Genomic DNA, 56682 nt, shown 5'->3' with positions numbered 1-56682 from the left:
GCGAGGCGATCAGGCCACCACCGGTAGGCCGGCGCGACCGTGTGATCGAAGACCTGTGTCGGGTGAGACGGACCATCGCTTGCCGAGAAGCCGACCAGAAGGTGGCCTCCAGGTGCCAGCACGCGGTGGAACTCCGCCAGGATGACGGGGAGTTCCTGCGGCGGAGTGTGGATGATGGACCAACGTGAGAGTGCGCCGCCGAGCGCGCCGTCAGCGATGTTCAACGCGGCCATCGAGCCCACGTCGAACCGCAGGCCCGGATAGGCCTCTCGAGCCAACTTGATCATCGTGGGAGAGGCGTCGACGCCAAACGCCGACAGCCCCAGCTCGTCCAGATAAGCGGTGATATGGCCAGGCCCACACCCCAGGTCCGCGACCTGACCGTCCCCACTCGCACGTACGGCCTCGGCGAAGACACCCAAGATCGCGCGGTCCAGGGGACTGTCACGCAGCGTGTCGCGGAACAGCTGCGCATAGAGGGGGGCGGCAGCGTCGTAAGCCTCGCGGGTGGCACAGAGGGCATCGTGTTCGACCATGTTCGCGACAGTAGTCCTGGCACCGAGGCGAGCCGAGAGAATCACGATCTTCCCTCCCACCCGTTCCCTGGTGCTCGTAGGCGATCCGGACATGGGCGACGGCCGCCTGCAGCCGGAGTGGCCTGCCACTCGTGCCGGTTCAACCGGCACGAGTAGCAGGGGCGGCGAGGTCGCATCACGCGACGGCGGTACCCTCGAGCTCGACCATCTGGCCGGGGATCGCCAGTCGCGTCACCCCGAGCATCGTGGTGGTCGGCGCCACCCCGGCGGCGCCCAACCGCGCCGCCAGCCCGCCGTAGTGCTGGAAGAGCAGATCGACGTCGGTCGTGTAGACGTTGAGCCGCACGAGGTACGCGAGAGACATTCCGGCCTCACCGAGCACGGCCTCCAGGTTGTCGATGCTCAGCGTCAACTGCGCCGCCATGTCACCGTCGTGCTGGGGCTTGCCGTCGCCGCTCATCGCGGTCTGCCCCGAGATGTACAGGGTCCGGGTGTGACCGGAGACGACCTCACCCTGGTTGAATCCCATCTCCACCGACCATGTCACCGGGTTGACCGCTGTTCGTTCCATTGCCACGTCAGCTCCATTCGATCCATTGGGAGTACGTACGTCCATCGGCTCGGTAGCAGCCGGCTTCGACGTCGTGTTGACGAGCCTCGCAACAAATCACGACACCCTTAGTCATGTATTTCGATAGAGTTCTCGTATGCGCGCTGACCGGTTGGTCTCGCTGGTGCTGCTGCTGCGTCAGCGCGGTCGGCTGAATGCGGACACGCTGGCCCGGGAGCTGGAGGTATCCACCCGCACCGTGCTGCGCGACATCGAGGCGCTGTCCGCGGCCGGCGTCCCGGTCTACGCCGAACGCGGCAGGCACGGCGGTTTCGTGTTGTCGCCCGGCTTCCGGACCGAGCTCACCGGTCTGAACCACGACGAGGCCCTTGCCTTGCTGGCCGCCGGCTCAGGGCGCGGCGAGCAGGCATTCGGCCTCGGCTCGGCGCTCGCTTCGGCCATGCGGAAGGTGGTCGACGCGCTGCCCGAAAGCCACCGGGCCACCGCGAGCGACGCGGCCCAGCGATTTCTCGTCGACCCGGAGGCCGACCTGCTCTCACGTCGGCTGGTCACCGAGCAGGTACCCGACACCACAATGATCGAGGTCCGGCGCGCGGTGCTCGCCGGACACAAGCTGCGCATCCACTACGCGGCCGTGGACCAGACTCCGAAGTGGCGCACGGTGGACCCGATCGGCCTGGTCACCGTACGCGACCAGGGCTACTTGCTGGCCACGAGATCGGGCGCGGACCGCACCTACCGCCTGTCCCGGGTCTTGGCCGCCGAGGAACTCCTCGAGACGGCACAGCGACCGAACCGGGTCGATCTGGACCGGATCTGGCGGGAACGCTCCGCGCAGTTTCTCTCCGGCGGCGACCACATCACCGTGCTGGTACGGGTTGACCCTGCGCGGCGGGAGGAGCTGCTGAACACCGCGCTGGCCGTCCGGGCGGAAGAACCCGACGCAGACGGCTGGCTGCGGCTGGAGGTGACCTTCCAGGATTCACGACACGCCGAATGGGCGCTGTGGCAGCTCAGCACGGACGCGGAAGCCCTGGCCCCGCAGTCGTTGCGCACCTCCCTGCGCAGTCGCGCCGCCGCAATCGCCACCCGCTACGAAGCTGCACCACGTCCGTCCGCACGGACGAACTGAACCTCTACCGGTACCAACGGAGCGGCAGCGACGGGGCCCGGGCGGCTCACGCGTGCCCGGCAGTCGGCGGAACGCCGAGCGCGCCTGACCTCCACCGTCAGCAGCTCTGTTTACGCTGCACATCCCGGCAGTAGCGAGCCCTGGGGGCACCTGTGACACAGATCCGGATCGCCACGTTCAACCTTGAGAACTTCGACGAGACCCTCCCGACGGACCACCCGTCGCTGGCTGACCGCATCGAGCTGATGAGGCCTCAGATCACACGGCTTCGGGCGGACATCGTCTGCTTCCAGGAAGTCCACGGCCAAGAGCGCCCCGCGCAGCCGCGCGAGCTGATCGCGCTGAAAGAGCTGCTGGTGGGCACCAATCTCGACGGCGCACCCTTGGTCAGCACCAAGGCCGCGGACGAGGCGGTCTTCAGACTGCGCAACCTGGTGATCGCCACCCACCTGCCGGTCATCAAGCACCAGCAGCTGAAGAACGATCTGGTCGCCGAGCCCCGCTACCAGCGGCTCACCGCCCAGCCTCCCGACGCGGCCCCGGTCCCGATCATCATCGAGCGGCCCATCCTGCACGCTCAGATCGACATCGACCACGCCGCACCCGGTCGCCTGCTGCACGTCATCACCGTGCACCTGAAGTCGAAGATCCCAAGCGACATCCCCGGCCAGGTGGCCGACCCCGACAAGGGCATCTGGCACACAGCCGACGGCTGGGCCGAAGGCAGCTTCCTGTCGTCCATGAAGCGCATGAGCCAAGCCCTGGAAGTCAGGCGCCTGGTCGACCAGATCCTCAACGATGATCCGGACGCCCGGATCATCGTCGCCGGTGACTTCAACGCCGAGCCGGAGGAAGTCCCGGTGCTGGCAATCTGCGGCAACGTCGAGGACACCAACAACGGCGAGCTCGCCACCCGGGTCCTGGTCCCCATCGAGCGCACCATCCCGGGCGAGGCCCGCTACACCCTCTTCCACCACGGCCGCGGCCAGATGATCGACCACATGCTCGTCACCCGCAACCTCCTCGCCCACTACCGCGGCTCAGAGATCCACAACGAGATCCTCCACGACGACTCCATCGCCTTCGCCACCGATACCAAGTACCCGGAGTCCGACCACGCCCCCGTCGTCGCCACCTTCGACTTCGACTGACTCGCAGCCTGTCGCGTCACGAGGTCCCGCCCGGATCGCCTTGTGGGCAGGTAGCCCGTAGGCCTGCCCGGGTGCGGCCGGTGATCGCAGCCCTGTCCCATGGGGTCGGCGACGTTCATGCGCTGCGCGCGCGGCGACTTCTGCGTCATGCCCTCTTCTTCTCGGCGGTCTTTTTGGCCGTGGGGAGGTCGGGGACCCGCGCCGGGTCTGCAAGGCACCCCGCCCACCCGGCCCGGCCTCGTCCGCGCACCGCGGAGCAGCCCGGCCGCCGGGCCGGACTCGGATGTCAGTTCAGGAAGCTCACGGTGGTCGACACGAACCGGTCGGCGTCATCCAGCCACGGGTAGTGGCCCGCGCCCGATTGGACGACGAACTCGGCGCGCGGGAACAGTTCAGCCAAGCGGGCCACTACGTGCGGGGGCGAGGCCAGGTCGAACTCCCCGGCGAGGACCAGGACCGGCGTGTCGAGCGCGGCGATCACCGCCCGGGTGACGCCCGGGTCGAAGGCTCCCTCGGATCCGAAGACTTCGGCCGCCGCCGCGTTCCACTGGGCTTCCTCGGCCGCCCGGTGGGCCTGCGCGGTCTCGTCCCAACGGCCGTAGAGGAACGGTGCGATGGTCACCCAGTCGTCGGCCGTGGCTTCGCCGACGTCGATGGCGTCGAAGGCCGCCGACGCCGACGCGAACCAGGGCTCGTTCTCACGGAGCCGCCCGACCTTGCGCCGGTCCTCACCGGTGACTGCCAGGCCGACGGCGTCGGTACCGGGCGTGATCAGGGCGAGTCGCCCGACGCGGTGCGGGTACTGCTCCGCGTACCGCACCGCGAGGTTGGCGGCAGCGGAGTGCGCGAGCAGGTCCATGCGGTCCAGGCCGAGGTGTTCGCGCAGCACCTCGACATCGCCGACCAGGCGGTCGCAGCGGTAGGAGGCGGGGTCTTCCGGCGTCGCGGACAGTCCGGCGCCCCGCTGGTCAGGCACGATCAGCGGGCGGCGCGCGGGGAGTCCACCGAGGTCGCCGAGGTAGACGGAGTCCCGCATGGGTCCGCCCGGCAGGCAGACGACGGGGTCGCCGGCGCCCTCCCCGAGGACACGGTAGGCAAGCTCGGTGCCGTCAGGCGCAGTGAGAGTAGGCATGGTTGTGATCCCAATGAGGTGTGCGATGTCGTCATGGAGTTGAAGCGGTGCGGAGCGCCGAAGGGGCCGACCGACGACAGACCGAAGCCGAGTACCGGTCCGCGAAACCTTCTGGCCGCCCTGGGCCCGGCGGAACTCGCGCACCGGATCGACCGCCGCGAACCGCCGGCTCCAGCTCTGGCCCAGCGCCACCCCAGAAGGCGCTCACCTGACTCAACGAGTCGAGCTCGAACGCCGACAGGGCAGCATCGCCGTACGCCAACGCGGCAACAGCCACCTCGCCCCCACCCCGGTCAAGATCAAGTGGCAGAAACCTACTGGCCGTTAAGATCACTTGGCAAACGGTAAAGACCCCGGGTCAGCGGTCTGTGTGCGACGCCTACGGGGTCCCGGCCGAGACCGAGCCCGGCACCTGGCGGCGGAGGGTGTGCGAGGTGCGGCATCTCGGCGCGCTCCGCCCGGAGCGCCACCGCCTTTCCGACCCGGCCGGTGTCAAGGATTCCTACCGGGCCGTGGCCGAGGAGCCGGCCGCACTGGACTGACCGGCCGGCCGTCGGCTGTGCCCGCGCCCAAGGACCTGAACATCGCGCCGCCGAGGCCCCGTTCCGGTGGGCCGGCGGTTCCCAGCGGCGGGTTCCGGTTCTTTCCGGGCCGGGTCGGGCCGATGCACATTTCTCCGACTTTGTAATTGCATTGCTCGTCGTTTACGGTGTTTGAGGCGCGGGACAAACCGCGTCTGGATTGCGGGAGGTGATCAGCGTGCCTAGTGGCAGTAGCCCTAGAGCGTATACGCCGCCGATCCCGCTTGACGCACTGCAGTAGCGGCCCGCGAGCCGCGCCACGGCGCGGCAGCACGCCTTTCGCGGCACGTCTGCGGTTTCCGCGACCCTTGCCCGACCACTGGGCCCGAGAAGATCACCTTCCGGTAGTTGCGCCTTCTTATCCGAACCCGACGCCGTATCGGCGTGCCCTTGCACGTCCACCGGCGACTGGGCCATGCGGCTGTTCATACGTGCCGCTTCCCTCACTTTCCCAACGAACACATTCACCACAATATTTACCGCCGAAGCACGTCCGAGATCCGCCGGCGGCGACGGCTGCACACCGAGTGCCGCCAGGACGTGCCTTGACAGGAGGAATGCCATGACGAACACGATGCCGACAAACCCCGACAACACGCTCATGCCGGTCGAAACGGTGCAGGAGCATACCCAGAAGGTGGAGCTGCTCCGCGAGATCAACATGGAGATCCGCGGGTTGAACAAGGAAATGGAAGATATCCGGGAGATCACCGAAGACCAGCTGACGGTCACCGTGGAGACCCGGAAGGTGAGCGCCTGGACGGCAATCGCCGTGGTGCCCGGCGCTCTGGCATCGCTCTATGGTTCCAACTTCGAGCACATGCCCGAGCTCCAGTTCAAGTACGGCTGGCCGGTGTTCCTCGTCGCGCTGGCATCCAGCGCCTTGGCCACCTACTTCGCGGTCAAGCGCAAGGGCTGGCTCTAGGCCCGCCACCGAGCAGAGGAAGGGCGATTTACATGACGGATAATTCCACGCGCTCAAGCTTGGTCGGGCTTACCCCTAAAGACCTTGACACGTGCTCGAATGATGAGCTGCACACCTTTCTCCAGGGAGTCCGCCAATATCGGAAGGAAATGGTCCTGCTCCACCGGAAGTCAGTGGAGCTTTGCCAAGGGAGTAAGGTCGCCCGGAGGGTGACTTCGTGGCTCGTGGTGTTCATGGTTCCCACGCTGCTGGGTGGTATCTACTCCGCGAACTTCTACCAGCCGGAAGTCAAATTCGTCTGGGCCTGGCCGGCCTTCCTCGTCCTGGTGGCGGGTTCGGGCATCGCGATGTTCACCCACCTACGGCGTAGGGGCTGCGTTTAGCGTCGTGGTCGGTGCGCCCGGCCCCATGGGGATCTCGTCAGTGGATGGCGGCAAGGCTCACTGGCGGGATCCTCACACGCGACGCACCGGCGCGAAGGCCGCGGGGACGGCATGTCGTGCCCGCCGCGGCCGAGCGAGTCGTGTCGGCCGGCCGCAGCGCGGCCCTCCGCGCAGGCCGGATCCCAGCCGAAACGCTTCCGCGGACCCAGCGCACCACCGGCCTGCGGAAGAAAGCGAAAGCGAGAGTTCATGACCCGCCGCACACGGCGGGACGGCTCGGGGGGCCGCCCCCGTCACACCGCACGCATCGCCGTCCCCGCACTCCTCCTCGCCGTAGCACTGCTCTTTCCGCAGCTCCTGCCCAACAGACCGGGCAACCTCGGCAGCCTCGCCGAGACCGTCCTCCCGTGGTTCGGCATCGCGATAGCGGTCCTCCTCCCGTGGGCGGCTGCGCGTGGCACGCGTCTGGGCATCGCCGCAGGCCTGGTGCCCCTGGTGGCCTGGTGCTACCTCTTCGTGCCCACCCTGACAACGCCGCCCCGCGCGGGGCTCAGCGACTTCGAGGCCCTGACCCTCAACGTCGGCGGGGCCCGCACCACCCCCGAGGCCGTCGCCCGGGAAGTGATCGCCACCGGCGCCGATCTCGTCGCCCTGGAGAAGGTCCCCCTGCCGGCCATCCCCGCGTACGAGAAGGCACTTGCCGATACGTACCCCCACCACGCCACCCACAACACCCTCGGCCTGTGGTCGCGCTATCCACTGCACGAGGTCGAGGCGATGGACCTGGGCGGCCCCTGGCCACACGCGATCCGGGCCGTCGCCGGCACCCCCGGCGGCGACACCGCCATCTACACGGTGCGCCTGCCCTCCGTACGGGTCCGGGCGACTGAGGGCTTCGCCATCGGGCCCCGCGACGCCGCCGCGACCGAACTGGCCGACCGCATAGCCAAGGATCCGGCCCCCCGCATGATGCTGCTCGGCGACCTCAACGGCAGCCTGCACGACCGAGGCCTGGCCTCCCTCACCCACCACCTCGAGCCCGCACAGGAACACGCGGGCCGAGGCTTCGGATTCACCTGGCCCGCCGCCTTCCCCGTGGTCCGGATCGACCACGTACTACTGCGCGGCCTGGAGGCCACCGCCACCAGCGTCCTGCCCGACCTGGGCAGTGACCACCGACCCGTCCTCACCGGGGTGAGACACACGGCATGACGGACGCCTGCCCGCATCGCCGGTGCGGAACTCGGGCGCGGGCGCGCCCACCTCGCCCGCGGCCGTCTGTGACTTCCCCACCGCGCCGGCCACCGCCGAAACCCTCGGGCGGCCCGGCCGTGGCCGGCGGGTCCCGGGTGGGGCGGGGCCGTCAGCCCTGGCAGAGGCCGCGGGTGTAGTCGTATGTCGCGGTGGCCTGGGAGTACCGCCACTGCGGGTCCAGCAGGTCGCTCTTCAGCTGTCCGGCCGCGGCCGGGCTCTCGACGACGTACCCGAAGTCCTGCAGCCAGGACGGGTACAGGTTCTTGGAGCCGATGTAGAAGGCCGATCCGTCGACCGAGACCAGCTTGTGGTGCTGGGCGTACGGCTTGCCGTCCGCCCAGGTCGGCTGGTCGGAAGCGCGGAACGTGGCCAGCTGGAGGTTCTCGCACAGGGCCGTCCGCGACCGGGCGCCGTCACCGGTCAGGGCCGTCACCCGGCCGCGCAGGGCGTCGCTCACTTCGGAGAGCGACTTGATCTGCGAGTAGCCGCCGCTGCCGATCGTGCCGCGGTTCGCCGGGTCGCTCACGACGATGCGGACCTTCACGCCGGAGACGAGCTTCGCGGCGAGGGCGTCGTAGAGGCGTACGTCGTAGCGGGGCAGCGGCGGGCAGGTGGCGTGCACGTCCTGCTGGGAGATCTCGATGTGCGAGGTCGCGCTGGAGACCAGGGCGCGCAGGGCGCTCTCCTCCGGGTTGACGGTGTCGTAGTCCCGGTTGGCGTTGGTGTTGTCGTACACCCCGATCCCACACTTGGTGTCGCCGGCCGTGGGCAGGACCGGGCGGAAGGACGAGGTGGGGTCGTTCTGCCGGATGCCCACGCCGAGGCCGCCGACGGCGAGCGCGGGCACGTTCCCCCCGCCCTCCGGGGAGGCGGGCCGGGGCAGGGAGGGCATGCAGTCCGCGCCGGGCGAGGCGGCGAACCAGACCGAGCTCCAGTTGCCCTTATTGCGACAGGTCCAGTCCCACAGGGAGTCCAGGTAGCGGCCCGCGGAGCCCGCTGCGGGCCCGGACAGCGCGAGGTCGACGTCGCTCACCGGGTGGGAGGTCTCGAGGTAGTCGTCCTTCCAGCTGTTGATGCCGCCGGTGATCACCGAACTGCCGTCCACCACGACCAACTTGGAGTGGTTCCAGGAGAACGCGGTCTTCGAGGTGGTCATCGAGGCCACGTTGAGGGTGATGTTGCCCGCGGCTGCCGGGCCCAGCTTCGCGAGCAGCTCGTCCCGGTAGGACGACGGGATCACCGTGGAGTGGTAGATGGGCGCGGCGCCCACCATGACGCGTACCTTCAGCCGGTTGCCCTTCTGGGCGGATTCCCTGAGGCCCGCGATGATCGCCTCCTGGTAGCCGCCGTTGGGGAAGGGTGCCAGCGTCGATATGTCCACCGTTTGCCGGGCGGCGGCGATGTCCTGGCGCATCTTCTCCAGGAGACGGCGCGATCCGGGCCGGTCGGCGCACGTCGCATCGCCCCAGCAGCCGGGTGTCTGGAGCAGCCAGTCGGCGCCCCCGGGCGTGGAGGAGCCGAGCCGGTTGCCGGAGGTGCGTTCCCAGACCGAGCCCTCCAGGCCCGGCGAGACCTGACGCAGGGTCTGCTCGACCGAGTCCAGGTGCGGTGTGGGCGCGTCCGCGGCGGACGCGGGGGCGGCGATGCCGAGGAGGGAGAAGCCGAGTGCGAGGGCCGAGGTGGAGACGAGGGCCGTCGTACGGACGGTGCGTGCCAATGTGGTTCCTTGACTGAGGGGTGGCTCTGGCCGGGAGCGTGGTCGACCACGGCTCCGACCTTGATCAACTCGTGCAAGTTACCAGCGCGTAGCCATCCGTTCACCCGCCTCGGGCGAGTTCCGGCCACACGCATCCGGGCTCGCTGGCAGCGTGACGGGGGCAGGACAGGAAGCCGGCGCACCCGGTGCGGGGAGCCTTTCCAAGGGCCTCCGCCAGATCGTCGGCCGGCTTTGGTGTCAGACGTGGACCACATGCGCTGCCCCAGCGCCGCAGCCCTGAATGCGAGCAGCCGGGCAGCCAGTAGGGTGCACGGGGTGAACACTTCCTCCGCGCTCCCCCGTTCCTTCCGGCTGCTCGTGACGGGCGGAGGGACCGGCGGTCACACCTACCCGGCCCTGACGGCGATCCGTACCTTGCAGGGCCGCCTCGCTGCTGTCGGCAGCACGCTGGACGTCCTGTGGATCGGGACTGCGGACGGTCTGGAGGCGCGTGTCGCTCCGGCGGAGGGGATCGCGTTCAAGACGGTGGCCACGGGGAAGATCCGGCGGTCGTCGAACCCGCTCAAGATGCTGTCCGCCGCGAACGTGAAGGACATGGCACGGGTGCCGCTGGGCGTGGCCCAGGCCCGGTCGATCGTGTCCGAGTTCCGACCGGATGTCGTCCTCGCGACGGGTGGCTACGTCGCGGTCCCGGCGGGGCTGGCCGCGCGGCTGTGCCGGCGTCCGCTCGTCCTGCACGAGCAGACGGTCCGACTGGGCCTGGCCAACCGGAAGTTGGCGAGTTCGGCCACGCGGATCGCGGTGTCCTCCGAGTCCTCGCTGCCGCTGCTGCCCGCTGAGGTGCGCAAGCGCGCGGTCGTCACCGGCAACCCGGTCCGGCCGGAAGTGCTGGCCGGGCACCCGGACAAGGCTGTGCAGGCGTTGAGCCTCACCGGGTTCGACCGGCGCCTGCCGACCGTCTACGTCACCGGCGGAGCCCAGGGCGCCCAGCAGATCAACGGTGTCGTCCGGGACGTGCTCCCCTGGCTCCTGAGTCACGCGAACGTGATCCACCAGTGCGGCCCGGCGAATGTGGAGGAGCTCCGGGCAGCCGCCGCGAGCCTGGATCCGATCCTCGCCGGTCGCTACCACTTGGCTGGGTTCGTCGGGGCGGAGCTGCCCGACGTCCTGGCGCTGGCTGATGTGGTGGTATCCCGGAGCGGTGCCGGCACGTTGGCCGAGCTGACCGCGTTGGGCAAGCCGGCCGTATTCGTGCCTCTGGCCACCTCGGCCGGAAACGAGCAGGCGCACAACGCCCGGCACCTGGCGGACGCCGGAGCGGCACTCGCCCTGCTCGGCGAGGTCACCGGGCAGAGCCTGCAGAACGCGGTCGGCCCGCTCCTGACCGACCCCGCCCGGCGGGCGGCGATGGCGGAGCGGGCGAGGGCGTACGGGCGGCCGGACGCCGCGGACAGGCTCGTGGACGTGCTCCTGTCCGCAGCGGCCGGCTGACCTTTTCCGGCGGGCCGGCCCACCGCGGGCCGGCCCCATCGGCGGGCCTCAGACCAGAGCAGGGCATGACCCCGCCCTCACTACGGAACCGTCACCGCCGCGTACGAGGGCTGTAACGGTCCTTGCGGGGGCGTGAATCCGAAGCCACGGCGGGCATCCCGTCCAGACCAATCCCAGCACGTCAGCAGCCACGGGGGCTCGTGATGCGCACTTTCCGCAAGACCACCCAAGTCCGGACGCTCGGTGCCCTTGGCCTCGCCGCCGCAGCGCTCCTGGCCACCACGGCCTGCGAGCCGAGCGACGACAAGGCCGGCGCCACCCCGCCTCCGAAGTCCTCCACCTCCCCTGCCGCGTCGCCTTCCGTCTCCGCGTCCTCGCCGGCGGTCCCCCCGACCTCCGCGCCGTCCGCCAGGCCCTCCGCGTCCTCTTCCGCGCCGGGCCGTCCGGGCGAGGCCGAGGGCGACCCCGAGGGCATCGACGGCAACTGCCCCGACGAATACACCGAGGTCAGGGTGGAGTGGGCCGTGCCACCCACCAAGGACGACTCGAAGCTCCTGCTGACCGTCACCAACACCAGCACCAAGCCGTGCAAACTGCGGACCCATCCGGTACTCCGGCTGGAGGACGGCCACGGCCGGCTCGTGGGGGTCTTCGAGAACTCCAAGCCTCAGACGGAAGTGACCCTCGCCCCCGGCAAGGCGGCGTACGCGGGTCTGCTCCTGCGCCAGAGCAACAAGGACGTCAGCACCCTCGTGAAGAACATGGCGCTCGCGCCGCACGGTCAGAGGCCCGGCAACAACACGGGCGAGGGTGTGCTCCTGGAGATGCCGAAGGGTGGCGTGCACGTGGACGGCAAGGCCCGCGTGACGTACTGGAACAGCAGCTCCGAGGCCGCCGTGTCACCGCTGTTCGCCCACTGACGAGGCCGCCCGACTGCCGAAATCACCTGTGCTCGGTGAGTGCGCTTCCCAGGAGCTCGGTGCCCAGCCGGGTGACGGTGTGCACCACGGATTTGCCGCGTCGGCTGGTGGTGATCAGATTGGCGTTGCGCAGCACCGTCGCATGCTCGCTTGCCGCTGCGATCGACACGTTCAGGCGCCGGGCCAGCTCGGTGGTGCTGCACCCTTCGGTGGCCACCTTCAGTGCGGCCGCCCGGGTGCGCCCCAGCAGTGCGCCCAGTGAGTGGTCCGCGGCTTGATCCGCGCCCCACAGTGCGGCGCCCGCCTGTGCGTCACCGATGGTGGGAATGGCGAGTGTGGGCGCCGCGGTGTCGTCCTGCGAGTCCCACAGCAGTGCCGGGTCCCGCCACAGGAAGACCGTCGGCGCGATGACGAGACCGCGCCCCCCGAGGTGGACTTCGACGTGCCGGTGGTACCGCACCTCCAGCACGGGCGCCCGCCAGCGCACCAGCGGGACGCACATCCCCTCCAGCAGGCGTTCGATCCCACCGTCGAGCAGCGTCCGTGCGAAGTTCGCCCGTACGCCCTCCATGTGCGATCTCGCCCTGTTCCAGTAGGGAGCGACGATCGCCTCGTTGCAGGCGGCAAGTCCCGCGGCGAAATCCCGGCGGGCTTCGAGGTCGCCGTCCGCCAGGTTCCGAGCCCAGGACAACTGCGAGGGATGGAAGGCGATGTGCTCGAGCTCGGTCCGCAGCCGGGCGGGCGATGCCCGCAGGAGGTTGTCGATCCCCTCCTCGACGGACGGCGTGTCACCCATGAGTACCGTCAGGTCGATGTCCGGGCCGTCCACGGCCAGCAGGCTCGCGAACGGGCGGGCCTTCGCACCCAGCCGCCCGCGAACCGTTGTGTGCCAGGGGCGAAAGGGCAGGGCGGCGGCGGCACAGTCGCGGAGCAGTCTCAGGCTGTACATGGTTTCCGCGGCCGCGCCGATCGTCGCTGCCACCCGGGTCCGGGCCAGATCCTCGGCGGTGAAGTGAATGCGTAGCACCGAGCCTCCCCCATCGCTGTCCGCCCCAGCGCCACTTGAGCGCCCATCGCAGTCTGTGCCCTGCGTGAGACACCGTCCAGGAGATATTTCAGCCACGGCTTACCTGGTGGGCGCCGGAACAGCTGCGGCACACACCGGCGTGTGTGCCGCAGCCGAAGCTCGGCGCTCGGCCCACTACCGCTCAGGGCAGGTTGACCACCTTGTGCGAGGCGATGTTGTGGTACAGCGCCTCGCCCGCTCCGGCCCCACCGGGTCCGAAGCTCCACTGCCGCAGGTCCGGAAGCCCGGCCCCGTTGTACACGCCCCGCCCCGCGCCTCCGTAGTTGCTGTTGTAGTACACCCAGACGTCGTCGAAGCTGCCCGGGTAGCGCAGGTTCCACAGCGAGGAGGCGGCGTTCTTGCATTCGCCCCAGGACGCCGCGCTGCCCGACCAGGATCCGCACTCGTACTGGTACCAGAAGTCGTAGTACGCGTGCAGGCGGCCCGTCGGCGCGTTGGCGACGGTGGCCGTCTCCTGCGCGGGTGGGGAGTCTGCGGCGTGGGCGGTGAAGGGCATGGCCGTGACGGCCAGTGCGGCAACCGCCGCGGTGACGAGGACCGTTCGCAAGGACTTCATGGTTCTCCCTCGGTTGATGGTTCGGACGATGGCTCTTGCGGCGGCTGGGCTCACCGCTTCGCGTCGGCTTCGACGACGGAGCCGGCGCGGGGCAATGCCTCGCCCCGGAGCCGGAGCCAGGTGGTGACGTCGCTGCCGTACTTCTCCCGGAGCTCGGCGTCGTACGCGCGGTCGAGCCGCGCGGCGGTCTCCGCGAGGCCGGAAGTGTGCGCGCAGCCGGCCTCGGCCACCGCCATGGCCACCTCCCGCTCCCGTGGGAGGGGCTGGTCCGGCGGCGGCAGCGCGGCCCGTGCGGCTGCCGGGTCCTGGAACTCGTACCCGGCGGTGCGCATGCACGCGGACCACTTCTGCGTGGCGCCCTGGAACTCTCCGTCGGCGATCACCTTCCCGCCCCGCAGGGGCGGCAGCGAGTCGACGGTGACCCGTGCCTGGAACCAGGCCGCCAGGTCGGGGTAGAGGCCGCGCTCGGCCTGCGACTGGCACCCGTCGGGACTGCGGGTGATCGTCAGCCCGTCCGGCGCCCGGGCGGTCAGCCCGTCCGGCCGGGCGCCGGTGGCCGCCGCGATGGCGGGGGCCCTGCGCTCCTGCGGCAGGCTCCTGAAGTACCGCTCGTTGACTCCCTCGGTACTGATCTCCTCCCGTTTCCGGTCGATGTCGCTGCCGTAGCCGTGGTCCCGGGCCCATTCCGGGTCGTCGATGACGTACGGGAAGTCCCGGGCGTCGGGTACCGGCTGCCGGGGCACGGGCTCGTAGACGAAGCCCTTCTCCCGCATGCAGTCGCGGAGCAGGATCTGCTCGGCCGCGTGCAGCAGGTCCGCCTCCGACTCCGTCACCTCGCGCGGCGCCTCACCCACGGGTGACGCCGGCCGGCGGGCCTCGGCGTGCACCGGCTCCGCGCCGCCGCGCCCCGCCGCGGCGGCCCCCGCCCCGACGACGCCCGTGACGCCGAGGACCGCAAGCGCCAGCAGGATCCGGCGTCGGTACGGGAGGTTTCCCCCGCGCGGCCCCGGTGTCCGGCGTTCGCGCGGTCCTCGTGGCCCATCCGGCCTACCCGCCGGCTGCGGCGGCCCTCCGACCGCATCCCCCTCGCTGGACACCTGCCCCACCCCCGGTCCGTTCCGTCGTCCGCCGCCTTCGCGACACACGAAGTCTGCGGCCGCGCACCGGTCGCGGTCGTTGGCGCAGGGTGCACGCGTCATTGGTTCTCAGCGCACGCTGAGCGGGCCCTCCGTCGGCGAGAACGCGCCGGATGTGGTGGGGCCGCGCCGGTCCCGTGCGGGCGTCGCCGCCTTCCGCTCCGGTGGCCCGCGTGGCACCTGCCGACGCCCGTCCGCCCCCAAGGCCTCTTCCGCATGCCCGCGCCGGGGTGATCCGGATCAGGCCGTGCCGCGCCGCGTGGCGTGGACGGCGGCCGACGCGCTCCCCAAGGTGGAGGATCCTCCGCATCGGAGGAGGAAGGCCCGGGGGTCCATGGCACTGACCATCTACGACACGGCGGACCTGCCGCCGCAAGACCGGTTCGAATGGTGGCGGGAGACCGTCAGCCAGGGGGCCGGGGCGAGCCACGTCACGAGCGATGACCCGGCCGGGTTCGCCGGGAGCATGGAGGTGCTGTCGCTGGGGGCCGCACGGATCGCCACCCTGTCCTTCACCGGTCTGCACTCGCAGCGCACGGCCCGCCTGATCCGCCGGTCCGACCCGGAGACGTACGAACTGACGCTGCTGCTCGGCGGGACCATGGCCATGTCCCAGTCCCGGCAGGAAACCCTCCTGCGACCCGGTGACTTCAACCTGTGGAGTTCATCGCTCCCCTACGACAGCCAGGCCGCGGGCAGGCCGGACGCCGGGCCGGCCCGTGCCCTGGTCCTCCATCTGCCCCGGTCCCTCCTCCCCCTGCCCGAAGCCAAGGTCGACCGGCTCCTCGCGCACGGACTTCCGTCCACGACCGGGGTCGCGGCGGTCTTCGCCCGCCACCTCGTGTCCGTCGTCCGGGAAGCGGAGTACCTCACGTCCGTGGACGAGGAGCGCCTCGGCGTCATGACCTGGGATCTGGCTACGGCGTTCCTCGCCCACCACGTCGACGCCACGGACCGGCTGCCGCCGCACACCCGGCACCAGCTGCTGCTGAAGCGGCTCGATCTGTTCATCGAGGACAACCTCGCCGACCCCGGGCTCTCGCCGCCCCGGATCGCGGCCCGCCACCACATCTCGGTGCGGCTCCTGCACCGGCTCTTCGCGGACCGGAAGGAAACGGTGTCGCAGACGATCCGCCGACGCCGGCTGGAACGCTGCTCGGCCGACCTGGTGGATCCGCTGCTCGCCGCACTGCCCGTGCACGAGGTGGGCAGACGGTGGGGTTTCACCGACGCGGCCGGGTTCAGCCATACCTTCCGCGCCGCCTACGGACTGACCCCGGGCGAACACCGGCGCACGCGCCTGCCACCGGTCAGGATGGGTGCGGGCGCCGGGGCAACTCGTCACTCTCACCGGGCAGCAGGCATCTGATCAGGTCAAGGCTGGTCATGGGCGGTCCGGCGGTGCCGTAGGGTGGGGTTCACCGACGCGGGGTGGAGCAGCTCGGTAGCTCGCTGGGCTCATAACCCAGAGGTCGCAGGTTCAAATCCTGTCCCCGCTACTACCCGGAAGGGCCCGGATCCAGATGGATCCGGGCCCTTCTGTCATGTCCCGATACGTCGGGCGTCGCGGCCCGCTCTCGCCGCCCGGGCAGCGCGTACGCCTATCGCCAGGTGCGCAGGAGTTCGGCGATGCGGGCGGTGGTGGTGCCGGGATCGTAGAGCTCGTGGGCGAGAGCGGTGAGCTGGTCGCGGCTGGGGTCGGCGGGGATGCCGCTGGCCGTCAGGTACATCACCGCCGTGGCGCAGGCGACGGTCAGGTTGGAGCGTTCCAGCCAGCGGCAGCGGCCGAGGGTGTGGACGAGGGCTGCGGCGCGGGCGTAGGGGCCGCCGTAGACGGGCTGTTCGAGGAGCTCGGCGCGGTGGCGGGCGACGGCGGCGATCGGGACACCCAGGTCGTCGGGGGCGGGATCGCGGTGGCCGGCGCGTTCGGCGACTTCCAGGATCCAGGTGAGGTCGACGTGCAGGGACATGCTCACGCAGCGGCGCCGCGGCTGTCCCGCACAGGACGGCGATGCTGGGCGTCGAGTTCGTCTTCCAAGTCCCGCAGGAAGTCGCCGTGGGTGTCCAGGAGCCGTTGGGCGGCGGCCATGCCGGCCGCCCGGGCGCCGGTGGTGTCCTCGGTGATCAGTCGCTGCACGTACTGGTTGAAGTCCAGTCCGCGGGCGGCCGCCGCATCCTTCCCGGCGGCCAGGACGTCGGGCTCCAGCCTCAGCTGGGTCTGCTTCTTCGCGCTGCTCATATCTGAAGGTAGCAGGGTGGTAGCACCGAGGGGAACCAGCACGGCCGCCGCCGGTCCGGTCATCTCTGCCCGCGGCTCGGCAAGTGCTTCACGCCCGACTCGCCGCCACGGGCCCCACGGGCTGGACCCCGTACCCGCTGCCGGACGCAAGTCAGGCCTCAGCCCGGCTGTCATCGACGTCCTCGGCTTGCGTCCTGTGGCCACATGGGAACGGCGGAGCGCCGGGGCCGGAACGAGCCCTTAGGCTGGAGGAGACTCACAGGGAAAGCCGTGGACGCCCGCCTCGTAGACCGCTCAGATGAGGTGAAGCCATGACGATCAAGCACGTAGCGGAATGGCGCTCGAGGAATCGAATCACCTCAATTGCCACGGTTTCCGCCGTTGCGGCCGCGTGTCTGCTGTCCGGCTCCCCCGATTCCGACAAGAGGGTGCCTTCCGCGACGGTCATTCCGGTTGGCGTCGGCTCGCAAGACGCTTCCTGTCAGACCTCACTGCCGGAGAGTTTCTGGCGTGCACCCGTGGACGGGCTTCCCGTGCACCCGAGCTCCTCCCGGTACGTCTCCTCGATCGGTTCCACGGAGCCCCTGCACCCGGACTTCGGGGCGGGGCTCACCGACGGCCGGCCTTTCGGCATTCCCATCACCATCTCGGACACGACGGTGCCGGAATCGAAAGTCACCCTGGACTACGCCGAGGAAAGCGAGAAGTCCGGGTACCGGATCCCGCAGAATGCCAAGATCGAGAACGGTCCGACGAGCGACGGGGACCGACACGTCATCGTCTGGGACCGCGCCCTGTGCAAGTCCTACGAGCTCTGGGACGCACAGCAGCAAGGTGACAGCGCCTGGCACGCCGGCTCGGGCGCGGTCTTCGACCTGCGGTCCCACAAGCTGCGGCCGGACGGGTGGACGTCGGCCGATGCCGCCGGCCTTGCCATCCTCCCCGGACTGGTGCGCTACGACGAGGCGGCAGCGGGTCGAATCGACCACGCGATCCGCATCACCGTGCCTCGCTCAGACCAAAGCTACGTCTGGCCCGCAAGGCACCAGGCGGGCTCCGCGGCGGACGAGTCGCTTCCTCCCATGGGGCTGCGACTGCGGCTCAAGAGCTCGGTGGACATTTCGAAGCTGGCCCCGCAAGCCAAGGCCGTGGCCGAGGCGCTCAAGAAGTACGGCGCCATCGTCGCGGACAACGGCTCGGCCTGGTACATCACCGGTGAAGAAAACTCCGGCTGGGACAATTCTCAGCTCGACGCGCTCAAGGGCTTCCACGGATCGGACTTCGAGGCGGTCGACACATCCGGACTCCAACAGTCGCCGGACTCGGGAGCCGTTGCGCCAAGGTAGTCCCTCGGGACACGAGAGTCCGCGGCCGCCGGAGCCTGCGGTCCGGTGTGGGTGCCCTATCGGGCATCAACCGGTGCCCTGCCCTGGCTCACTTCACCTCTGACGGGACCACGCCCGCGACGGCATCGTCGTGGGGAGGCCGATCCGCCGGGGGGACAGATGCACGAGCACGGACCTGAGCACGAGCACGATGCGGAGAGCCGGACCGGTCCGCGGCCCAAGGCCGAGCTTGAGGCGGGCGCCCCGGACGCACTGCTGCTCAAGGCGGCGGCCGGCGGGCGGGCCGACGTACTCGGGCCGACCGGGATGCTGCGGCTGCAGCGGGCGCTCGGCAACAGCGGGGTGGGGGCCGCCCTGCAGCGGTCCGCCGTGCACGATGTGGTCGGCTCCGGCGGCCAGGCGCTGGACCCGGAGGTACGTGCGGACATGGAGGGCCGGCTGGGCCACGACTTCGGGGACGTACGGGTCCACACGGACGGCGCCGCGCACGAGTCGGCGAAGGGCGTCAACGCCCACGCGTACACGGTCGGTTCGCATGTGGTCTTCCAGCGGGACGCCTACGATCCCGGATCCCACCAGGGCCGCACCACCCTCGCCCATGAGCTGACGCATGTGGTGCAGCAGCGCTCGGGGCCGGTCGATGGTACGGAGACCTCCGGCGGCATCAAGGTCAGCGACCCCTCCGACCGCTTCGAGCGGGAGGCCGTCGCGAACGCTGACCGGGTGATGGCCGCGCCCGCGCCCGTACAGCGCGAGTCCGTCGCGGGCGGTGATGAAGTGACCTCCGCACAGGGGATGTTCGTGCAGCGCGCGGCGGTCGAGGAGGCCGAAGAGGACGAAGCCCCGGCGGAGTAGGGGTGAAGGACACGGGAGACCGGACCACCGGCGAGAAGCCCGTACGGGAGACCCGGACGCCGCGCCTCGCCGCCGAGGGTACGGCCGGGACGACCGCACGACCCAGGGCGCTGGATCCGCGCGCCCTGCAGCGCCTCCAGGCGCGGGCGGGGAACGCGGCCGTGGCCCGCCTGGTCGCGCCCAGGCCCGTCGCCCAGGCCTCCTCTCCCGCACAGGTCCAGCGGCTGGACGCCGGTTCAGGTACGCTCCCGGCCGCCCCTACCGGGCTGACCCCCGACACGGACCCCCGCTTCAAGAAGGCGGCCGGGGACATCCGGGCCAAGAAGGACACGCTCGCCAAGCACCCCACCGCCGCCTCCCAGGCGAAGGCCGCGCAGGACGCCGCCAAGGCACCGGGCGACGACAAGGAGGCGCAGGCGAAGGCCGCCCAGGCCGGGGAGATGGGGGCGGCCAAACCGGGCAGCTTCGACAAGGCGGCCTTCATCGCGGCGGTCGAGGCGGCGATCGCCGCAAAGGCCCCCAAGTCCCTTGACGAGGCCGACAAGTTCGCGTCCTCCGGGAAGGTCGACGAGGTCAAGGGTCAGGTGTCCGGGCAGGTCAAGGCGGGCAAGGAGAGCTCCGCCAGGGACATCGCCGAGAAGACCGCGGCGGCCCCGGACCAGTCGAGGGCCGTCGAGAAACCCGTCACCCCGCTGCCGGGGCAGCCTGCGCCCGTCACGCCCGCGGCCCCGGACCCTCGGGCCTCCTCCGTCGCCCCGGCGCCCGCCGAGCAGACGGACCTCCGGAACGGGCCCCAGGAGACCGACGGCATGATGGCGGAGGCCAAGCTGACCCCGGAGCAGCTGGCCCACTCCAACGAGCCGAAGTTCACAGAGGCGTTGGACGCCAAGAAGGAGTCCGACACCTACGCGGCCACCGCCCCGGGGCAGTTCAGGGCGGCGGAGGCGGCACGGGTCGCCACCGAACAGGGCGGCGCGGCCGCGGCGGGCCCGGCCGGGATGCAGGCGATGACGGCGGCCCGGGCGGGCGCGTCCCAGCAGGTCGCGGCGGGCCAGGCGCACGCCCAGGGGAAGGACGAGGCCAAGCGGGCGGCCGTGACGGCCGAACTCAAGTCGGTCTTCGAGGCGACCAAAGGGGATGTCGAGCGGACGCTCGGCGCGCTGGACGGGGAGGTGGAGACGGCCTTCGAGACGGGGCAGAAGGCCGCTCACGACGCCTTCACCGCGGACCACCAGGCGGGAATGAAGAGGTACAAGGACCGGCGGTACGCGGGGGCCGCAGGCGCGGCGCAGTGGCTCGTGGATCTCGTGATGGACCTGCCGCCCGAAGCGAATCAGGTCTTCCAGGAGTCGAAGAAGACCTACGAGGCCCAGATGCGGAAGGTCGTCTCCGACATCGCGGACCTGATCGGGAGGCGGCTGGGCGAAGCGACGGCGCGGATCGCGACGGGCAAGGCGAAGATCTCCGAGATCGTGGCCGGTCAGCCGAGGGAGCTGCAGCAGTTCGCGCAGCAGGCGGGCCAGGAGATCGGGGCGGAGTTCTCGTCCTTGGAGTCCTCGGTCTCGGAGAAGTCCCAGGGGCTGGTGCAGGACCTGGCGGACAAGTACGTCGCCGCACGGAGCGAGCTGGACAAGGAGATCGAGGGCCTCCAGGCAGAGAACAAGGGCCTGTTGAGCAAGGCGAAGGACGCGATCAAGGAGACCGCGGAAACCGTCATGAAGCTCAAGGACATGCTGCTGGGTGTCCTGGCGCGGGCGGCGGGCGCGATCGACAAGATCATCACGAAGCCGATCGAGTTCCTGGGCAATCTGGTGAACGCGGTCAAGGCGGGCGTCATGGGCTTCGCCGCGCGGATCGGCGACCACCTCAAGAGCGGCCTCAAGCAGTGGCTGTTCGGCCAGCTGTCGGCGGGCGGGATCGAGATCCCCGAGACCTTCGACGCCAAGGGCATCGTCAAGATGATCCTCTCCATCCTGGGCCTGACCTGGTCGAACATTCGCACGCGGGTCGTGGCGCGGATCGGCGAGCGGGCGATGAAGGGGCTGGAGACCGGCTTCGAGCTGGTCCAGGTACTGGTGACGGAGGGCATCGGCGGCCTGTGGAAGTGGATCGTCGGAAAGCTGTCCGACCTGAAGGACACGGTCATCGGGGCGATCAAGGACTTCGTGATCGAGAAGATCGTCACGGCGGGCATCACCTGGATCGTCTCGATGTTGAACCCGGCGTCGGCGTTCGTCCGCGCCTGCAAGGCGATCTACGACGTGGTGATGTTCTTCGTGAACCGCGCGGCGCAGATCAAGAGTTTCGTGGACTCGGTCCTCGACTCGATCGAATCGATCGCGAGCGGCGGCTCGGGCGCGGTGGCCGGCCTGATCGAGAACAGCCTGGCCAAGGCGGTCCCGGTGGTCCTGGACTTCCTGGCCAGCTTGCTGGGCCTCGGCGGCATCTCCGAGAAGATCAAGTCGATCCTGGCCACGATCCAGGCGCCGGTGATGAAGGCGGTCGACTGGGTCATCGACAAGATCGTCAAGGCGGGCAAGAAGATCCTGTCGTCCCTGAAGGGCGAACGTGGGGAGGATGGGCCCGACGAGCGGACCATGGCACAGAAGGAGTCCGACGTCGCCGCCGCGGAGCAGGCCGCCGAACGCTCGATGAAGGCGGAGGGCGCCACGCCGGAATCGGTGCGGGCCGCCCTGCCCGGGATCAAGAAGACCTACCGCCTGACGTCGATCGATCTCGTGGGCTCGGCCAAGGCCGGGTACACGACCCACGTGAAGATCAACCCGGACAAGGACACCCCGCTCATCAAGCTGAACGACATCGGGCTCGATCCCGAGGAGGTTCGCGCGGCGGTGGCCCGTGCGCGCGCGTCGCTCGCGAGCGCCCAGAAGCGGTTCGACGCGGCCAAGGACGCTGGGGGTGCCGAGCCGCTGCTTGCCCATGCCGGCGGAATGGAGCGGACCGTGGGCGGCGGCCGCATGGCGTCCGCGCAGGCCGACTCCCGGCGTAACGCCAGGGGCCGGAACGAGCCCAGCCCCGCACTGGCCACGGCGACTCAGGCCGCGAACGCGGCCGCGGGCCAAGTGGCCGACGTGGAACACCGGATGAAGTCCGCGAGTCCGCAAGAGCGCGCGGCTCTCATCGCGGAACGGCGCCACGCCGGCCAGGCCGCCTCGGCCGCGGCGCACGCGGCTGAGGCCATCGCCGGGGAGCAGCCGGGCGACGCCCGCCGCCGGCTGGAGGCGGACGCGGCGAAATGGGACGAGCTGGGTCGGCTGCCGAAGCCGGCCCTGGAGGGAATGTCCCCGGCGGACATCGAGGCCCGGGTCGGCGGCATCCAGCCGTCGGCCGCCGGCAGCGGACGCGCCACGGGCGGCGTGCGCCAGGGCCCCACCAGCATGGAGACCCGGCAGACCCCGGACTACTCGGCGGCTCGCGGCGACGGGCAGTACATTCCGACGCCCGGACCCAACGACACGGAGGGGGTCTCCGGGACCTCGGCCATCCTGCACGCCGAGAAGATGGCCTTCCGGGCGGCCGAGATCTACAAGGGCGGCACCAACGCGGTGGGTGTGACGCTGCACCAGTGCGCGGACTGCCAGGCGTGGTTCCAGAGCCAGGCGAGCAGCTCGGGCAATTTCCTCGTCGTGGCAGACCCCGGCACGGTACGGATCTTCCTGCCGGACGGCCGTGTGGTGTCTCCGGAACAGGTAGGACTCTGACCGTACGCGCCGACGGAGGCCGTGGCCCCTACCGGACCGGGGACACGGAATGCGAGAGGTCGCCAGGGAACTGCACGTGGGCGGTAACACCGTCCGGCGCGAGGCCCGGGCGGCGGTCACCGAGGAGCTTGCCCAGCCGGCTCGGCCCCCAGGTCTCGCGGAAGCGTCGGACGGTACGCGCCGGGGACGGACACCGTCCGAGCCCAGCCGCCTGGGTGAACATCCTGCCCGCGTTGCGATGAGTTCGGGCTCCGCCGCCGGTCTACCCTTCACACCCATGGCCCCGGAGGAGCGGAAGATGACCGATACGACGACTCTCGACCTCGGACCACAAGCCCGGATCGTGGCCCGTCTCGCGGCGGGCGTCCCGGACGCCCGGCTCACCGACCCGACGCCCTGCCCCGAGTACGCGGTCGGCAACCTGCTGGGCCACCTCGCCGGCCTCGCCGTCGCTTTCCGCGACGCCGCCCGCAAGGACCTGGGCCCCACGACGGACACGGCTCCCGACACGGCCCTGCCCTCCCTGCCCGCCGGCTGGCGCGAGGAACTGCCCCGGGTCCTCGGCGAACTGGCCGAGGCCTGGGGGGATCCGGCCGCCTGGACCGGTATGACCCGCGCGGGCGGCGTGGACCTACCAGCCGAAGTCGCGGGTGTGGTGGCTGTCGACGAACTGGTGATCCACGGCTGGGACCTGGCCCGGGCCACCGGCCAGGAGTACGCACCCGATCAGGCCGCGCTGAGCGCCTCGCATGCCTTCCTCCTGGTAGCCGCCGAGGACGAGGACCGCGGCGGGGGCATCTTCGGCGCCGTAGTGCCCGTCCCGGACGACGCCCCACTGCTGGACCGGGCAGTCGGGCTGAGCGGGCGCGATCCGGGCTGGTCGAGCGGTACGGGTGGTGGTGCGGTGGCGGCCACGGGTTAGCTCGCCGGTTCGCCTCGGCGTGAGGTGAGGCGGTCCACCCCTGCGATCCCGACGATCTCCGCGAGCAGCAGCGTGTGAGCGGTCGGGGCGGCCGGTGGTCTTCCGCGGCCGGGAGCGCCACCGGGCTGCGGACCGTAGCGGGCCGCTCCACAATGAGACGAGGGCATGCGTGCGGCCATCGGCGGTGTCCCGACGACATCGGCTGAGAGGAACGCTCTCATGCGCGCTGAGTCTTCGGCGGCGGCGCGGAAGGGGGCCTTCGTCGCGGTCACGGTCGCCCTGTTCTGCGTCCAGCTCGACTTCTTCGCCCTCAATCTCGCCATTCCGGGTATGTCGGCGGAGCTCGGTGTCACGGTTTCGGCCGCGCAGTGGACCCTGTCCGCGTACATGCTCGCCATCGGCTGCTTCTTCATCGTCGGCGGCCGGCCACCGGCTCGTGACGCAAGGCAGGATCCCTCCCCTGTCGCCGCGGGCACCCGGTGATGCCGGACAGGAGCAGCGGGGCCGACAGCCCTGACGGAGAGCCCCGACCGGGTCGGCGGTCGGCGGCTGACGTGCCGGGAGTGCGGGTCGTGGCGTCGTCGGCCCCTTACCGGGGGGACTCGTCGAGAACGGACAGGACGTTGCCCGCGGGGTCCTTGAACCAGGCGATGGAAGGCATATCGCCCTCCTGGCTGACGATGCCCTTGTCGTTCATCTCGAACCCCTCGTACCGCTCGAACCGGACACCACGTGTGGTGAGCTGATCGACGGCCTCCTCGATGTCGTCCACGGGGAAGTTGAGAATGGTGAAGCCGGCGGGCTGGTGGTCGTCCTTCGGGTAGACCAGGACCGTGGTGTCTCCCGCGAGGTGCAGGAACAGCATGCCCTTGTCCTCCGAGACGCGAAGACCGAGGGTTTCGCCGTAGAACTCCTTGGCCTTGGCCAGGTCGTCGACCGAGAATCCGCTGAATGCCTTGGCGCCTTCCAACATGGCCACTCCTTCGACGTCCGACACGCGCGAGCACCCCGTTTCCCATGCTCCTCTCGGGCCCGACCGACGTCGACCGGTGGCACCCGCGGGTCGCGCGTCCTCGACCGCACGCCGCCCACGACAGGGCATCGACGCCAGGGTGCGTGCCGTGCCCGACGAGGAGACGGTGAAGAGGACGGCGCGTGCGCCGCTGCCTCGCAGGCGGAGTCGTCACACTGCTGCCGGCGGATGGAATGTTCCGCCGGCGCGGCGGTATTCGGCGTTGATGCGCTGGGCTTCTTCGAGCTGGTCTTCGAGGATGACGATGCGGCAAGCGGCCTCGATGGGGGTTCCCTGGTCGACGAGTTCCCGCGCGCGGGCGGCGATGCGCAGCTGGTAGCGGGAGTACCGGCGGTGCCCACCCTCTGAGCGGAGCGGGGTGATCAGGCGGGCTTCGCCGATGGCGCGGAGGAAGCCCTGGGTGGTACCGAGCACGGCAGCTGCCCGGCCCATCGTGTAGGCGGGGTAGTCGTCGTCATCGAGACGGCCGTCGAACGAGTCGTGTGCGGTCATTGCACCTCTCTGTGGAACGCGTTGAGGGGCCCTGGCGCCGTATGGCACCAGGGCCCCGAAGGAACTGCTACACCATCTGCCGGCCCTCGTGCTGCGCCGGCCTCCTGTTTCCGCGGACCTGACCTGAACTCGGCCGGGGGCGCGGGGATCGCGGTTGCTTGACCGGAGACCACCTCACTATCGATGTCCTGCGGTACCCGGGCTCAGCCTTTCGACCCGGGCGATCCTGATGGCGGTCAACTCCTCCGTTCTTCCCTCTGAAACGATCACTTGCCTTTACCGAGGTACCACTCACTTACTGCACTGCTCATGGCAGCCCCTGATCACTGCGGGCCACCCGGTCCGGTCGTCAGTCCCGTCGCCGTCCTGCAACAACCCTGGCTTCGGAACTCCACCACCGCACCGCCCTGCGCACTGCGTGTACCGATGCCCGGCAGTTCATCTCTCCGGGCCTTGCTCGATCTCGGCTACGAGAGAAATCGTAACCACGGCACAATCGAATGTCTACTGCGGCTGTCATAGATTTTCGCGTGTTCGACGAGGAGGTATTCGAACTCGAACACGACCTGTATCCGCGCACGGGTACAGCTGCCCGGTGGCAGCCCCTGAGCCGCCGGTGAGCTGCTCGGTGTCGGGGACCTGTGCGGTCAGGGTGAGGGCGGCCCCGACGGGCCCGCCCGGCCCCAGTTCCCCGCCGTCATCAACACCCCGGGGAACTGGGAAACTTGCTCACCGGTACCCGGCTCCGCCGGCACCAGCGCCCCTCCCCCGCCACGCGCCCCCTCCAGACTCGGTGTCGGCCCGTAGCACCCCGCGCGGCACCACCGCGTTCCGCCGGCGTTCACGACCTGCCCATCTCCTGGAGGTCGCGCATTCGGACCGGGCCGCGAATCTCAGGCGGCCCCGACCACCACGAGCCCCGGGAAGTACACCGTGACCGCATCGCTCGCCCCACACCCGCACCCCGCCCGGATCCTCGCCCTCCGGATCGCCGCCGCCCCGGCGCTGGCCGTCCTCGCCGCCCTGACAGCCGCCCCCGCCCACGCCGCCCCGGCCGACGACGTCCGCGTCAACGAGGTGGTGACCACCGGCGACGTCGACGACTCGATCGAGCTGTACAACAAGGGCGCCACCCCCGTCGACCTCTCCGGCTGGATACTCAAGGACGACAACAGCAGCTCGAAGTACAAGATCGCCTCCGGCACCACCCTGGCCCCCGGCGCGTTCCGCGCCTTCGACGTCCACTCCTCCTTCGGCCTCGGCTCCTCCGACAAGGCGCGCCTGTACCTCCCGGACGGCAGCACGCTCGTCGACAGTTTCACCTGGAGCAAGCACTCCGAGCCCTCGTGGTCACGCTGCCAGGACGGCACGGGCGCCTTCAAGACGGCCGCACTCACCCTCGGCGCCCCCAACGACTGCGGCAGCGGCCCCGGCACCACCCCGGTCGCCTGGCCCGGCGGTTCCTCGGTGTCCACCGCGGACGCCTCGAACGTCTTCGGACAGGACCTCAGCGGCCTCCAGCAGGACGGCTCCGTGATGTGGGGCGCCCAGAACTCCGGCAAGCTCTGGCGCCTCGTCAAGAACGCCTCGGGAGGCTGGAGCCCTGACACCGCCGGAGGCTGGTCCGCCGGAAAGTCGCTGCGCTTCCCCGGCGGTTCCGGGACCCCCGACAGCGAGGGCGTCACCGTCCCAGGTGCGGGCGCCTCGGGCGGCGTGTACGTCTCCAGCGAGCGCAACGCCGACTCCTCCGGCACCAGCCGCCTGTCCGTACTGCGCTACGACGTGAGCGGTACGGCCACCACCCTCACCGCGGCCAAGGAGTGGAACCTGACCTCCGACCTCCCCGCCGTCGGCTCCAACCTCGGCCTCGAGGCGCTCACCTGGGTGCCCGACAGCCACCTGACCGGCGCCGGCTTCAAGGACGCTTCGACCGGGGCGGCCTACGATCCGGCCCGCTACGGCGCCCACGCCGACGGCGTGTTCTTCGTCGGCGTCGAGGGCACCGGCATGATCTACGGCTACGTCCTCGCGGACTCGGGCGCCTACACCCGCGTCGCCGCCCTCAGCAGCGGCATGTCGGGGGTCATGGAACTGCAGTGGGAGCCGCAGGCCGACCGCCTGTGGGCCGTCTGCGACGACACCTGCTCCGGGCAGCACCGCACCCTGCGGGTCGACGCCTCCGGAGCCTTCGCCACCACCGCCGTCTTCAACCGCCCCAGCGGCATGTCCAACCTCAACAACGAGGGCTTCGCGATCGCCGCCGCCGCCGAGTGCGTCGCCGGCTCCAAGCCCGTCTACTGGTCCGACGACAGCAACACCAGCGGCCACGCCCTCCGCAAGGGCACCATCACCTGCTGACCTGCCCCTGCTCGCCGCCCGCCCGGCGCCCATCGCATCCGACCGGCGGCGGTCCGTACCCGCGAACGCCGCGGGGGCGGCGGACGTCGCCGTCCGTCCGCCCCCGCGGTGCCGGCCCGGGCCGGAGAGCCTCAGCTGGCGCCGAGGTGGGCGCCGGTGGCCCACTCCGACTCGCCGTCCTTCGCACAGGACGAGGTGTAGACGGGTCCGACCGGTGCCGGGATGGCGGCCGCGGAGGAGCAGTTGGACGAGAAGGCCTTGTGACCGCCCGAGAAGTAGTCGATGTCGAGACCGTCGTTGGCCAGGGCGGCGCCGGCGCCGCCCAGCAGGATGCCGGCGGCGAGGACGGAGGCGGTCACAGCAGAGCGAATACGCATGATTCCCCTAGGATCTACGGAAGGACGCGCCGGTGGATGGGTGCGTCGGCCGGTTCAACAGCCGGACCCGACCGCCGGGAACGGCCGTTCACTCGAACGCCACGGCAGAATCTTTTCGACGCCGAACGACGCCCCTTCGCGGGACATGTCCGGGCCCCGCCGGCGGCGAGATCCGGCCAGGGCAGACGCAGCGCCCTGGTGTCCCCGCACCGGGCCGCGTTTCACTGCGGGCCCATGAGACGACACAGGATCAAGGGCACGCTCGGCGCGCTTGCCCTCGCTGCGGCCACCCTCACCGCCGCGGGGCCGGCAGCGGCGGCCGAACCCGGCGGCACACCGGCGGCGGCCGCCCCAGCACAGGCAGCACACGGCACGCAGCCGCCGCCCGCCGAGTTCGGAACGGACTGGGACGACCCCCTCACCCCCGCCCCGCCCGTGGCCCGCCCCTCGACGCGGTCCTGCCAAGTGACCCTCGCCGAGGCGCAGTTCCGTGACTTCACCCCCTACCGGGGCAGCTACCTACCGCCCACCGCCTGCGGCGCTGCCGACTGGGCGAAGGTGGTGCTCCGCCTCGACGGCAAGGTCAAGGGCCGCCAGTTCGACCGCCTCGGCAACCTCTCCCTCGGCGGCGTGGAGATCTTCCGCACCTCCACCCCCGAGCCCTCGCCGGACGGCATCGCCTGGTCCGTCGAGAAGGACGTCACCCACTACCGCGACACCCTCAGCCGCCCGCAGCCCGTCGAAATGCTCATCGGCAACGTCGTCAACGACACCTACACCGGCGTCATCGACGTCAAGGTCACCCTGACCTTCTACGCGGCCGAAGGCCGCCCCGGCTCCGGCGGCCCCGGCTCCGGCCGCACACCGGACAGCGTCCTCCCGCTCACCAGCCCGGCCGTCACCCTCCCGCGCAACACCGAGCGGCTCCTCGCCGAGATCTACGCCACGGGATCCGGCGGTGGCTGCGAGGAGTACTGGTACATGACCACGCCGGACCCGGCCCCGTACTCCTGCAAGGCGGCCGACGGCCCTTACCGCGAGGTCCGGATCTCCGTCGACGGCCGCCTCGCGGGCATCGCCGCGCCCTTCCCCAACGTCTGGACCGGCGGCTGGTCCAACCCCTTTCTCTGGTACGTCACCCCCGGCCCCCGCGCCTTCGACGTCCAGCCGATCCGCTACGACCTCACCCCGTACGCCGCCCTCCTCAACGACGGCCGCGCGCACCGCATCGAGGTCTCCGTCGCCGGAGTACCGGCCGGGCAGACCGGCTGGAGCACCCCCGCCAATCTGCTGCTCTGGCAGGACGCGGCCCGCGAGGTCGTCTCCGGCGCACTCACCCGCCACGAGCAGAGCGATCCGGCCAACTCCTCGCACTGGACGCCCGCCGCACCCGGCGCCGAACACCGCCTGGACACCGAGGGCGGCCACCGGCTGACCGTCGCCGGATACCTGGACACCTCGCACGGCCGGGTCACCACCACCGTCACCCGCGCCGTGCACAACACCTCCGTCCACCGCTGGACCGAGGGAGAGGACCGTGACGGACTGACCGCCACCTGGACCGACGAGGAGAGCGTGACACGCGGGGCGACCACCACCCGGACCCACCGCACATACACCATGGACGGCGAGACCACCCTTGGTACGGGCGACCGGCTCCGCACCGTCATCACGCTCGGCGACCGCGCGGACACCGTGACCCTGCGCGGCGGCCGGGAGGTCGACCGGTCCCGGCTCGACGACCGGTACACGGGCGACGCGAGCTACACGGCGAACGTCCCGCGCGACCAGCGGCACGCCGTCGCCACCACCTCCGCCCGCTACCGGCTGTACGGGACCGGGGCGCCGGGCGGATGCTACGACCGCACGGTGACCACTGTTCAGGGCACCATCACGCAGGACCGCCGCCGCTGCTGACACCGGCGGCGCGGACGATGGCCGGCCGAAGTACGCGGGGTCGAGGCAGCCGGTTGCCCTGGCCGCTACCGGCAGCTGCCGCATGGCCGGTCCTCACCGCCTACGGCTGCCAGGCGTAGCGGACGTCCGGCTCGTGTTCCTCATTGCGCAGTCCGTCGGTGCGCTCGACTTCGATGAAACCGTGCCGCTCGTAGAAGCGCCTGGCTGGTCCGTTGACCTGGAACGTCCACAGTCCCAGTCCATCGGGCCGCTGCTCCTTGGCCAAGTCCACGAACCGGTCGCCCACACCCCGGCCGCGCCACGACGGATCGAGGTAGAGCTGTTCGAGTTCCTCGCCATCGAGCACCAGGAGCCCGATCACAGAGCCCTCGGCGACGCCTACCCACGTCTCGTGCCGCGGCACGACCACGGAGGAAAACCAGCTCCGCACCTCGTCGTCGCCGTGCGCGCGGCGCACGGTCGGCAGCGCGGCGGCGAAGGAACGCAGCCACACGTCGGCTATGCCGACCGCGTCGGAGTCGACCGCACGCCGCATCACAAGCCCAACTCTGTTCACAGCGCGTGACTCTCGCAGATTCGTGATCCCGACGCATCCGGATTCGAGATCGCCGCCCATAACACCCCCTTGCCCGTCAGCCTGTTGGCCCCCAGGTGCCTGACATGCCGTCACCTGGGGGCCTACGCTGCAACCGCTGTCGCGACCTCACGCGCCGCCCGACAGCATTCGGACCCGTCGGCGAGGTCTCGCCCGCACGGCGGGCCTGCCCCCGACCTCCGGCAGAAAGGTCTGCCTCCCCATGTCCCCACGCACCCTGTGCGAGCCCCCGCCCCGGACCTCCCGACGCCGCCTCTCGCGCTGGGCGTCCCAGCTGGCGGCCGCCTTGCTCCTCAGTGTGATCAGCCTGCCCACGGCCACGGCCACCGCCTCCGCCCCTGCTCGTGCCGATGTCGGGGACATCGTCGAATACACCCTCCCCACCGCCGGCAGCTCTCCCAGCGAGATCACCACGGGATCCGACGGCAACCTCTGGTTCACCGAACAGGTCGGCGACCGCATCGGGCGGATCACCACCGACGGGGACATCCAGGAGTACCCGCTGCCCAACGCCGGCAGCGGCACGATCCGTATCACCGCGGGCCCGGACGGCAACATGTGGTTCACCGAGATCTTCGCCGACCGCGTCGGGCGGTTGGAGGTCGGCGCCGGTCCGCCCCGGGCCGACCTGGCAGTCCGGCTGAGCGCACCGGCCACCGCACGTGGCGGCACCGAGTACAGCTACGACATCACGGTGACCAACACGGGGCCCTTCAGCGCCGCCAACCTGGCGGTCACGCTGACCCGACCGCGCGGAGTACCGGTCACCGGCGCGTCACCCGGCGCCGACCGGCGCCATCCCACCCAGGTCACCTGGCGCGTCAAGGCGCTGGGCGCCGGACAGCAGCGGGTATTCCACGTCACGGTGCGAGCCACCCAACGCCCCACCATCACCGCCACAGCCGGTGTCACCTCCCGTACCCCTGATCCCCACACGGCGAACAACACCGCCACGGCCAGGACCCGGGTCACCGGCCACTGAGACCGCAGCCCTGAAGCTCGGGCCGGACCGCGCGCCCCCTGCTCGGTCCGGCCCCGGACCGCGAAGGTCCGGATCAGGCTCCTTCGCCGAGGACCGCGCGGATCAGTTCCCGTTGGTCACCGGTCAGGCTCGTCTCCCCGATCTCGAGTACCTGGTCGTCAACCGTTATCCGGTAGTGGAAGCCGTCCGCCACCGGTGGCAGGACGCGCCGCGCGAGGTCCTCCCATTCCGCGGCGTCCCGCCGCGCGGAGGTGTCGATCTTCTGCACCTTGTCCACGCCGGTGAGGCCCCCCGAGCGACTGACGGTGATCAGCATGGTCATTCTCCTTCGGAAGTCGGATTTTCCCCCGCGGGGACCGAGCACCGGCCCTTCGGCCACGGCCACGCCCCGCGAGGCCCTGGACGCGCTTGCCCCCGATGTGGCGCTCCTCCCCCACCGGGTGCCCGAAGCGACGCCAACGGCTCGAATTCACCGGTGCCTGGCCGACAGGCAACAGGTGGAGTCGTAGCCGACGCCCACCGCGGTGACCAGCGCGAGAGCCCGTGGCAGCGGGCGCCACGGGCGGTCGTCCGTGATCGGCTCCCTCACTCCGGCCCGTACGGCTTCCAGTTGGGCGGCGAAGGAGAGGCCGAGGAAGAGCGCCGTCAAGGTGAGGTAGGACCAGAGCAGCAACGACACGATCGCGCTGAGCGGCCCGTAGACGCTCGTGAACGAGCTGCTCCCGCCGATGTTCAGGCTCAGGCCCCAGGTCGCCAGGTTCCAGAACACCAGGTGGACGACGGCCCCGAAGGCCGGCCCCCACGTCCTCGGTGTGCGGGACACCGGACAAGCCGACGGCGGCAATGGCCGGCGGAACGATGGACAGAACCGTCTGCAAGGCGAGCGCGCGGGCGTGGCTGAAGCCGTCGGCGTAGCGGAAACGCACGCAGGAGTCGCGGGCGAGGCTCCAGCCGCCATAGCGGCGCAGTGCGGTCCACGCCTCGTCGGCGGACAGTTCCTCGCCGCGCACGTCGTGCCGTTGCGGTACCCGTCGTGCGGCTCATCGTGTTCCTGCCTTCTCCTGAATCCTACGAAGCCTGCGGTCGGCAGACGTGCCGGGAAGCCGTACGTGGCCGGGCCTCAAGACGCCGGGCCGGGAGCCGCCGGGAGGTGCGGCGCGGCGCGATCGGCGGGTGCACCGGACTCCCGCGGGGCGTCGGGTGCCCCGGGCGCGCGGGGCAGGTAGACGCGCAGAGCGCCCGGTTCGATCTCCGCGACGAGGCGGACACCGTCGCTCACGGCATCGCCGTCGAGCCGGCGCGGCTGCGGTACGGCGCAGCGGATGTCGATCCGCGTGGCGCTGAAGTACTCCAGCACGCCCCCGGCTTCGCTGCGCACGGCCGGGACCCCGACCCCCGCTGAGGCAGCCGGTCCGGGGAGCGTCGGTGCGCGGTGAGGCAGGAGGCGGGACGCCAGGTGCCCGGCTGCGGTCAGCCATCCGGCGGCGCACCGTGGATCGAACAGCACCGCTTCCAAACGTCCGGCGTCCGGCCGCGCCGTCGGCAGGAGCGGCAGGCCGCCCTGGAGGGCACCGACGTTCCCGATGACGACCATGCGGGCCCGGCGCCGCCGACGGCGGCCCCCGTCGATGCGGATCGTCAGGTGCACCCGGGGGGCTCAGGTGCCGCAGGCTCGACAGGGCGTACGCGGCGCACCCCATCCGTGACTTGAGCCGCGGGGAGGTGTCCCGGACCATCGCGGCGTCGAATCCGGCGCCCGCCATGACGGTGACCGCGCCGGCGGGAGGCCGTCACCCCGGACCCGGCCGACGCCGATCCCGTAGCTGTCGCCGGCCAGGGACTCGTCCAGCGCGGCGGCCGGGTCCATCAGGAGACCCAGGTTCCGGGCGATGACGGCCAGCCCTCCGTAGAGCGCGAGGGACGCGCCGACGTGTCCGGAGGGGAAGCGCGATGTCGGCGGCGCGGCGTCCAAGTGGGCAACCACAGGCCGCGGACGGTCCACGAAGGCCGTCACCACCAGGCACACCGCCGACTGCGGCCCGGCCCGGTCGGGCCCTCCGCCGACAGCGGCCAGAGCCGGGCGGCCGGCCCTGTGACCTGCCCGCCCAGGCAGACCATCAGGGCCGCCTGGGCGGGAAGGAACAGGAGTGGCCAGGCAGCCCGCGCGGAACAACCGCGACTTCGCTTCATGAGGAGGCTTCTGGCCCGTAACGGCCGGATGACGCGCGGCACGGGCGCGGGCCGCCGTACTTCAGGCAGCCCGCGCTGCGGTGATCCACCGCGTCACCGCGTCACCGCGTCACCGCGTCACCGCGCTGACGCTCAGGGCGCCATCTCGTAGGCCCCGGCCAGGGACTCCACCCGCGCCCAGACACGGGCCGCGCGGTCGGCGTCGACGACCGGGCGGCGGACGGCGCCGAGCGCCCAGTCCTGCTGGACGGCGGTGGCGGAGTCCTTGCCGTGGAGCTCGACCGCGTGCGCGGAGAAGTCACGCACGAGGGCGCCGAAGAGTTCGTCGAGCACGTCCTCGTCCAGGCCGGACAGGCGTGCCTGCTCCAGGATCAGCTGTCCGTGCACGACGAGTGCGAACAACTGGCCCACGGCCAGGAGGAGGTCGAGGTCGCGGCTCTGCGCCTCGTCCGGGGCGGCCGTGGCGACGAACTCGCACAGGGCGTCGGCCTGCTCGCGGAAGCGGGCCACATTCGGCACGGCGGCGTACGCGTCGTAGGCGGTGCGCCAGTCGTGGAACCGTACGGAGCCCAGACCGCGGGCAGGGCCCTGACGGAAGAGGAAGGCGTCGTCGGCCGCGTCGAGGCGGGTCGGGACGGGCGCGTACTCGACCGGTTCCAGCAGGTGGTTGCGCATGAACTTCAGGATCAGGGCGAGATTGACGTGGACCGTGCCCTCCAGCTTCGGCAGCCCGCGGATCTCGACGGCCGCCTGGGCGAAGTAAGTGTCCTTCTCGAAGCCCTTGGCCGCGATGACGTCCCACATCAGGTCGATGACCTTCTCGCCCTCCGTGGTCACCTTCATCTTGGTCATCGGGTTGAACAGCAGGTAGCGGCGGTCGTCCGGGCCGGCGGAGCGGAAGTAGTCGACGGCGCGGTCGCTGAAGAGCTTCATTCCGACCAGGCGGACGTAGGCGTCGGTCAGCTCGCGGCGCACGTGCGGGAAGGCGGTGACGGGACGGCCGTAGAGGATGCGGTTGCGGGCGTGGGTGACGGCCTCGTACATCGCGTGCTCGCAGATGCCGATCGACGCGGTGCAGAGGTTGAACTTGCCGACGTTCACAGTGTTGAGGGCGGCGTCGAAGGCGGCGCGGCCGGTGTGCAGGACGTCGGCGGCGGTGACCGGGTAGTCCGTGAGGCGGAACTCGCTGACGTACTTGGAGGAGTCGACGACGTTCTTCACGAGCCCGTACGCGGGGTGGCGGCTGTCGGCCGCGAAGAAGACGTAGCCGTCGGGGCCCTCGACGTCGGTGCGGCGGCCGAAGACGGAGACGAGTCCGGCGGCGTTGCCGTTTCCGATGTAGTACTTGGATCCGGTGGCCCGGAAGCCGCCGTCGCCGTCGGGCTCCAGGAGCATGTCGGTGGAGTAGATGTCCGCGCCGTGGGTCTTCTCGGACAGCCCGAACGCGAACACCTCGCCCTCGGCGAGGAGTTCGGCGGCGCGGCTGCGGGCGGCGGCGTTGTCGCTCTGCCAGACGGGGCCGAGGCCGAGGATCGTGACCTGCCACGCGTACCAGTAGTCCAGGCCGTAGAAGCCGAAGATCTCGTTCAGGGCGGCGATCCGCGCGGTGTCCCAGCGCTTGTCCGGGTCGTCCTGGCCGGCGGCGACGGTGGGGGTCAGGAAGGTGGCGAAGAGTCCTTCCTTCGCGGAGAACGCCAGGAAGTCCGCGAGCCAGGCCCGGGAACGGTAGTCCTCCAGCAGCTTGCGCTTGCCCCGGTCCTCGAACCAGTCGACGGTGGCGCGCAGCAGCCTGCGGGTCTCGGGGTCGAAGTGCGCGGGGTCGTAGGTGCGCGGGTTGAAGAGCAGGGCGTCGGTCATGAGGGCTCGCCTTTCGAAGTGCGGTTCGGGTCGAGGGGAGAGTCGTCGAGGGGTTGGAAGGCCGGGGGATGCGTGCGCCGCGTGCGCCCGAAGCAGGTGGAGGAGGCGCGCGGGAGGGCGGTTCGGCACCGTCGGTTCAGCGCTCGGCGAGCCGGTGGAGCGTATCCAGCACGTCCTGGAGCCAGGCGAGCGTCATCCGCTCGTAGGCGATGCCGCCGCGGAGCACCACGTGCTGGAGCTCGCGCCCGGCGTCGTCCGCCGCGGGGGCGTCCACGCCGGTGAAGTCGCGCAGTTCGCCCGCCAGATAGTGCGTGAGCCGGTCCGCATGCGCCCGGTGGTGGCGCTCCACCTCGAGGATGAGCGCGGCCGGGTCGTCGAAGGCCGCGCCGCGGATCTTCACGGCGAGCTCGTGCCGGACGCTGTCGGGCTGGATCGGCTCGTGGAGCCACGCGGAGAGCACGGACCGGCCGGCCGGGGCGACGGAGTACTCCTTCTTGTCCGGCCTCGCTTGCTGCGCCACTTCGAGGACGTCGACCCAGCCGTCGCCCTCCATCCGCTTGAGCACACGGTAGATCTGCTGGTGGGTGGCGGTCCAGAAGTAGCCGATGGACCGGTCGAACCGCCGGGCCAGCTCATAGCCGGAGCCCGGCTTCTCCAGGAGAGCGACGAGGATCGCGTGCTCGAGTGCCATGCCCCGATCCTTCTATGCAACTCGTTGCATAGACAAGCGCCGCCGTCCGGTTGAGACGCGGCTCACGCGGTGCGGTGTCCTCCGTCCTCCCGTGAGCCGCTCGGGCGGCCGCCGTGGGTCGGGCCGGCCCCGGCCCTCCCGCCCTGGTCGGCGGGCCCCGGGCAGCTGGCCCCTGGCCCCGGACTCAGCGGCTGCGGCAGGTCGCCCACGGCTCCTGGGTTCAGCGTGACCGTGACGGAGAACTCGCCCGTCCGCGCCCGCGAGACTCCGTCCGCGCCCGGCGTCCCGGGTCCGGCGCCGGTCCACGTACCGACCCACGGCTCCGGCGGCGACAGCGCGGGCGGGGCAGCGGCCCTGTCCCCGGTACTGCCCCCAAGTCCACCCCAGGGAGACTTGATCGCGAGCGTGACCGCAGCGGCGAGGACGGCAGCGCCGGCCGCGCCCGTCACCAGGCGGGTACGTCGTCGCCCGGCGGAGACGGGGTAGGGCGCAGTCCCCGGGGACGTCGAAGGGGGCACCGGTGCCATGGGAGCGGGCACCGCGGGCGGGTGCGGCGGGGCAACCGGGCGGGCGGGGGGCTGGGGTGCGGCAATGATCCGACGCAGTTCGGCCTCCCGGCGGCCTACGTCCGCCACCAGGCCGGTGGCACGGTCGGGGCGTGCGGGAGGGTGGAAAACGCTGCCGAGCCGGGCCTCCCGCAGGCATGGCCGCTACTTCGGGCAGGTGTCCTGGGTCACCTTGCCGCCCGCGGTGGAAGCGGTGGCCGGGTCCACCGAGAGGCACAGGCCCGTCCAGTTGTTGATGAACTTGTACGCCGTCCTGCGCTCGCCCGCGACTTCGATCGGGGTCGGGATGACGTTCCACAGTTGGCTGCCCGAGAACCAGCGGGTCTCGCACTCCCACCAGAACAACTGGGTCCCGGCAGAGGGCGGGGTGCCGTTGTTGTAGGGGACCGTCAGGCACTTGCCGTTGTTGGCCTTGATCCAGTAATAGCCCTTGCCGTCATAGGACGAGGGGCGCTCGACCCCCCACTGGTGGCTGCTGGGCACCGTCGACTGGCACGCGCGCTGGGTGACCAGGCCACCGGTCTTGGAACTGTCGAACTCAGGCCCCCGTACCATGCACCGGTTGTACTTGGTGTCGACATAGGTCTTGTCGGCTTTGACCTGCCAGATCGCCTGGTGGCCGTCCGTGACGACATTGCCCTGATTGCGGGCGATGATGTTGTCCACCAGGGCCCAGCCGGGAAAGTCCATCATGACGACGCCGAGGTGACCGTTGGCGCCACCGTTGTTGAGGTACTGCATCATCCTGAAGTTGACCCCGTGAACGGCGGGCTGCTGGTTGTGCCACCCGTATCCGCCCGCGAACATGGCGGGAGACAGGTCAGGAACGGTGGACGCGGATGTGTACGTCACGAACATCTCACCGCTGCCGTCACTGACCGCCCGGTCGATGTTCGCCTTGACGTAAGCCCACTTCTTCTCCGGGTGGGACGCGTTCCAGGTGTCCTCCTTGTGGTCGTTGAAGGAATTGATCCCGTAGTTGTCGCCGTCGAGACCGTCGAAGCTGGCCAGCACGATCTTGCCGCGGACCTGCGAGAGTTGGGGAACTCCAGTCTTTTTTCCCTTGGTTACTGACGGGCTGTAGAACAGATTGGGATACCGGGACACGTAGCTGCTGAAGATTTCTTCACGCCTCTTGTTGTCAACCGTGTCCGGATCGTTTTTGCAGTCGAAGGTGCCGCCGCCCGAGAGAGGGCATTCGGCCCTCAGTCGCATCACGACCGTTTCGCCTTTGTGTTGACCGAGGAAGGCCTGCGCCTTGCTCAGGACGTCATCGAAATTGGCATTTTGATAGGCCGATCCATGATGGACCACGAAGTACTTGTTCTCGGTGACCCGGACCCTGATGTCGATGGCACGGATCCCTCGTTCCAGCTGCGCCGTCAGAGTGTTCGCGCTGTCGCCGAAGTCCTCCTGCGTCTGCGCCGCGGGGCCGCCGTGGATGGAGAGCGTGTCGTGGGTTCCGGGCAGGGACAGTGCCGCCAACCAGGTGTTGCTTGCGACGTTCTTCATCCAGTCAGCCCGAGTCGCCGACCCGAGGTTGCTGTAGGCGTCGGTGAAGGTCGTCCCGCTTGCACCGGCAGGACTGGGTGCGAGCAGTGCCGTACTCGCGGCGACACAGACCGTCACCAGGTACGCCAGCCGGCGAAACCGCTTCCGCGGCCTGATGCGCGCACCGTCAGTGGAGGGTCGAGGCATGGGGCTCCTGTCCAAGATCAGCAAAGATGGTCAAGTGGCATACGGATCGAGCCAGTTCGACACGCGTACGTACGACCCCACTGCCGGCTCCCACTCCCGCGGCCCGCTGATTCTCACGGGCGGGGTCAGGATGTCTCGCACCCCGGCCTGGAAGTGCGGGACAGCGCCGTCGGAGAACGACAGCGGTAGGGGGCGAGGCTCAGGCAATCGGGCGGATGTCGACAGCGGCGGAGGTAGAGGCGGATGCGGAGGTCATCGCGCCGCCGGCGTCCTTCGCGCCCGCGTCGTCGCCGCAGGCGGTCAGGCCGAGCGAGAGGGGGCGACGGCGAGCGCGGCCACGGCGGTGGTGCGGGTCCTGTGCTGGATGCGCATGGTGGTGATCCCCCGTGGAACGAAGTGGTCGGTGCGGTATCCAGCCTCCGCCTCAGCCCTGTCGTGCCACTACCGCCCCGCTTGCGTTTCCCTAACGTCCCGCCGCGAGCCACCCAGCTTGACGGTAGGCGTCCCGGTCAAAGGCCGTGGCCTGCCGCCTGACCGACCATACTTCCTGCGCTTGGCGATCTGGTCGACCGGCTGCGGAATCACCGCCCGGATCGCACGGACGACGCAGGTGGGCTCGGATCACACTCGGATCACACGAGAGGAGTGAGCCGCGACGTCGTCGCCACCGAGATCGGGAAGGCGCTCTGGACCCGGCCCGGAGGTGGGGCAGCCGCATCGTTTCTCCGGTGAAGCCCGTCACTCGCCAGGGTGAGGCGCCCCCGTTGGGGGTCGAGCCGGCGGTGGCAGAGGCGATATCACCGGGCGATGAGCACCCATCTCCGCTGGGGCCTGGCGGTGGCCGCCGCCGCGCTGCTGGTCGCGCCGCCACCGGCAGTTGCCCTCGTGAACCCCGCACCGTGCATCGCCAAGAGCGGGACCGACGCGACGGAGACCCGCGAGGACTCCTCTGTCGACGAGGACGAGATCCGCTACTCGGACTCGACCAAGTACGACGACGCGATCAAGTACGCGATCAAGGCATGGCAGTACTCAGGGTCGAAGATCAAGATTCTCCCGGACACCGGGACGACGGTGAACGATCTGGAGTTCGCCGACTATTCCGACACGAAGTCGACCGCAGCCGGGTACTGGCAGCGGCGCCCGCAGGTCGCGGCGACCGACTACATCCGCTTCAACAAGGCGAAGATGGACAACTACGACACCCAGAAGAAGCGGGAGGTCGCCGCGCACGAGCTGGGCCACGCTCTCGGCCTGTGCCACAAGAGCGGCAGCAAGCCCAATCCCGTGACGTCATTGATGTGGCCGGAGGTGCACTCGCTGTTCGCCGACCCGACGGACGTCGACAAGGCCAACTACAAGAAGCTGTGGGGCTGATGCGTACAAGGAATTGGCTGGTGGGCGGGCTGGCCACCACCGTCGTAGTACTCGGCGCGGGCGGCTGGTACTACGCCGGCTCGCAGGACGAGCCGCACGTGGACGCGGTCTGTGACCTCGACACCTCGACGGATGCGAAGCTCGCGATGGCCGCGTACGGCATCGCGATCGTGGAGCCGGTGGCAGCCGCCCGGCACAAGGTGGAGAACGGCTCGTCGTTCCTGGTGTCGGACGTGAAGGTGATCAAGGCGGTGAAAGGGCCGTTCCCCGGGACGCTGCCACTCACGCAGGCCGTGGAGGACGACGGCGCCCCCGGGTCGTACACCGCCAGGCAGCCGGAGCGGAACGTGCTCATGGAACCGGGCGGGCAGTACGTCTCCGTCGTCTTGTTCGGGGACACGACGGCAGCACCCGGTACCGAGACCTTCTCCTCTTACACGCAGCCCGTCAGACGGGGGCTCGACGGTGAGGTGTCGTACTGGAAACAGGCCACCGCGGCGAGCCCTGACACCGCGATGCGCCCGGAGTGCCACGACACGGTGACCACCGACTGACACGCCACCCTCCACCGCCACCACCAGTACCCGAATCACCAGCCACTTCCAACGCCGCGCGGCATGGGTACGCGAAGCCGCCACGGATGACAGCACCGGGCGACCCAGCCGCTGACATGGCCCTGCGCTCCAAGCGAAAGTCGTCCGGGGCCAGGCCGGGCCGCCGCCCGCGAGCCGCGCCACCAGGGACCTGCCCGCTGTGGTGGCCGACGGTCCCCGGTGCTCAACATCGCCCTGCCGTTCGCTGCGGGTTCCGTCCCCGCGAACGCTGCGCAGGGGTTCCCGTATTGGACACCGTAGTCACGGACACCGGCGGGACCTGCAACGGTGGCAACGGCGGCGGAGGTGGAGGCGGTTCACTCCTGCCCGTCAACCTCAATGGCGTCTTCACCATGTTCAGCAACATCAGCACGAACAAGATCACCCGAGCGAGGGCGCCGGGCATCTCGCACGTCTCGTGCCGGAGGGGAGGACACCGTGCGCCGAGGAACAGGAGCCGCACACCGCCCTGCGCTCGCGGTCTCCCATGGGAAGTCACCGTTGCTGTCGCCCGGCCCGAACGCTCCTGAAGTGAACCCCGAGCCCAGCGCCACACGTTTGCGGCGAACCGGATCGGGCAACCGCCCGCGGGCGGTCGTGGCAGCGGTACTGCTTGTTGTTGCGCTCCTCTCAGGTACTGGCGGAGCGCACACCCCTGGCGGCCATGACCACGCCGCGCAAGCAGCGACCCTTGAGCCCCGCACGCACCGCGTCCAGTTGCTGCGGGCGGAGGTGCGAGGCAGTCTGCCCCACGATCCGAAGGCATTCACCCAGGGTCTGGAGTTCCGCAACGGCACGCTCTACGAGAGCACGGGCCTGGTCGGCCAGTCCTCCCTTCGCGCTGGACCACCCGGCAAGCCGGCCACTGTGTCAGCCGAGCTGCCGGCGCCCCTGTTCGGCGAGGGAATCACCCTCTCCGGCACCAAGCTCTGGCAGCTCACGTGGCGCAATGGCATCGCCATCGAGCGCAACCCCATCACACTCGAAGAGCGCCGCCGGGTCAGCTACCAGGGCGAGGGCTGGGGATTGTGCCGCCTACGCGCAGCCACGCGGGAGTGGCTGGTGATGAGCGATGGCACCGACCGGCTCACCTTCCGCGACCCCGACACCTTCAGGGCCACGGGCGGCGTCAATGTCCGCCAAGACGGCCAAGCGATGACACGGCTCAACGAGCTGGAATGCGCGCCCGACGGCTTCGTCTACGCCAACGTGTATGGGACGGACACCATCGTGCGCATCGACGTGCAGACCGGCACCGTCACCGCCCGCATCGACGCCTCCGGACTCCTCACCGCGTCAGAACGCCGGGCAAGCCGGCACCTCAACGGCATCGCCGCCGTGCCAGGAACCGATCATTTCCTGATCACCGGCAAACTTTGGCCGCGTATGTTCCAGGTTGCCTTCGTCCCGAGGTGAGGACTAGCAGCCAACCGACCACAAGCCCTCCCCCACCAGGTGGGGCGCGCCCGCCGCCACCGACGCCCACCCGCTGCCACCGGCCCGCACATTCACACATCGAATGGGCCGGCGAACTCCTCGCGTGTTACTTGACGGTAGGGAATGATGGCGGACGACCATCCACACGGCGGGGGCTGAGGCAGCGGTGACGACTTTCAACGAACGGACCATCGTGCACGCTTTTCGGGACGACGCCCTGGGAGAGCACGACGCCGTCGGTCTCGCCGCGGCGATCCGGCGAGGTGAGATCTCCCCCGCCGAGGCGGCCCGGGACGCCAGAGAGCGGGTGCGGGCGGTTGACGCACGGCTGGGCGCGGTCCAGGTGCACGTCGACAGCCCGGCGCACGCCGCCGGAACGGGCGGTGCCTTCGCCGGGGTGCCGACCTTCGTCAAGGACAACACCGACTACCAGGGGCTGCCCACGGGCCACGGCAGCGCCGCCTTCCGGCCGAGGGCGGCGCGGCGGCACGCGCCCTTCACCCAGCAGCTCCTGAGCAGCGGCGTCACGGTACTGGGCAAGACCCGGCTGCCCGAGTTCGGTTTCAGTCCGACCACCGAGTACGACGGTGCGGAGCCGGTGCACAACCCATGGCACACGGGCTACTCGGCGGGCGGTTCGTCGGGCGGCAGCGCGGCGCTGGTCGCTGCCGGTGCCGTGCCGATCGCGCACGCCAACGACGGCGGCGGCTCGATCCGGATACCCGCCGCCTGCTGCGGACTCGTCGGCCTCAAGCCGACCCGTGGCCGCGTCGTGGCGAGTGCCCTGGGCCGCCAGCTGCCGCTCGACATCATCTCCGACGGAATCGTGAGCCGTTCCGTGCGGGACGCCGCCGCGTTCCTCGCCGCCGCGGAGACGTACCGGCGGAGCCCCAAGCTGCCGCCCCTCGGCCTGGTCGAAGGCCCCTCGGGGCGACGGTTGCGTATCGGGTTCGTGCTGGACTCGCCGAACGGTGTTCATTCCGACGCTGCCACCCGGGCGGCGGTCACGGAGGCCGTGGCCACACTCGGACGGCTCGGACACACCGTGGAGCCGGTGGAGTTGGGCATGGAACCGAACTTCACCGACGACTTCCTCACGTACTGGGGGATGCTGTCCTTCCTCCTCGGCGTCACGGGCCGGACCCTCGGCGCGGACTTCGACCACCGCCGCATGGACGGCCTCAGCCGGGGGCTGCGGGAGGAGTATCTGCGGAACTGGCGGCGGACTCCCGGCGTGCTGCGGCGGTTGAAGCGTACGAAGGAGGCGTACGCGGCGTCCTTCCGCGGGCTCGACCTCGTCCTGTCGCCCGTGCTCGCCCACACCACGCCACCGATCGGCCACCTCAGCCCGACCGTTCCCTACGCGAAGCTGATCGAGCGGATCCTCGCGTACGTGGCGTTCACACCGGTCGACAACGTCGTCGGTACTCCGTCGGTCTCGGTTCCGGCCGCGGGCGCGACGACGGACGGGCTTCCCATCGGCGTCATGTTCTCCGCCCGCCCCGGCGGTGAGCGGAAGCTGCTGGAGATCGCGTTCGAACTGGAAGCCGACCGGCCCTTCCGGCGCATCCAGGACCAGTGACATCGACGCTGTCCGCCGATCCGACAAGGGCCCGGCCGGGCCCGGACGCACCTGGTAGGGCCGGCCGCCGGTCCCCGGCGGCCGGCCCGGCATCCGGGACCCCCGCGTGGAACGGCTTCAGACCCGGGGTCCGCCCGCCGTCAGGGCGTCCTTGACCTCCCGCACCACGCGGGCCGCGTCCTCGGGGTTGTTCACCACATCTGTGTGGTTCATGTCGACGACGAGAACGTCGCTGGCCGAGTAGTGCTTGTGCACCCAGTCGTCGTAGCCGGACCACAGCGTGCGGTAGTACTCGACGAGGCTCTCGTCCTGCTCGAAATCGCGGCCCCGCAGCCCGATACGATGCAGCACCGTCTCGAAGTCCGCCTTGAGGTAGACCATGAGATCGGGTGCCTTGCGGTACGGCAGGCCGTCGATCTCGCGCATCATCTCGTCGAGCAGTCCCTCGTACACCCGCATCTCGAGGGAGCTGATCCGGCCCAGGTCGTGATTGACCTTGGCGAAGTACCAGTCCTCGTAGATGGACCGGTCAAGGACGTTGTCGCCCTGCTTGTACGCCTCCTTGATCGAGGCGAACCGTGTCTGCAGGAAGTAGAGCTGGAGCAGGAAGGGGTAGCGCTTCGCCTGGATCTCCTCGGGGCTCGACGTGTAGAAGAGCGGAAGGATCGGATTGTCTTCCACGCTCTCGTAGAAGACTTCACTGCCCAGCTCCTTGGCGAGCAGTTCGGCGACGCTCGTCTTGCCGATTCCGATCATGCCTCCGACGCAGATCACTGGCATACCTCACTTCTCCCTGGGGTTCTTCTGTTCGCGGGCGCGTGGGCTGGGCGCCCCGCACCACTGAGACGCGTGTCGGCGGTCACTCGATTCCCCAAAATCTTCATGATCATCGTCCTGCGGTCCCCGTCCGGACCAAGGCCCGGACGCAGGACGCCCTCCCCGACCGGCCAGACCGTTCCGCAGTTGCCGCGTACAGCGACGAGCCACCGCCCCGCGGCCGCCTTGAAGCATAAATGACGCCTCGCCCCACGCCGGCCAGAGCGCCGGCACCCACCTCACCTCGCTCTCCGGCGCCGTCACGTCGGCCGCCCCACCGGCCCCGCCGAGAGCGGAAAGATCTTCGAACCCTTCGGGCCGGGTGCCGTTCGGGGTGTCCGGCCCGGGTTGGTCGGGTCAGCGGCGCAGTGTCGCGTGCCGGGCGACCTTCCGCAGTAGCCCGTGCCTCGGCGTAGACGGAAAAGTGAACTCGACTAGCGTTTCGAGCATGGACCCCGAGCGTGCCGCACGGCTCGACAACATCCGTACCCCGCACGGCCGTTACGCGAAGGGCGTCCGCCGCCGCAACGAGATTCTGGCGGTGGCGCTGGAGGTCTTCGCGATGCTCGGCGAGAAGGGCGCGCTGATCAAGGAGATCGCCGACCGCATGGGCATGTCCCAGGCCGGCGTCCTGCGCTACTTCGGCTCGCGTGAGGGCTTGTTGATCTGGGCCCTGGCCGAGCGCGACAGGCTCGCCAAGGAACGCATCGCCCAGGAGTCCTACGGAGACCCGATCTCGCCGATGGCCGCGACGCTGCGCCGCAGCGGCGATGTGGCCGGTCTGGTGCGCCTGTACGTGAGCATGGCGGCCGCGTCGGGGTTCCCCGATCACCCGGCGCGCGACTTCTTCGAGGTCCGCAACGGCGACATCCTCATCGCCCTGCGCGACGGCCTCGCCGAACTGCAACACGAGGGCCGCATCCGCCCCGACATCGCCCCCGACGCAATCGCCCGGCTGGCCCTTGCCGCCGCGGACGGCATCCAGCACCAGTGGCTGCTCGACCCCACCGTGGACATGGGGGGCGTCATCGACACCATCGTCGCCTTGGTCGTGGACGTCACGCCGTCTCCCGAGGCATCGGCCGTCGAGGTGCACGTACCGCCGCCTTCCTGACGAATATCGCCGCAACCCCGTACGAGACGGCCGCACCGCGCGGCCCGGAACCGCCCCGCCCAGGTCAGAGCCTGCATCCGGCGGCGCCGAACGGCAGCCGCGTACGCGAAGGAGATCGTCCTTGACGCACGGACAGAGCCACCTCCCCGGCACCATGCGAACGGTTCCGCTCCCGCCGAGTACCCGGTCGGGCCCGCAGAGCGGACGCGGCAGGCAGAGAGCGGCGTTGGTCCGGGCGTCCCGCTGGGCCGTCAAGTCAGGCACCCGTACCTGAACGGCAAGTCCGCCGCGTACGCCACGCTCGACATCCTTCGCGCCGCTCACGGGATCGACCCGGGGGCAGGCGCGACAGCGCTCGTCTACGGCGGATCACAGGGCGGGCACGCGGCGCTGTGGACCGCGCACTACGCCGATGAGTACGCTCCCGACGTCGACCTCAAGGGCGTGGTCGCCAACGCGCCGGCGGTCGGATTCGAGTGGATGCCCGCCCTGTTCGCCCAGCAGAACGCGATGGCCACCCCCTACGCCGGGATGCTGCTGCTAATCAACGGGGCCTCGGCAGCCGACCCGGCTGTCAAGCCCGCCGAACTCCTCACCCCCGACGCACTGGCCGCCGCAGACCGCGTCTGGACGGAATCCTGCATCGTCGGCGACACCGTGCTCCCGCCCGCCGAAGACATCCTCCGACCCGGCGTCGATCTGGGACCGCTCAACGCCGCCCTCAAGGGCAGCGCCGGCAACGAGGTCACCACCAAGGTCCCAGTGCTGTTGCCGCAGGGCGGCAACGATGTGCTGAGCAGCCTGAACCAGGCGCTCGCCCGGCAACTGTGCGACAAGGGCGTGAACCTGGAGTTCAAGTACTACGCCGACCAGGGGCACACCATCAGCGACGACCCGCTGGACGACGCGATCGCCTTGATGGACGCCCGGCGCTTCGGTACGCCGGTTGCCGCGAGCTGCGTGTTCTGAGCGGTTGCGGGGCTGCCTGGGCTCACGCCTGGATGAAGAACGACGTCTACACCGAGGCCATCAAAGCGGGCCTGGCTCACACGACTGCATTCCACATGCCGCGTTCCGCGGATGAGGATGCTCCCGCCCGCCCTCGCCGCGTGGGTGGTGCAGGTGTGACATCGAGCTGTTGCTCGGTGCGCTCGCGCCAACTCCGGTACCAGTACGCGAAGTCATGCCCGGTCGGCTCGATCCCTCGGTCTGCCGGTCTCAGGTCCTCCCGGAGCTGTTCCTCGTCCATGACCGGACCGAGCCGAAAGCCATGCCCCTGCGCACCGAAGACCTCGTCTGCCCTGGGGTGTTCGACGAACGTGGCGGTGCCGGCCACGAGGCCGGGGTACTCGTACGCACCCCGCCACAACACCCGGCCCGCGACCCGTCACACCCCGGATCACGCCAACCAGACCAGCACCGACACACCAAGACCGGCTGTTTCTCACACCACTTGCCGAACCCGAGAGATCGCAATCTGGCCAAAAGTCTTCCGGCGCGGTGCGACATGTGAAATTTTACATGTCACACACCAACTGCCCGTGTCCCCAGCACGCGGCCACAACGGCCCCGGAGGCCCCCACAGATGCATCCGTTCCGGATATCGAAGGCCAACGCGCGCAGACTTCCGGCGCTCGGCGCAGCCGTCTTCATTACGCTCGGCCTGTTCGCGCCACAGAGCCAGGCCGCCTCCGTCGGTACCACGACCCCGGCCGGTGCGAACGCAAGGGGAACCGCGGCCTCGGCGCCGCGGTCGATCCCGGTCCCCAAGTCGCCCGATGCGATGAGCAACGGCTCCCGCTTCCGGATCTCCTCGCAGGACAGTGCCGAGGAGTCCGCCCCGGCACCCGCCCCGACCGTCGAGCCCGTCAAGGGCGACAAGGCCGACAAGCAGTCCTCGGCCGCCGCCGGCGACGAGTGCGGCGACATCTCCGGCGTGATCAACGCCACGGGCAGCGCGTTGGTCCAGCAGCTCAAGGCCCTCCCCCGGATCGCCTGTACCTACCCGCTGTTCAGCCTCACCGGGGAGAACGCGCAAAAGGCCTTCCGTGAAGCCCAGATGGTGACCGTCGCCAACGCGCTGCGCGACGCCTCCGCCACCTACACGGGCAACAACAGCGCCGCCATCGGGCAGCTGGTGCTGTTCCTGCGCGCCGGCTACTACGTGCAGGACAACCACGCGAACGTCGTCGGCGACTACGGCACGGCGCTGGACGGCGCGGCGCTCGGCGCGCTGGACGCCTTCTTCGCCTCCCCGCGCAGCAAGGACGTCAGCGACGCCAACGGCGAGATCTTCAACGAGGTCGTCACGCTGATCGACAGCACCCACGCGGCCGGCCGGTACGCCGGCGTCGTCAAGTGGATGCTCGGCAGCTACGACGGCACGTGGCCCGGCCAGATGAACCTCGCTATGCAGCACGTCGAGTGGGTCGTCGAGAACGGCTTCAAGGCCAAGAACGACGACCGCGGCTGGCGGGCCGCCCTCAAGGCCGACCCCACCATCCTCAACACCTGGGCCGGCTTCATCACGCGCAACAGCGCGCAGCTGAACCGCTTGGACGTCGTCAGCAACGTCGGCCGCTACCTCGGCTACGCCCTCGACGTCCCCGAGCTCAAGGACCGGGTCCGGCCGCTGCTGAAGGACCTGATCAACCGCTACCCGAACGTCGGCCCCACCGCGCCGATCACCATGAACCTGGGCTGGTACACGCGCCAGTACGACAGGAACAACTGCGCGGCCTACGCCATCTGCGACCTGGGCGACCGCGTGCTCCCGGCGATCCTGCCGATCCAGCACACGTGCACCCCGGGCCTGAAGATCCACGCCCAGGACATGTCCCCCGGACAGCTGGCCGGCACCTGCACCAGCCTGGTCAACCAGGACGCCTACTTCCACCGGGTCATCGGCGACAAGGGCGCGATCCCCGGTGACGTGAACACCAACCTCGAGGTCGTCGTCTTCGACGACTACACCCAGTACTCGCTGTACGCATGGGCCATCTACAACATCGACGTCGACAACGGCGGCATGTACGAGGAGGGCAACCCGGCCGCCGCCGGCAACCAGGCCCGCTTCATCGCCCACGAGGCCCACTGGCTGCGCCCGGACTTCCAGATCTGGAACCTCAACCACGAGTACACCCACTACCTCGACGGCCGCTACAACATGGCCGGCGACTTCGAGGCCAGCCTGACCACCCCGACCATCTGGTGGGTCGAGGGCATCGCCGAGAACATCTCGTTCGGCTACCGCAACGAGCGCAACGCCGACGCGATCGCCGAGGCCGGCAAGAAGACCTACAAGCTCAGCGACCTGTTCGACACCGTCTACAACCAGGACGGGGACCCCGAGGTCAACTCGAACCGGGTCTACCGTTGGGGCTTCCTCGCGGTCCGCTACATGCTCCAGGCGCACCCCGCCGACGTGGAGACCGTGCTCAACAAGTACCGCGCCGGTGACTGGAACGGTGCCCGCACCTTCCTGAAGCAGACCATCGGCACCGGCTACGACGCCGGCTTCGCCACCTGGCTGACGACCGCCTGCGCGACCAACGACTGCGGCCCCCTGCCGGAGGCCTCGTCCACCCCGCTCTGCACCATCAGCGACCCCCGTCAGTTCGACAAGAACTGCCGCCGGGACAACCTCGCGGCCGCCACCGGCAACTACAGCTACCACTTCGTGTACCTGCCGGCCGGCGTCAAGCAGCTGACCATCACCAGTAGCGGCGGCACCGGCAACAGCGACCTGTACTACGGCGGCAGCAACTGGGCCACCACCAGCAGCTACCAGGCGAAGTCCACCAACGCCGGCAACGGCGAGACCCTGACGATCGACAACCCGCCGGCTGGCTGGGTCTACTTCAGCCTCGCCGCCGCGCAGGACTTCAGCGGTGTGAGCGTCTCCACTCAGTCCAAGTGAGCCGGTCCGCCGGGGCCGGCCGAGCCGGCCGGGCTTCGGCGAACGAGGATCCGCTGAACAGGGATCCGCTCGGCAAGGAGGGCCCCGCCGCACCGGCGCTGCCGGCCACCGGGGCCTGAACACGAACGGCGGTCCTTGCCATCCGATCGCGGATGGCAAGGACCGCCGTTCGTGTTCAGGCGACCGGGTGGACGCGGACGTCCCGCCGCGGCGTACCCGCACCGCCGCCGCCAACCTCCACCGGCGGCAACCCAGTCCGCGTCGCGTCAAGGATCGAACCGATCAGGGCAGCGTCATGATCCCCAGGGCCGGAGGGCACTCCAACTGCCGTCGGCCGCAGCGAACACCAACTCGGAGCCCTCGAAGGCTTCCTGCGCGTTCCATGCGCCACCGGCGCGTTGGCTCCCAGTGGAACGTCGCGCAGCGGATGCTCGCCGATCTCAAGACGCGCGCGCACCCCGGCCCGATGAGCTCCCGGCCATAGCCCCTCCTGCAATAACTGGCATACGTGTCACGGAACCGGAGAACCTGCGGTGCACCCGGTTCCCCTTCGCCAACGGCGGACTCGAACGCGCCGTCACCCCAACCAGGCTGGACGGCTGTCCGAGGTCGTTCGCGTACACCTCCCGCCGCGCCACCACGCACAACCTCGTCACCGGGGTGCTGTCGTGGGCGGTTCGGCTGTTCAGCGACGGGACGAGTAGGTCGGTGCGAGAGCGGGTCAGGGCGCGGGAGGTGGCCGGTGGCGACGACGGGTGGCGCACTGAGCAACCGCGAGCCAGAGGCTTCTGCTGATGTGTCGTCGCCACCTGCCGCAGCATCCGGCTTTACGAACGGCCGCAGGGCTTCTATCTTGAACGTGTTCATATTGAATGCGTTCAAGAAGGTGAGTGGGTCATGGGCGACTACATCATTGTCATGCTGCTGTTCTTCGGTGTGGTCCTTCCCGCGGGCGTGGGCATCGTCGTCGCCTTCGTCAAGGCGTGTGTGGAGCGTCGGGAACTTGGACGGATGCCCCCTCGGGGGACAGCATCGGGTGCGGACTAGCCGAGCCAGGGGCCACACACTCCGGGGCCAAACTCGTCGCTCACTCACGCACTCGTCGCTATGCGGCGGGCTCGCAGACGATGGGGTGACGGGGTGATCGGGTGATCGGGCAGTTCTCGGCTAGCCCGAGGAGGGCCTCTTGCCCGACCCCGGTGGCGGAAGGTCCGCTCGGTGTCCCTACTGGCGCTACGCCGGCTCAGCCGAGGCGCAGGCCCGGCCGGAGCGACGTGCGAAGGAGATCCGGGCGGGCCGCCACAGGCAAGCCGGCATGACCACATGGGCCCCGAGAGAATGCCTCAAGGCCCACGTGTGGCTGCGGACGGTCGCCTGGTCCTGGCCGGTGACGTCAGTCCGTGGCTGCGTCCGGACGCAGCCCGGGGTGATCGTCCACCGACTGGCTACCGGTCTCGGCCGGGTCAGCGCATGACGGAGGAGAAGTTGTCCAGCTGGACCCAGGTGATGGGGCTCTCCGGCCGGGCTCCGAGGATGGTGATCACTCCCCGGATGTCGGCTTCGACGCGGCAGGTGTTCAGGCCGTTGTGGCTGTTGCGGGGGCAGACGCCCCGGGTCATCTTCGGGGTGGTCACCCCATCCGGGAGCGTTCCCAGCTGGAAGTCGGCCGTGAAGGAGCCCTTGATCGTCCCGCGGAGCTGCAGGAACTCCGTCCCCGCGACGCGTACGACGCGCACTTGGGGGTGGGCACCCTCGACGGTGATGTCGGACGCCAGGGTGACCGGCTTCCATTGGACGACGACACCGCTCTCGAACGGTTCGGCGGCCGCGGCCGGCGAGGCGAGGAGCGGCGCGGAGAGGGCGGCGGCGGGGAGGGCTACTCCGGCCGTGAGCAGCGTTCGGCGGCTGGTGCGGGGCGGCGTGAACATGGTGGAACCCTTCAGGGGGTCTGTGGAGACGTGGGAGAGGCGAATCGGGGCGGAGCGGAGCGCCCCCGTGGTCGGCTCGCGGTCGGCGGCCGGGTGGCCGGCGTCGGGCCGGTGGGCGCGCGTCAGCGCCAGGCGGCCGAGAAGCTGTCGAGGTCGACCCAGGTGACCTTGTTGGTCTCGGTGGGTCCGTGGATCTGCAGCTCGCCGGCGGGAGTGACCACCGCCTGGCACACCCCGTGCCCGTAGTACATGTTGCGCGGCACGCTCGCCCGGACCGTCGCCCTGGGAACAAGCTGCGGAGGAAGCTTGGCGACGAGAGTGTCGGAGGTCAGGCCGCAGGTGAAGGAACCGCGTAGCTGGAGCAGCAATCCGTCGGCCACCTCGACCAGCCGTCCCTGCGGGGGCACACCGCCCTGCGCGGTGACGCCGTTGAGTGCGAGGTTGGCCCAGTCGGCGTAGACCCTGACCCCGCCCTGCGACGTGGCGGTCGAGTAAGAGCAGAGCGTCGCCGCGCGCGGGTTCTCGTTGTTGCCGCTGAAGCCGAAGAGAAGCTGGGCCTCCGTGCCGACCTTGGCGACGGCCAGGCCTTCGGGCTCGCGGCGTTCCAGCGTCGGCACGGCGGTGATGTGCTGCTTGACGATGTCGACGAGCCGGCCCTTGTTCTCCGGCGGCCAAGTGCCCACGGTGATGTGGACGTTGTCCTCAGGCCTCATGTCGCCCGTGTAGATGTAGAGGTGGTCGCCGTTGGAGGCGAATCCCTGGTAGCCGACGCCGTACATGTGCGCGACCCGGGGGTCTTCCTTCGGTGGGACCTGGGCCCACCGGATGAGGTTGCTGCCGGCATTGCCGCTGACCGGGTCGATCGGGTACTGGCCGTAGAACCAGCCGAGGTCTTCGGTGCCACCGCCGGCGACCGGCCTCTTCAGTTTGAAGCGGATCGTGACCCGGTGATGGATCGGGTCCACGGTCGGCGCGCACGAGTACGCGAGGGCGCCGGGGTACTCCGCGAGGGTCGGCCGGAACGGCGTGCTGAACTCCTTCTCGGTGGTCGTCATCTCGATCGTCCGCTTGGGGGAGAACGGAACCCGGGTGACGTGTGTGCCGTACTCGTCCACGATGGGACCAGCCTCCGTCCACACATGGGTCCTGCCGTTGATGTGCTGCGCGCCGATCTGGTATCCGTGCCCGAAGCCGTTGAGGTGCATCCACTCGCTGCGCACGCCGGTCCACGGATCGACCCGGTTGATGCAGAAGTTCCCGAGAGCCCTCGAGCCCGTCGGACCCTCGACCCCGCTCTGCAGCTGCGCGATGTAAATGTCACCGGTCACCGGGTCCACGGCCATCGACTGCATGGCCGTTCCGTGATGCAGTGCGGCCCCGCTGAACACCTGTCCCCAGTCCCCGGACAGGTCAAAACGATCTGAACTCGCCATGGTTCCCCCCCTGAAGCATCCCTGTCGGATGCACCCAAATCTCCGTCATCGTATGCGAGCGAAACCGCAGGTCCCGGCGGTGCCCGATGCCGACGGGCAGGGTGACTCCTAGCGCCGCTGCCGCCCCCTGTCCGCCGGGGCAACAAGGCACGTGCGGGTACGCCGTCGGCGGCCAGAATGCCGGCTCCAGCGGCACGGTGGAGTCCTACAACCCCGCCTCCAACGCATGGACAGATCTGCCCCCGGTACCGGCACCCCGCTACCTGCTCGCCGCGTCCGACATGCCGTGTCCGGTGGGTGTGGCCGGAAACTGTGTCTACCCTTCTGGCGGTGTGACTGCCGCCGGCGAGTTCAGCGGCAGCCTGGAAGCCCTCGACCCCCCTGACGCGTCGAATTACCGAAACGGCCGCCGCCGGAGCCCACGCAGCGGCGGACTGCGGCGGCGGACCAGGGCATTGCCAGTAGCCGGGTTGGCGCGATCACCAGCGGCGGGAGCATCTCCATGCCAGCTGCGTCCGTTCCTTGATGCCGGGGATTCCGTGTATCGCGGGCGTATCGAAAATCGCATACGCCACCGCAACGGCCCTCCGTCTCCAATGGGGGCATGAACCACGATGCATCCCCGTCAGCACCGCCCCGCCGCACGCGCAGGGTCGTGCTCCTCGGCCTGGCGATCCTCGCCATGGCGAGCGTCGCGTTCGTCGTGCGGCGGCCGCTCATGATGTCCGCTCCGATGTGCATGGCCGGGCGGTGGCACGGCTGCTTCGACACGTTCAACGGTGTGGTGCTCATGACGTTGGTCGCGCTGCCGTTGGCCGCGCTGGTGGTGTGGGCTCTGGCGCGCCGTCGGCGGGCCGCCGGTGTCACATCGGCGTGGCGGATGTCGCTGGCCGAGGTGGGCATGGTCCACGGGACGGTGCCGTGGATATGGATGACCATGATGCCGGGCGCCGGGGCCGGCACCGTCCCCGGCCGGGTGAGCCTGGTACCGGTGCGGGACCTGGTCACGATGGGGCCGGTCGGGATCGTCGGCAACCTGCTGGTCTTCGCGGCGCTGGGGTTCTTCGCCCCGATGCGGTTCGCGGCGCTGGCGTCCGTGCCGCGGATCCTGGTGCTCGGGGCGGGCTGCTCGGTCCTGGTCGAGACCGCACAGTACGTCCTGCGGCTGGACCGGGTGTCCTCCGTGGACGATGTACTGGTCAACGGCGCCGGCGCCGTACTCGCCGCGCTGGCGTCGCGCCGCTGGTGGCGTACCACGGCGGAGGCGCCGTCGGACCAGCCCCGCCCCGCGCTGGCACCGGCAGGCTGAGTCACGTGTCGGGTGTGCACACGTCTTCGCATACGTCGGCGATATGTTGTGCTGCTTAGGCTTCGGACATGCGCGTACTGATCGTGGAGGACGAGCCCTACCTGGCCGAAGCGGTCCGTGACGGTCTGCGGCTGGAGGCGATCGCCGCCGACATCGCCGGTGACGGCGACTCCGCCCTGGAACTGCTCAGCGTCAACTCCTACGACCTCGCGGTCCTCGACCGCGACATCCCCGGCCCCTCCGGCGACGAGGTCGCCCGGCGCATCGTCGCCTCCGGCAGCGGCATCCCGATCCTCATGCTCACCGCTGCCGACCGGATCGACGACAAGGCTTCCGGGTTCGAGCTCGGCGCCGACGACTACCTCACCAAACCGTTCGAGCTGCGGGAGCTCGTCCTGCGGCTGAGGGCGCTCGACCGAAGGCGCGCGTACGCCCGGCCCCCGGTCCGCGAGATCGCGGGCCTGCGGCTCGACCCCTTCCGCCGGGAGGTCTTCCGCGGCGGACGCTACGTCGCGCTCACCCGCAAACAGTTCGCCGTGCTGGAAGTCCTCGTCGCCGCCGAGGGCGGGGTCGTCAGCGCCGAAGAGCTGCTGGAACGGGCCTGGGACGAGAACGTCGACCCCCTCACCAACGCCGTGCGCATCACCGTCTCCGCACTGCGCAAACGGCTCGGCGAACCATGGATCATCGCCACGGTGCCCGGCGTCGGCTACCGGATCGACACCCGCATGGACACCGTCGCCCCCGGCAGGGCCACCAGCGACCCCGGCAGTACGCATGCATAGAACCCCAGGGCTCAGCGCCCGACTGAAACTCACCCTCAGCTATGCCGGATTCCTCTTCGTCGCCGGCGCTCTCATGCTGGCCGTGGTGTGGGTGTTCCTGCTGCGCTACGTGCCCGACAACTCCCAGGGCCTTCTCGGGGTCGCACCCAACCGCTACCTCCTCGTGCGCATGTTCGCCCCCGCCGCGGCCGCGGCACTGGCCTGCCTGCTCGTGTTCGGCCTCCTGGGGGGATGGATCCTCGCCGGCCGGATGCTCGCACCACTCACACAGATCAGGGATGCGGCACGGATCGCCGGGAACGGGTCGCTGTCCCACCGGATCCGCATGAAGGGCCGCCAGGACGAGTTCCGTGAACTCTCCGACGCGTTCGACTCGATGCTCGAACAACTCGAGTCCCACGTCGCCGAGCAGCAGCGGTTCGCCGCGAACGCCTCCCACGAGCTGCGCACCCCGCTGGCTATCTCGCGGGCGCTCCTCGACGTCGCCCGCAAGGACCCCACACGGGACCGGGGTGAGCTCATCGAACGCCTGCACGTCGTCAATACGCGGGCGATCGACCTCACCGAGGCCCTCCTGCTGCTCAGCCGGGGCGACCGCGGAAACTTCACCCGTGAGAGCATCGACCTCTCCCTCATCGGCGAAGAAGCTGCCGAAACGCTGCTTCCCCTCGCCGAACAGCGCCGGATCACGCTCGACGTCACCGGCGGGGCGGCCCAGACCAGCGGCTCCGCGGAGCTTCTGCTGCGGATGGTGACGAACCTCGTCCAGAACGCCATCGTCCACAACCTCCCCGCCGGCGGCACCGTGACGATCCACACCGAGGCACACGGCGACACGAGCGTGCTGCGGGTCGAGAACACGGGCCGCCGGCTCCCACCGGAGCTGGTACCAACCCTCACCGAACCCTTCCAGCGCGGAACGGAACGCGTACGCACCGACGAGCACGCCGGCGTCGGCCTCGGCCTGGCCATCGTGCAGAGCATCGTCCGCGCCCACGGCGGGACCCTCGACCTCGTCCCCCGCCCCGCCGGCGGTCTCCTCGTCACGGTCTGGCTTCCCTACACGCCGTAGGGCATCGTCCCCGAGAGGGGCCCACTGGATCCTTGACTGCCGGTTCGGTGCAGGCCGGAGTGACCCGTGGCAGCGCTTGGTCATCGTCCGGGCACACGTGGTTCCGGTCGGGCTCCGGGCCCGACCGGAATGTGCGCGAGGTCGTCCTCCTGGGCTAAGGCGGTTCCTTCTGGGCATGGCCGTCCCGGCGTGCCCCGGCCCGGATCCCGCGAGTCGCCATGCGTCCTGCGGGGTCCGGCGGTCAGCGGTCGGCGTCCGGCGTCCGGCGTCCGGCGTCCGGCGGTCGTACTGTCGAACCCGTCACCGAGGAGGGATTCTGATGCGCAGCGTGACCTATTCGATGGGCGTCTCGCTCGACGGCTACATCGTCGGGCCGGACGGCGGCTTCAACTGGACGGCGCCCGACGAGGAGGTCTTTCGCTTCGTCACCGACGAGATTCGAGAGGTCGGCGTCCACCTGTTGGGACGACGGCTGTACGAGACGATGCTGTACTGGGAGACCGCCGACCAGGGCCCATCGCTCGACGACTCGATGCTCGAGTGGGCCTCGATCTGGAAGCCGCTCCCAAAGGTGGTGTTCTCCACCACGCTGTCGGCGGTGCAGGGCAATGCCCGCCTGGCCTCCGGCGACCTGGCGGAGGAGATCGCGCGGTTGCGAGCGGAGCCGGGTGAGGGCGACATCGCGATCGGCGGCGCGACTCTCGCCGCCGAGGCGGCCGCGCTGGGTCTGATCGACGAGTACCGGGCCAGGGTCTACCCGGTGCTGGTCGGCGGTGGCATTCCGTACTTTCCCCAGCGCGAGCGCCGGGTGGATCTCGAACTCGTCGAGACCCGCACCTTCAGCTCGAGAGTCGTCTACCTTCGCTACCGCGTAGCGCGCTAGGTGTTCTGTCCACGGAGGTTGG

At 70.0% G+C, this 56682-nt stretch carries 51 protein-coding genes, 1 tRNA gene and 1 pseudogene (1 of these 53 only partly in view); 31 read left to right on the top strand and 22 right to left on the bottom strand.

The genetic code is table 11. The annotated features are described in order from the left end of the window. On the bottom strand, window positions 1–536 hold the 5' portion of the coding sequence (locus J7F03_RS19580; RefSeq protein ID WP_214951119.1) for a class I SAM-dependent methyltransferase. It extends 112 nt beyond the left edge of the window; only the first 536 of its 648 coding nucleotides appear in the window; the start codon lies at window positions 534–536; the stop codon falls past the left edge of the window. A gap of 175 nt (window positions 537–711) precedes the next feature. Beyond that, on the bottom strand, window positions 712–1107 hold the full coding sequence (locus tag J7F03_RS19575; RefSeq protein ID WP_214951116.1) for a RidA family protein: 396 nt from the start codon (window positions 1105–1107) through the stop codon (window positions 712–714). A 136-nt stretch (window positions 1108–1243) separates the two neighbouring features. Between J7F03_RS19575 and J7F03_RS19570 the strand changes: the two genes are divergently transcribed. Together J7F03_RS19570 and J7F03_RS19565 are read left to right on the top strand one after the other, a co-directional pair. Next, a complete protein-coding gene (locus J7F03_RS19570) occupies window positions 1244–2239 on the top strand; it encodes a YafY family protein (RefSeq protein WP_214951114.1) in 996 nt (331 codons plus the stop codon). 152 nt (window positions 2240–2391) lie between these two features. After that, window positions 2392–3390, top strand: coding sequence for an endonuclease/exonuclease/phosphatase family protein (locus J7F03_RS19565; RefSeq protein WP_214951112.1), 999 nt, complete (start codon window positions 2392–2394; stop codon window positions 3388–3390). Window positions 3391–3676: 286 nt separating this feature from the next. Here J7F03_RS19565 and J7F03_RS19560 read toward each other — a convergent pair whose 3' ends face one another. After that, window positions 3677–4522, bottom strand: coding sequence for an alpha/beta fold hydrolase (locus J7F03_RS19560; protein ID WP_214951110.1), 846 nt, complete (start codon window positions 4520–4522; stop codon window positions 3677–3679). A 368-nt stretch (window positions 4523–4890) separates the two neighbouring features. Here J7F03_RS19560 and J7F03_RS19555 point away from each other — a divergent pair, with 368 nt between their 5' ends. From J7F03_RS19555 to J7F03_RS19540, 4 genes are all read left to right on the top strand, one after another. Then, window positions 4891–5064 (top strand): hypothetical protein, encoded by a 174-nt coding sequence (locus J7F03_RS19555; protein ID WP_214951108.1) that lies wholly within the window; start codon window positions 4891–4893, stop codon window positions 5062–5064. Between the two features lie 601 nt (window positions 5065–5665). Next, window positions 5666–6028: a CorA family divalent cation transporter gene (locus J7F03_RS19550; protein ID WP_214951106.1), complete on the top strand. Its 363-nt coding sequence runs from the start codon at window positions 5666–5668 to the stop codon at window positions 6026–6028. 209 nt (window positions 6029–6237) lie between these two features. Beyond that, window positions 6238–6411 carry a hypothetical protein gene (locus tag J7F03_RS19545; protein ID WP_214951104.1) on the top strand — a complete coding sequence of 58 codons (174 nt, stop codon included), beginning with the start codon at window positions 6238–6240 and terminating at the stop codon, window positions 6409–6411. Between the two features lie 249 nt (window positions 6412–6660). Then, entirely contained in the window at window positions 6661–7623 is a 963-nt protein-coding gene (locus J7F03_RS19540) for an endonuclease/exonuclease/phosphatase family protein (RefSeq protein ID WP_214951102.1), read from the top strand. Between the two features lie 151 nt (window positions 7624–7774). Here the strand turns inward: J7F03_RS19540 and J7F03_RS19535 are convergent, their stop codons facing one another. Further along, on the bottom strand, window positions 7775–9382 hold the full coding sequence (locus J7F03_RS19535) for a phospholipase D-like domain-containing protein (protein WP_214951100.1): 1608 nt from the start codon (window positions 9380–9382) through the stop codon (window positions 7775–7777). Window positions 9383–9697: 315 nt separating this feature from the next. Here J7F03_RS19535 and J7F03_RS19530 point away from each other — a divergent pair, with 315 nt between their 5' ends. After that, entirely contained in the window at window positions 9698–10873 is a 1176-nt protein-coding gene (locus J7F03_RS19530; RefSeq protein ID WP_308379749.1) for a UDP-N-acetylglucosamine--N-acetylmuramyl-(pentapeptide) pyrophosphoryl-undecaprenol N-acetylglucosamine transferase, read from the top strand. A gap of 203 nt (window positions 10874–11076) precedes the next feature. Further along, window positions 11077–11793 carry a DUF4232 domain-containing protein gene (locus tag J7F03_RS19525; RefSeq protein WP_214951098.1) on the top strand — a complete coding sequence of 239 codons (717 nt, stop codon included), beginning with the start codon at window positions 11077–11079 and terminating at the stop codon, window positions 11791–11793. Window positions 11794–11815: 22 nt separating this feature from the next. Here the strand turns inward: J7F03_RS19525 and J7F03_RS19520 are convergent, their stop codons facing one another. The 3 genes from J7F03_RS19520 to J7F03_RS19510 all read right to left on the bottom strand — a co-directional run bounded on the left by J7F03_RS19520 (window position 11816) and on the right by J7F03_RS19510 (window position 14269). Next, complete coding sequence (locus J7F03_RS19520) at window positions 11816–12820, bottom strand: helix-turn-helix transcriptional regulator (RefSeq protein ID WP_214951096.1); 1005 nt, start codon at window positions 12818–12820, stop codon at window positions 11816–11818. Between the two features lie 181 nt (window positions 12821–13001). Next, window positions 13002–13436, bottom strand: coding sequence for a hypothetical protein (locus tag J7F03_RS19515; protein ID WP_214951094.1), 435 nt, complete (start codon window positions 13434–13436; stop codon window positions 13002–13004). A gap of 50 nt (window positions 13437–13486) precedes the next feature. Beyond that, window positions 13487–14269 carry a hypothetical protein gene (locus J7F03_RS19510; RefSeq protein ID WP_214951093.1) on the bottom strand — a complete coding sequence of 261 codons (783 nt, stop codon included), beginning with the start codon at window positions 14267–14269 and terminating at the stop codon, window positions 13487–13489. Between the two features lie 637 nt (window positions 14270–14906). On the opposite strand from J7F03_RS19510, the gene J7F03_RS19505 reads away from it, so the two are divergent. Both J7F03_RS19505 and J7F03_RS19500 read left to right on the top strand, forming a co-directional pair. Then, on the top strand, window positions 14907–15941 hold the full coding sequence (locus J7F03_RS19505) for a helix-turn-helix domain-containing protein (RefSeq protein ID WP_214951091.1): 1035 nt from the start codon (window positions 14907–14909) through the stop codon (window positions 15939–15941). A gap of 56 nt (window positions 15942–15997) precedes the next feature. Continuing rightward, window positions 15998–16071 (top strand) — tRNA-Met (locus J7F03_RS19500). Window positions 16072–16173: 102 nt separating this feature from the next. Here the strand turns inward: J7F03_RS19500 and J7F03_RS19495 are convergent. Together J7F03_RS19495 and J7F03_RS19490 are read right to left on the bottom strand one after the other, a co-directional pair. Then, window positions 16174–16542 (bottom strand): fic family toxin-antitoxin system, toxin component, encoded by a 369-nt coding sequence (locus J7F03_RS19495; RefSeq protein WP_214951172.1) that lies wholly within the window; start codon window positions 16540–16542, stop codon window positions 16174–16176. 2 nt (window positions 16543–16544) lie between these two features. Continuing rightward, complete coding sequence (locus J7F03_RS19490) at window positions 16545–16811, bottom strand: hypothetical protein (RefSeq protein WP_214951089.1); 267 nt, start codon at window positions 16809–16811, stop codon at window positions 16545–16547. 311 nt (window positions 16812–17122) lie between these two features. Between J7F03_RS19490 and J7F03_RS19485 the strand changes: the two genes are divergently transcribed. The 5 genes from J7F03_RS19485 to J7F03_RS19465 all read left to right on the top strand — a co-directional run bounded on the left by J7F03_RS19485 (window position 17123) and on the right by J7F03_RS19465 (window position 24139). Further along, window positions 17123–18157 (top strand): hypothetical protein, encoded by a 1035-nt coding sequence (locus J7F03_RS19485; protein ID WP_214951088.1) that lies wholly within the window; start codon window positions 17123–17125, stop codon window positions 18155–18157. A gap of 159 nt (window positions 18158–18316) precedes the next feature. Beyond that, on the top strand, window positions 18317–19012 hold the full coding sequence (locus tag J7F03_RS19480) for a DUF4157 domain-containing protein (RefSeq protein ID WP_214951086.1): 696 nt from the start codon (window positions 18317–18319) through the stop codon (window positions 19010–19012). Window positions 19013–19014: 2 nt separating this feature from the next. Continuing rightward, complete coding sequence (locus J7F03_RS19475) at window positions 19015–22734, top strand: hypothetical protein (protein WP_214951084.1); 3720 nt, start codon at window positions 19015–19017, stop codon at window positions 22732–22734. Between the two features lie 298 nt (window positions 22735–23032). After that, window positions 23033–23656: a TIGR03086 family metal-binding protein gene (locus J7F03_RS19470; RefSeq protein WP_214951082.1), complete on the top strand. Its 624-nt coding sequence runs from the start codon at window positions 23033–23035 to the stop codon at window positions 23654–23656. A 219-nt stretch (window positions 23657–23875) separates the two neighbouring features. Further along, entirely contained in the window at window positions 23876–24139 is a 264-nt protein-coding gene (locus J7F03_RS19465; RefSeq protein ID WP_214951079.1) for a hypothetical protein, read from the top strand. Between the two features lie 106 nt (window positions 24140–24245). Here the strand turns inward: J7F03_RS19465 and J7F03_RS19460 are convergent, their stop codons facing one another. Together J7F03_RS19460 and J7F03_RS19455 are read right to left on the bottom strand one after the other, a co-directional pair. Continuing rightward, window positions 24246–24629: a VOC family protein gene (locus tag J7F03_RS19460; protein ID WP_214951077.1), complete on the bottom strand. Its 384-nt coding sequence runs from the start codon at window positions 24627–24629 to the stop codon at window positions 24246–24248. Between the two features lie 210 nt (window positions 24630–24839). Beyond that, window positions 24840–25181 (bottom strand): MerR family transcriptional regulator, encoded by a 342-nt coding sequence (locus J7F03_RS19455; RefSeq protein WP_214951075.1) that lies wholly within the window; start codon window positions 25179–25181, stop codon window positions 24840–24842. A 933-nt stretch (window positions 25182–26114) separates the two neighbouring features. Here J7F03_RS19455 and J7F03_RS19450 point away from each other — a divergent pair. Beyond that, window positions 26115–27539: a lamin tail domain-containing protein gene (locus tag J7F03_RS19450; protein WP_214951073.1), complete on the top strand. Its 1425-nt coding sequence runs from the start codon at window positions 26115–26117 to the stop codon at window positions 27537–27539. A gap of 131 nt (window positions 27540–27670) precedes the next feature. Here the strand turns inward: J7F03_RS19450 and J7F03_RS19445 are convergent, their stop codons facing one another. Beyond that, window positions 27671–27898 carry a hypothetical protein gene (locus J7F03_RS19445; protein WP_251072161.1) on the bottom strand — a complete coding sequence of 76 codons (228 nt, stop codon included), beginning with the start codon at window positions 27896–27898 and terminating at the stop codon, window positions 27671–27673. 252 nt (window positions 27899–28150) lie between these two features. On the opposite strand from J7F03_RS19445, the gene J7F03_RS19440 reads away from it, so the two are divergent. Then, a complete protein-coding gene (locus J7F03_RS19440) occupies window positions 28151–29833 on the top strand; it encodes a peptide-N4-asparagine amidase (RefSeq protein WP_214951071.1) in 1683 nt (560 codons plus the stop codon). Window positions 29834–29933: 100 nt separating this feature from the next. On the opposite strand, the gene J7F03_RS19435 is transcribed toward J7F03_RS19440, so the two are convergent. Continuing rightward, entirely contained in the window at window positions 29934–30368 is a 435-nt protein-coding gene (locus J7F03_RS19435; RefSeq protein ID WP_251072160.1) for a GNAT family N-acetyltransferase, read from the bottom strand. 262 nt (window positions 30369–30630) lie between these two features. Between J7F03_RS19435 and J7F03_RS19430 the strand changes: the two genes are divergently transcribed. After that, window positions 30631–31410, top strand: a complete 780-nt coding sequence (locus J7F03_RS19430; RefSeq protein ID WP_214951067.1) for a DUF11 domain-containing protein — start codon at window positions 30631–30633, stop codon at window positions 31408–31410. Between the two features lie 73 nt (window positions 31411–31483). Here J7F03_RS19430 and J7F03_RS19425 read toward each other — a convergent pair whose 3' ends face one another. From J7F03_RS19425 to J7F03_RS19400, 6 genes and pseudogenes are all read right to left on the bottom strand, one after another. After that, window positions 31484–31726: a protealysin inhibitor emfourin gene (locus J7F03_RS19425; RefSeq protein WP_214951066.1), complete on the bottom strand. Its 243-nt coding sequence runs from the start codon at window positions 31724–31726 to the stop codon at window positions 31484–31486. A gap of 249 nt (window positions 31727–31975) precedes the next feature. Then, window positions 31976–32420, bottom strand: a pseudogene (locus J7F03_RS19420) (YhjD/YihY/BrkB family envelope integrity protein); the annotation flags it as partial. A gap of 110 nt (window positions 32421–32530) precedes the next feature. Further along, entirely contained in the window at window positions 32531–33058 is a 528-nt protein-coding gene (locus J7F03_RS19415; protein WP_214951064.1) for a diacylglycerol kinase family protein, read from the bottom strand. A 674-nt stretch (window positions 33059–33732) separates the two neighbouring features. Next, window positions 33733–35457, bottom strand: coding sequence for an acyl-CoA dehydrogenase family protein (locus J7F03_RS19410; protein WP_214951062.1), 1725 nt, complete (start codon window positions 35455–35457; stop codon window positions 33733–33735). Window positions 35458–35593: 136 nt separating this feature from the next. Then, window positions 35594–36148 (bottom strand): PadR family transcriptional regulator, encoded by a 555-nt coding sequence (locus tag J7F03_RS19405; protein WP_214951060.1) that lies wholly within the window; start codon window positions 36146–36148, stop codon window positions 35594–35596. A gap of 710 nt (window positions 36149–36858) precedes the next feature. After that, window positions 36859–38412: a phosphatidylinositol-specific phospholipase C domain-containing protein gene (locus J7F03_RS19400; protein WP_214951058.1), complete on the bottom strand. Its 1554-nt coding sequence runs from the start codon at window positions 38410–38412 to the stop codon at window positions 36859–36861. A gap of 807 nt (window positions 38413–39219) precedes the next feature. Between J7F03_RS19400 and J7F03_RS19395 the strand changes: the two genes are divergently transcribed. The 4 genes from J7F03_RS19395 (at window position 39220) to J7F03_RS19380 (ending at window position 43401) form a co-directional block, all read left to right on the top strand. After that, window positions 39220–39789 (top strand): M57 family metalloprotease, encoded by a 570-nt coding sequence (locus J7F03_RS19395; RefSeq protein WP_214951057.1) that lies wholly within the window; start codon window positions 39220–39222, stop codon window positions 39787–39789. Next, complete coding sequence (locus J7F03_RS19390) at window positions 39789–40343, top strand: hypothetical protein (protein WP_214951055.1); 555 nt, start codon at window positions 39789–39791, stop codon at window positions 40341–40343. Before J7F03_RS19395 ends, J7F03_RS19390 begins: the two co-directional genes overlap by 1 nt. Before the next feature lie 570 nt (window positions 40344–40913). Beyond that, on the top strand, window positions 40914–41798 hold the full coding sequence (locus J7F03_RS19385) for a glutaminyl-peptide cyclotransferase (protein ID WP_308379742.1): 885 nt from the start codon (window positions 40914–40916) through the stop codon (window positions 41796–41798). 187 nt (window positions 41799–41985) lie between these two features. Then, the gene (locus J7F03_RS19380) at window positions 41986–43401 is read left to right on the top strand and encodes an amidase (RefSeq protein WP_214951052.1); all 1416 of its coding nucleotides are present in this window, start codon (window positions 41986–41988) and stop codon (window positions 43399–43401) included. A 117-nt stretch (window positions 43402–43518) separates the two neighbouring features. Here the strand turns inward: J7F03_RS19380 and J7F03_RS19375 are convergent, their stop codons facing one another. Next, entirely contained in the window at window positions 43519–44181 is a 663-nt protein-coding gene (locus tag J7F03_RS19375; RefSeq protein WP_214951049.1) for a deoxynucleoside kinase, read from the bottom strand. A gap of 484 nt (window positions 44182–44665) precedes the next feature. Between J7F03_RS19375 and J7F03_RS19370 the strand changes: the two genes are divergently transcribed. From J7F03_RS19370 to J7F03_RS19355, 4 genes are all read left to right on the top strand, one after another. Then, window positions 44666–45331, top strand: coding sequence for a TetR/AcrR family transcriptional regulator (locus J7F03_RS19370; protein WP_214951047.1), 666 nt, complete (start codon window positions 44666–44668; stop codon window positions 45329–45331). A gap of 3 nt (window positions 45332–45334) precedes the next feature. Beyond that, window positions 45335–46300: a lipase family protein gene (locus J7F03_RS19365; protein ID WP_214951168.1), complete on the top strand. Its 966-nt coding sequence runs from the start codon at window positions 45335–45337 to the stop codon at window positions 46298–46300. A 616-nt stretch (window positions 46301–46916) separates the two neighbouring features. Continuing rightward, window positions 46917–49250 carry a M9 family metallopeptidase gene (locus J7F03_RS19360; RefSeq protein ID WP_214951045.1) on the top strand — a complete coding sequence of 778 codons (2334 nt, stop codon included), beginning with the start codon at window positions 46917–46919 and terminating at the stop codon, window positions 49248–49250. Between the two features lie 897 nt (window positions 49251–50147). Continuing rightward, on the top strand, window positions 50148–50297 hold the full coding sequence (locus tag J7F03_RS19355; RefSeq protein ID WP_214951043.1) for a hypothetical protein: 150 nt from the start codon (window positions 50148–50150) through the stop codon (window positions 50295–50297). 416 nt (window positions 50298–50713) lie between these two features. On the opposite strand, the gene J7F03_RS19350 is transcribed toward J7F03_RS19355, so the two are convergent. After that, complete coding sequence (locus tag J7F03_RS19350) at window positions 50714–51178, bottom strand: hypothetical protein (RefSeq protein WP_214951041.1); 465 nt, start codon at window positions 51176–51178, stop codon at window positions 50714–50716. A gap of 122 nt (window positions 51179–51300) precedes the next feature. After that, window positions 51301–52611, bottom strand: coding sequence for a hypothetical protein (locus tag J7F03_RS19345; RefSeq protein WP_214951039.1), 1311 nt, complete (start codon window positions 52609–52611; stop codon window positions 51301–51303). Between the two features lie 86 nt (window positions 52612–52697). Between J7F03_RS19345 and J7F03_RS42670 the strand changes: the two genes are divergently transcribed. The 5 genes from J7F03_RS42670 to J7F03_RS19320 all read left to right on the top strand — a co-directional run bounded on the left by J7F03_RS42670 (window position 52698) and on the right by J7F03_RS19320 (window position 56660). After that, entirely contained in the window at window positions 52698–53219 is a 522-nt protein-coding gene (locus J7F03_RS42670) for a hypothetical protein (RefSeq protein WP_374104364.1), read from the top strand. Next, complete coding sequence (locus J7F03_RS19335) at window positions 53216–53920, top strand: VanZ family protein (protein ID WP_214951035.1); 705 nt, start codon at window positions 53216–53218, stop codon at window positions 53918–53920. Before J7F03_RS42670 ends, J7F03_RS19335 begins: the two co-directional genes overlap by 4 nt. Before the next feature lie 68 nt (window positions 53921–53988). Further along, window positions 53989–54705, top strand: a complete 717-nt coding sequence (locus J7F03_RS19330; RefSeq protein ID WP_214951033.1) for a response regulator transcription factor — start codon at window positions 53989–53991, stop codon at window positions 54703–54705. Then, window positions 54698–55777 carry a HAMP domain-containing sensor histidine kinase gene (locus J7F03_RS19325; protein ID WP_214951031.1) on the top strand — a complete coding sequence of 360 codons (1080 nt, stop codon included), beginning with the start codon at window positions 54698–54700 and terminating at the stop codon, window positions 55775–55777. Before J7F03_RS19330 ends, J7F03_RS19325 begins: the two co-directional genes overlap by 8 nt. A gap of 319 nt (window positions 55778–56096) precedes the next feature. Further along, complete coding sequence (locus J7F03_RS19320; RefSeq protein WP_214951029.1) at window positions 56097–56660, top strand: dihydrofolate reductase family protein; 564 nt, start codon at window positions 56097–56099, stop codon at window positions 56658–56660. The last annotated feature ends 22 nt before the right edge of the window (window positions 56661–56682 follow it).

This window comes from Streptomyces sp. ISL-43 (genome assembly GCF_018614195.1).
In the GTDB taxonomy this organism is placed as follows: domain Bacteria; phylum Actinomycetota; class Actinomycetes; order Streptomycetales; family Streptomycetaceae; genus Streptomyces.
Note: the sequence above shows the minus strand (reverse complement) of the source record. Positions and strands in the feature narration are given on the sequence as shown.

Excerpts from the sequence above, each read along its gene's own strand:
- J7F03_RS19405 (WP_214951060.1), bottom strand. The coding sequence starts at position 36,148 with ATGGCACTCGAGCACGCGATCCTCGTCGCTCTCCTGGAGAAGCCGGGC.
- J7F03_RS19400 (WP_214951058.1), bottom strand. The coding sequence starts at position 38,412 with ATGCCTCGACCCTCCACTGACGGTGCGCGCATCAGGCCGCGGAAGCGG.
- J7F03_RS19575 (WP_214951116.1), bottom strand. The coding sequence starts at position 1,107 with ATGGAACGAACAGCGGTCAACCCGGTGACATGGTCGGTGGAGATGGGA.
- J7F03_RS19490 (WP_214951089.1), bottom strand. The coding sequence starts at position 16,811 with ATGAGCAGCGCGAAGAAGCAGACCCAGCTGAGGCTGGAGCCCGACGTC.
- J7F03_RS19515 (WP_214951094.1), bottom strand. The coding sequence starts at position 13,436 with ATGAAGTCCTTGCGAACGGTCCTCGTCACCGCGGCGGTTGCCGCACTG.
- J7F03_RS19325 (WP_214951031.1), top strand. The coding sequence starts at position 54,698 with ATGCATAGAACCCCAGGGCTCAGCGCCCGACTGAAACTCACCCTCAGC.
- J7F03_RS19440 (WP_214951071.1), top strand. The coding sequence starts at position 28,151 with ATGAGACGACACAGGATCAAGGGCACGCTCGGCGCGCTTGCCCTCGCT.
- J7F03_RS19570 (WP_214951114.1), top strand. The coding sequence starts at position 1,244 with ATGCGCGCTGACCGGTTGGTCTCGCTGGTGCTGCTGCTGCGTCAGCGC.
- J7F03_RS19360 (WP_214951045.1), top strand. The coding sequence starts at position 46,917 with ATGCATCCGTTCCGGATATCGAAGGCCAACGCGCGCAGACTTCCGGCG.
- J7F03_RS19335 (WP_214951035.1), top strand. The coding sequence starts at position 53,216 with ATGAACCACGATGCATCCCCGTCAGCACCGCCCCGCCGCACGCGCAGG.
- J7F03_RS19375 (WP_214951049.1), bottom strand. The coding sequence starts at position 44,181 with ATGCCAGTGATCTGCGTCGGAGGCATGATCGGAATCGGCAAGACGAGC.
- J7F03_RS19320 (WP_214951029.1), top strand. The coding sequence starts at position 56,097 with ATGCGCAGCGTGACCTATTCGATGGGCGTCTCGCTCGACGGCTACATC.
- J7F03_RS19330 (WP_214951033.1), top strand. The coding sequence starts at position 53,989 with ATGCGCGTACTGATCGTGGAGGACGAGCCCTACCTGGCCGAAGCGGTC.
- J7F03_RS19470 (WP_214951082.1), top strand. The coding sequence starts at position 23,033 with ATGACCGATACGACGACTCTCGACCTCGGACCACAAGCCCGGATCGTG.
- J7F03_RS19465 (WP_214951079.1), top strand. The coding sequence starts at position 23,876 with ATGCGCGCTGAGTCTTCGGCGGCGGCGCGGAAGGGGGCCTTCGTCGCG.
- J7F03_RS19370 (WP_214951047.1), top strand. The coding sequence starts at position 44,666 with ATGGACCCCGAGCGTGCCGCACGGCTCGACAACATCCGTACCCCGCAC.
- J7F03_RS19350 (WP_214951041.1), bottom strand. The coding sequence starts at position 51,178 with ATGTTCACGCCGCCCCGCACCAGCCGCCGAACGCTGCTCACGGCCGGA.
- J7F03_RS19355 (WP_214951043.1), top strand. The coding sequence starts at position 50,148 with ATGGGCGACTACATCATTGTCATGCTGCTGTTCTTCGGTGTGGTCCTT.
- J7F03_RS19560 (WP_214951110.1), bottom strand. The coding sequence starts at position 4,522 with ATGCCTACTCTCACTGCGCCTGACGGCACCGAGCTTGCCTACCGTGTC.
- J7F03_RS19480 (WP_214951086.1), top strand. The coding sequence starts at position 18,317 with ATGCACGAGCACGGACCTGAGCACGAGCACGATGCGGAGAGCCGGACC.
- J7F03_RS19485 (WP_214951088.1), top strand. The coding sequence starts at position 17,123 with ATGACGATCAAGCACGTAGCGGAATGGCGCTCGAGGAATCGAATCACC.
- J7F03_RS19345 (WP_214951039.1), bottom strand. The coding sequence starts at position 52,611 with ATGGCGAGTTCAGATCGTTTTGACCTGTCCGGGGACTGGGGACAGGTG.
- J7F03_RS19540 (WP_214951102.1), top strand. The coding sequence starts at position 6,661 with ATGACCCGCCGCACACGGCGGGACGGCTCGGGGGGCCGCCCCCGTCAC.
- J7F03_RS19410 (WP_214951062.1), bottom strand. The coding sequence starts at position 35,457 with ATGACCGACGCCCTGCTCTTCAACCCGCGCACCTACGACCCCGCGCAC.
- J7F03_RS42670 (WP_374104364.1), top strand. The coding sequence starts at position 52,698 with ATGCCGACGGGCAGGGTGACTCCTAGCGCCGCTGCCGCCCCCTGTCCG.
- J7F03_RS19430 (WP_214951067.1), top strand. The coding sequence starts at position 30,631 with ATGTCCCCACGCACCCTGTGCGAGCCCCCGCCCCGGACCTCCCGACGC.
- J7F03_RS19390 (WP_214951055.1), top strand. The coding sequence starts at position 39,789 with ATGCGTACAAGGAATTGGCTGGTGGGCGGGCTGGCCACCACCGTCGTA.
- J7F03_RS19435 (WP_251072160.1), bottom strand. The coding sequence starts at position 30,368 with ATGCGGCGTGCGGTCGACTCCGACGCGGTCGGCATAGCCGACGTGTGG.
- J7F03_RS19550 (WP_214951106.1), top strand. The coding sequence starts at position 5,666 with ATGACGAACACGATGCCGACAAACCCCGACAACACGCTCATGCCGGTC.
- J7F03_RS19395 (WP_214951057.1), top strand. The coding sequence starts at position 39,220 with ATGAGCACCCATCTCCGCTGGGGCCTGGCGGTGGCCGCCGCCGCGCTG.
- J7F03_RS19460 (WP_214951077.1), bottom strand. The coding sequence starts at position 24,629 with ATGTTGGAAGGCGCCAAGGCATTCAGCGGATTCTCGGTCGACGACCTG.
- J7F03_RS19455 (WP_214951075.1), bottom strand. The coding sequence starts at position 25,181 with ATGACCGCACACGACTCGTTCGACGGCCGTCTCGATGACGACGACTAC.
- J7F03_RS19525 (WP_214951098.1), top strand. The coding sequence starts at position 11,077 with ATGCGCACTTTCCGCAAGACCACCCAAGTCCGGACGCTCGGTGCCCTT.
- J7F03_RS19425 (WP_214951066.1), bottom strand. The coding sequence starts at position 31,726 with ATGCTGATCACCGTCAGTCGCTCGGGGGGCCTCACCGGCGTGGACAAG.
- J7F03_RS19495 (WP_214951172.1), bottom strand. The coding sequence starts at position 16,542 with ATGTCCCTGCACGTCGACCTCACCTGGATCCTGGAAGTCGCCGAACGC.
- J7F03_RS19505 (WP_214951091.1), top strand. The coding sequence starts at position 14,907 with ATGGCACTGACCATCTACGACACGGCGGACCTGCCGCCGCAAGACCGG.